This window comes from Pantoea sp. VS1 (assembly GCF_002207995.1).
Taxonomy (GTDB): Bacteria; Pseudomonadota; Gammaproteobacteria; order Enterobacterales; family Enterobacteriaceae; genus Pantoea; species Pantoea dispersa.
On sequence record NZ_NHZE01000040.1, the window covers coordinates 115,344 to 173,014 of the forward strand.

50 protein-coding genes and 1 tRNA gene (2 of these 51 cut by a window edge) are annotated in these 57,671 nt (G+C 57.0%); 10 read left to right on the plus strand and 41 right to left on the minus strand.

The genetic code is table 11. The annotated features are described in order from the left end of the window. Both CBW22_RS14780 and tctD read right to left on the minus strand, forming a co-directional pair. Positions 1-972, minus strand: the 5' portion of a protein-coding gene (locus CBW22_RS14780) for a sensor histidine kinase (protein WP_088517063.1). The gene continues 405 nt to the left of window position 1, outside the view; 972 of the gene's 1,377 nt are visible here — the first part of the coding sequence; it begins with the start codon at positions 970-972; its stop codon lies beyond the left edge, outside the window. Beyond that, complete coding sequence (tctD, locus tag CBW22_RS14785; protein WP_088517064.1) at positions 963-1,634, minus strand: transcriptional regulator TctD; 672 nt, start codon at positions 1,632-1,634, stop codon at positions 963-965. The genes CBW22_RS14780 and tctD overlap by 10 nt, the downstream gene beginning before the upstream one ends. A gap of 132 nt (positions 1,635-1,766) precedes the next feature. On the opposite strand from tctD, the gene CBW22_RS14790 reads away from it, so the two are divergent. The 4 genes from CBW22_RS14790 to flk all read left to right on the plus strand — a co-directional run bounded on the left by CBW22_RS14790 (position 1,767) and on the right by flk (position 5,846). Beyond that, positions 1,767-2,732 (plus strand): tripartite tricarboxylate transporter substrate binding protein, encoded by a 966-nt coding sequence (locus tag CBW22_RS14790; protein ID WP_241492952.1) that lies wholly within the window; start codon positions 1,767-1,769, stop codon positions 2,730-2,732. 11 nt (positions 2,733-2,743) lie between these two features. Then, positions 2,744-3,175 (plus strand): tripartite tricarboxylate transporter TctB family protein, encoded by a 432-nt coding sequence (locus tag CBW22_RS14795; protein ID WP_021509169.1) that lies wholly within the window; start codon positions 2,744-2,746, stop codon positions 3,173-3,175. 12 nt (positions 3,176-3,187) lie between these two features. After that, a complete protein-coding gene (locus tag CBW22_RS14800; RefSeq protein WP_088517065.1) occupies positions 3,188-4,696 on the plus strand; it encodes a tripartite tricarboxylate transporter permease in 1,509 nt (502 codons plus the stop codon). 118 nt (positions 4,697-4,814) lie between these two features. Next, entirely contained in the window at positions 4,815-5,846 is a 1,032-nt protein-coding gene (gene flk / locus CBW22_RS14805) for a flagella biosynthesis regulator Flk (RefSeq protein ID WP_021509167.1), read from the plus strand. 14 nt (positions 5,847-5,860) lie between these two features. Here flk and CBW22_RS14810 read toward each other — a convergent pair whose 3' ends face one another. Then, a complete protein-coding gene (locus CBW22_RS14810; protein WP_058769886.1) occupies positions 5,861-6,304 on the minus strand; it encodes a rhodanese-like domain-containing protein in 444 nt (147 codons plus the stop codon). 86 nt (positions 6,305-6,390) lie between these two features. On the opposite strand from CBW22_RS14810, the gene pdxR reads away from it, so the two are divergent. Beyond that, the gene (pdxR, locus tag CBW22_RS14815; RefSeq protein WP_088517066.1) at positions 6,391-7,809 is read left to right on the plus strand and encodes a MocR-like pyridoxine biosynthesis transcription factor PdxR; all 1,419 of its coding nucleotides are present in this window, start codon (positions 6,391-6,393) and stop codon (positions 7,807-7,809) included. Positions 7,810-7,871: 62 nt separating this feature from the next. Here pdxR and fabB read toward each other — a convergent pair whose 3' ends face one another. Beyond that, positions 7,872-9,092, minus strand: a complete 1,221-nt coding sequence (gene fabB, locus CBW22_RS14820; RefSeq protein ID WP_021509164.1) for a beta-ketoacyl-ACP synthase I — start codon at positions 9,090-9,092, stop codon at positions 7,872-7,874. Positions 9,093-9,247: 155 nt separating this feature from the next. Here fabB and mnmC point away from each other — a divergent pair, with 155 nt between their 5' ends. Then, a complete protein-coding gene (mnmC, locus tag CBW22_RS14825; protein WP_088517067.1) occupies positions 9,248-11,260 on the plus strand; it encodes a bifunctional tRNA (5-methylaminomethyl-2-thiouridine)(34)-methyltransferase MnmD/FAD-dependent 5-carboxymethylaminomethyl-2-thiouridine(34) oxidoreductase MnmC in 2,013 nt (670 codons plus the stop codon). Positions 11,261-11,289: 29 nt separating this feature from the next. Here the strand turns inward: mnmC and CBW22_RS14830 are convergent, their stop codons facing one another. The 6 genes from CBW22_RS14830 to prmB all read right to left on the minus strand — a co-directional run bounded on the left by CBW22_RS14830 (position 11,290) and on the right by prmB (position 15,921). Then, the gene (locus CBW22_RS14830) at positions 11,290-11,571 is read right to left on the minus strand and encodes a YfcL family protein (RefSeq protein WP_010617478.1); all 282 of its coding nucleotides are present in this window, start codon (positions 11,569-11,571) and stop codon (positions 11,290-11,292) included. Positions 11,572-11,604: 33 nt separating this feature from the next. Beyond that, positions 11,605-12,150, minus strand: coding sequence for an elongation factor P hydroxylase (locus CBW22_RS14835; protein ID WP_021509161.1), 546 nt, complete (start codon positions 12,148-12,150; stop codon positions 11,605-11,607). A 66-nt stretch (positions 12,151-12,216) separates the two neighbouring features. Next, positions 12,217-13,014: a sulfite exporter TauE/SafE family protein gene (locus CBW22_RS14840; RefSeq protein ID WP_058758411.1), complete on the minus strand. Its 798-nt coding sequence runs from the start codon at positions 13,012-13,014 to the stop codon at positions 12,217-12,219. A gap of 9 nt (positions 13,015-13,023) precedes the next feature. Further along, positions 13,024-13,851 carry a penicillin-insensitive murein endopeptidase gene (mepA, locus tag CBW22_RS14845; RefSeq protein WP_394802577.1) on the minus strand — a complete coding sequence of 276 codons (828 nt, stop codon included), beginning with the start codon at positions 13,849-13,851 and terminating at the stop codon, positions 13,024-13,026. A 5-nt stretch (positions 13,852-13,856) separates the two neighbouring features. Beyond that, entirely contained in the window at positions 13,857-14,942 is a 1,086-nt protein-coding gene (gene aroC / locus CBW22_RS14850; RefSeq protein ID WP_021509158.1) for a chorismate synthase, read from the minus strand. 46 nt (positions 14,943-14,988) lie between these two features. Then, on the minus strand, positions 14,989-15,921 hold the full coding sequence (gene prmB / locus CBW22_RS14855) for a 50S ribosomal protein L3 N(5)-glutamine methyltransferase (RefSeq protein WP_021509157.1): 933 nt from the start codon (positions 15,919-15,921) through the stop codon (positions 14,989-14,991). 153 nt (positions 15,922-16,074) lie between these two features. Between prmB and smrB the strand changes: the two genes are divergently transcribed. Continuing rightward, the gene (smrB, locus tag CBW22_RS14860) at positions 16,075-16,623 is read left to right on the plus strand and encodes an endonuclease SmrB (RefSeq protein WP_021509156.1); all 549 of its coding nucleotides are present in this window, start codon (positions 16,075-16,077) and stop codon (positions 16,621-16,623) included. Positions 16,624-16,780: 157 nt separating this feature from the next. Here the strand turns inward: smrB and sixA are convergent, their stop codons facing one another. The 4 genes from sixA to CBW22_RS14880 form a co-directional block, all read right to left on the minus strand. Beyond that, positions 16,781-17,263, minus strand: coding sequence for a phosphohistidine phosphatase SixA (sixA, locus tag CBW22_RS14865; RefSeq protein WP_021509155.1), 483 nt, complete (start codon positions 17,261-17,263; stop codon positions 16,781-16,783). 195 nt (positions 17,264-17,458) lie between these two features. Further along, positions 17,459-19,588: a fatty acid oxidation complex subunit alpha FadJ gene (gene fadJ, locus CBW22_RS14870; protein WP_088517068.1), complete on the minus strand. Its 2,130-nt coding sequence runs from the start codon at positions 19,586-19,588 to the stop codon at positions 17,459-17,461. After that, complete coding sequence (gene fadI, locus CBW22_RS14875; RefSeq protein WP_021509153.1) at positions 19,588-20,898, minus strand: acetyl-CoA C-acyltransferase FadI; 1,311 nt, start codon at positions 20,896-20,898, stop codon at positions 19,588-19,590. Before fadI ends, fadJ begins: the two co-directional genes overlap by 1 nt. 168 nt (positions 20,899-21,066) lie before the next feature. Further along, positions 21,067-21,363 (minus strand): YfcZ/YiiS family protein, encoded by a 297-nt coding sequence (locus CBW22_RS14880; protein WP_021509152.1) that lies wholly within the window; start codon positions 21,361-21,363, stop codon positions 21,067-21,069. Between the two features lie 358 nt (positions 21,364-21,721). Here CBW22_RS14880 and fadL point away from each other — a divergent pair, with 358 nt between their 5' ends. After that, positions 21,722-23,005, plus strand: a complete 1,284-nt coding sequence (fadL, locus tag CBW22_RS14885) for a long-chain fatty acid transporter FadL (RefSeq protein WP_021509151.1) — start codon at positions 21,722-21,724, stop codon at positions 23,003-23,005. A 71-nt stretch (positions 23,006-23,076) separates the two neighbouring features. Here fadL and mlaA read toward each other — a convergent pair whose 3' ends face one another. From mlaA to ccmA, 10 genes are read right to left on the minus strand one after another with little or no spacing between them, the layout of a single operon-like run. Next, positions 23,077-23,844 (minus strand): phospholipid-binding lipoprotein MlaA, encoded by a 768-nt coding sequence (gene mlaA / locus CBW22_RS14890; RefSeq protein WP_021509150.1) that lies wholly within the window; start codon positions 23,842-23,844, stop codon positions 23,077-23,079. A gap of 35 nt (positions 23,845-23,879) precedes the next feature. Next, the gene (gene ccmI / locus CBW22_RS14895) at positions 23,880-25,091 is read right to left on the minus strand and encodes a c-type cytochrome biogenesis protein CcmI (protein WP_088517069.1); all 1,212 of its coding nucleotides are present in this window, start codon (positions 25,089-25,091) and stop codon (positions 23,880-23,882) included. After that, positions 25,091-25,546 (minus strand): cytochrome c-type biogenesis protein, encoded by a 456-nt coding sequence (locus CBW22_RS14900; RefSeq protein ID WP_088517070.1) that lies wholly within the window; start codon positions 25,544-25,546, stop codon positions 25,091-25,093. Before CBW22_RS14900 ends, ccmI begins: the two co-directional genes overlap by 1 nt. Then, positions 25,543-26,100, minus strand: coding sequence for a DsbE family thiol:disulfide interchange protein (locus CBW22_RS14905; protein WP_010617464.1), 558 nt, complete (start codon positions 26,098-26,100; stop codon positions 25,543-25,545). Before CBW22_RS14905 ends, CBW22_RS14900 begins: the two co-directional genes overlap by 4 nt. After that, positions 26,097-28,055, minus strand: coding sequence for a heme lyase CcmF/NrfE family subunit (locus CBW22_RS14910; protein WP_088517071.1), 1,959 nt, complete (start codon positions 28,053-28,055; stop codon positions 26,097-26,099). Before CBW22_RS14910 ends, CBW22_RS14905 begins: the two co-directional genes overlap by 4 nt. After that, positions 28,052-28,537 carry a cytochrome c maturation protein CcmE gene (ccmE, locus tag CBW22_RS14915; RefSeq protein ID WP_021509145.1) on the minus strand — a complete coding sequence of 162 codons (486 nt, stop codon included), beginning with the start codon at positions 28,535-28,537 and terminating at the stop codon, positions 28,052-28,054. Before ccmE ends, CBW22_RS14910 begins: the two co-directional genes overlap by 4 nt. Then, positions 28,534-28,767 carry a heme exporter protein CcmD gene (gene ccmD / locus CBW22_RS14920; RefSeq protein WP_031280028.1) on the minus strand — a complete coding sequence of 78 codons (234 nt, stop codon included), beginning with the start codon at positions 28,765-28,767 and terminating at the stop codon, positions 28,534-28,536. Before ccmD ends, ccmE begins: the two co-directional genes overlap by 4 nt. Continuing rightward, positions 28,764-29,504 carry a heme ABC transporter permease gene (locus tag CBW22_RS14925; RefSeq protein WP_058769875.1) on the minus strand — a complete coding sequence of 247 codons (741 nt, stop codon included), beginning with the start codon at positions 29,502-29,504 and terminating at the stop codon, positions 28,764-28,766. The genes ccmD and CBW22_RS14925 overlap by 4 nt, the downstream gene beginning before the upstream one ends. 58 nt (positions 29,505-29,562) lie before the next feature. Then, entirely contained in the window at positions 29,563-30,222 is a 660-nt protein-coding gene (gene ccmB, locus CBW22_RS14930; protein WP_058758454.1) for a heme exporter protein CcmB, read from the minus strand. Beyond that, on the minus strand, positions 30,222-30,836 hold the full coding sequence (gene ccmA / locus CBW22_RS14935) for a cytochrome c biogenesis heme-transporting ATPase CcmA (protein ID WP_088517072.1): 615 nt from the start codon (positions 30,834-30,836) through the stop codon (positions 30,222-30,224). The genes ccmB and ccmA overlap by 1 nt, the downstream gene beginning before the upstream one ends. A 243-nt stretch (positions 30,837-31,079) precedes the next feature. Here ccmA and CBW22_RS14940 point away from each other — a divergent pair, with 243 nt between their 5' ends. Then, positions 31,080-32,012 carry a formate/nitrite transporter family protein gene (locus CBW22_RS14940; RefSeq protein WP_088517073.1) on the plus strand — a complete coding sequence of 311 codons (933 nt, stop codon included), beginning with the start codon at positions 31,080-31,082 and terminating at the stop codon, positions 32,010-32,012. 88 nt (positions 32,013-32,100) lie between these two features. Then, a tRNA-Arg gene (locus tag CBW22_RS14945) sits at positions 32,101-32,175 on the plus strand. A gap of 361 nt (positions 32,176-32,536) precedes the next feature. On the opposite strand, the gene CBW22_RS14950 is transcribed toward CBW22_RS14945, so the two are convergent. The 17 genes from CBW22_RS14950 to hcp all read right to left on the minus strand — a co-directional run. Then, on the minus strand, positions 32,537-35,218 hold the full coding sequence (locus tag CBW22_RS14950) for an AAA domain-containing protein (protein WP_176428130.1): 2,682 nt from the start codon (positions 35,216-35,218) through the stop codon (positions 32,537-32,539). A gap of 284 nt (positions 35,219-35,502) precedes the next feature. Beyond that, positions 35,503-36,906 carry a VasL domain-containing protein gene (locus CBW22_RS14960; RefSeq protein ID WP_088517076.1) on the minus strand — a complete coding sequence of 468 codons (1,404 nt, stop codon included), beginning with the start codon at positions 36,904-36,906 and terminating at the stop codon, positions 35,503-35,505. 47 nt (positions 36,907-36,953) lie between these two features. After that, entirely contained in the window at positions 36,954-38,198 is a 1,245-nt protein-coding gene (locus tag CBW22_RS14965; RefSeq protein WP_088517077.1) for a GIY-YIG nuclease family protein, read from the minus strand. A gap of 73 nt (positions 38,199-38,271) precedes the next feature. After that, entirely contained in the window at positions 38,272-38,667 is a 396-nt protein-coding gene (locus CBW22_RS14970) for a hypothetical protein (RefSeq protein ID WP_088517078.1), read from the minus strand. Positions 38,668-38,719: 52 nt separating this feature from the next. Beyond that, complete coding sequence (gene tssE / locus CBW22_RS14975; RefSeq protein WP_088517079.1) at positions 38,720-39,175, minus strand: type VI secretion system baseplate subunit TssE; 456 nt, start codon at positions 39,173-39,175, stop codon at positions 38,720-38,722. Next, positions 39,175-39,720, minus strand: coding sequence for a type VI secretion system lipoprotein TssJ (tssJ, locus tag CBW22_RS14980; protein ID WP_088517080.1), 546 nt, complete (start codon positions 39,718-39,720; stop codon positions 39,175-39,177). The genes tssE and tssJ overlap by 1 nt, the downstream gene beginning before the upstream one ends. Further along, positions 39,698-40,783: a type VI secretion system baseplate subunit TssG gene (tssG, locus tag CBW22_RS14985; protein WP_088517081.1), complete on the minus strand. Its 1,086-nt coding sequence runs from the start codon at positions 40,781-40,783 to the stop codon at positions 39,698-39,700. Before tssG ends, tssJ begins: the two co-directional genes overlap by 23 nt. Continuing rightward, the gene (gene tssF, locus CBW22_RS14990; protein ID WP_088517082.1) at positions 40,747-42,501 is read right to left on the minus strand and encodes a type VI secretion system baseplate subunit TssF; all 1,755 of its coding nucleotides are present in this window, start codon (positions 42,499-42,501) and stop codon (positions 40,747-40,749) included. The genes tssG and tssF overlap by 37 nt, the downstream gene beginning before the upstream one ends. Before the next feature lie 41 nt (positions 42,502-42,542). Further along, complete coding sequence (gene tssA / locus CBW22_RS14995) at positions 42,543-44,144, minus strand: type VI secretion system protein TssA (protein ID WP_088517083.1); 1,602 nt, start codon at positions 44,142-44,144, stop codon at positions 42,543-42,545. After that, positions 44,141-47,611 (minus strand): ImcF-related family protein, encoded by a 3,471-nt coding sequence (locus tag CBW22_RS15000; protein WP_088517084.1) that lies wholly within the window; start codon positions 47,609-47,611, stop codon positions 44,141-44,143. Before CBW22_RS15000 ends, tssA begins: the two co-directional genes overlap by 4 nt. Further along, positions 47,608-48,816 (minus strand): hypothetical protein, encoded by a 1,209-nt coding sequence (locus CBW22_RS15005; protein WP_088517085.1) that lies wholly within the window; start codon positions 48,814-48,816, stop codon positions 47,608-47,610. The genes CBW22_RS15000 and CBW22_RS15005 overlap by 4 nt, the downstream gene beginning before the upstream one ends. Positions 48,817-48,857: 41 nt before the next feature. Then, positions 48,858-49,472 carry a hypothetical protein gene (locus tag CBW22_RS15010; RefSeq protein ID WP_254919515.1) on the minus strand — a complete coding sequence of 205 codons (615 nt, stop codon included), beginning with the start codon at positions 49,470-49,472 and terminating at the stop codon, positions 48,858-48,860. 158 nt (positions 49,473-49,630) lie between these two features. Then, entirely contained in the window at positions 49,631-50,086 is a 456-nt protein-coding gene (locus tag CBW22_RS26745) for an XAC2610-related protein (RefSeq protein WP_254919516.1), read from the minus strand. A 10-nt stretch (positions 50,087-50,096) separates the two neighbouring features. Continuing rightward, on the minus strand, positions 50,097-52,283 hold the full coding sequence (locus CBW22_RS15020) for a M23 family metallopeptidase (RefSeq protein ID WP_088517086.1): 2,187 nt from the start codon (positions 52,281-52,283) through the stop codon (positions 50,097-50,099). 14 nt (positions 52,284-52,297) lie between these two features. After that, positions 52,298-54,649, minus strand: a complete 2,352-nt coding sequence (locus CBW22_RS15025) for a type VI secretion system Vgr family protein (RefSeq protein ID WP_088517087.1) — start codon at positions 54,647-54,649, stop codon at positions 52,298-52,300. After that, positions 54,646-57,228, minus strand: coding sequence for a type VI secretion system ATPase TssH (gene tssH / locus CBW22_RS15030; RefSeq protein WP_254919522.1), 2,583 nt, complete (start codon positions 57,226-57,228; stop codon positions 54,646-54,648). The genes CBW22_RS15025 and tssH overlap by 4 nt, the downstream gene beginning before the upstream one ends. A gap of 412 nt (positions 57,229-57,640) precedes the next feature. After that, on the minus strand, positions 57,641-57,671 hold the end of the coding sequence (hcp, locus tag CBW22_RS15035; protein ID WP_058776563.1) for a type VI secretion system effector Hcp. Its footprint extends 461 nt past the window's final position; only the last 31 of its 492 coding nucleotides appear in the window; its start codon lies off the right edge, out of view; the stop codon is at positions 57,641-57,643.

The window sequence follows — 57,671 nt, forward strand, 5'->3', positions numbered from 1 at the left end:
GATGTCGCTGAGATTGACCTCACTGAAAGGCTTGTCTTCGCCGTGACGCGCCTTGATTTGCGCCAGCTGCAGCAGGCGATCGGTGAGCTGAACGGTGTCGTCCAGCGTGTGGCGCATGCCCTGCAGGCTTTCGCGCCACTGCTGCGGATCGTCGCTGCTGAGCGCGACGCCCACCTGGGTTTTCAGGATGGTGAGCGGCGTGCGCAGCTGGTGCGACACATCGGCGCTAAAGCGCTCCTGCCTTGCCAGCAGTCCGCGCAGCCGCTCCAGATGGCGGTTGAAGGCGACGATCAGCGGCTGCAGTTCTGACCACGGCAGCAGCGACGGCAGCGGCGTTAGTTCGCCCGGCGCGCGGCGCAGCATCATGCGCGACAGCCGGCGCAGCGGGCGCAGCACTTTCCGCAGCAGCAGCCCGGCCAGCAGCAGCGTGATCAGCACCAGAAAACTCTGGCTGATCAGCGCGGTGCGCAGCAGACTGTCGGCAAAGGCGTGACGTGAATTGAGCGTTTCCGCCACCAGTACCAGCGCCATGCCCTGCACGCCCTGCTCATTCACCGGCTGCCACAGCGCGGCCACGCGAATCGGCTGCTTGCGGTAGTGCGCATCGTAGAAATGCACCAGCGCCGGATAGACATCGGACAGCGGCGCGTTGCCCGGCACCAGCGGTAAATCAGGGTAGCCGGACAGCGTGTGCCCTTCAGGCGAAATCACCTGGTAGAACAGCTGATCGTTCATGTTGCGCTCAAAGCTGTCCAGCACCACCCACGGCACATCCACCTCCAGCCGCTGATGACGTACCACCAGCCGCTCGGCCACGGTGCGCGCCGAGGCCAGCAGCGAGCGATCATAGGCCTGATTTGCCGCCTGCAGCGCGCTCTGATAGTGGGTGTAGACCGATAATCCCCACAGCAGCAGCAGCGGCACCCCCAGCCATGCCAGCAATTCGCCGCGCAGCGAGTGAATCAGTCGCACGGCTGAACCTCGAGGCTGTAACCGAGCCCGCGCAGCGTAACGATTGCCACGTCACTACCCGCCAGCTTTTTGCGTACCCGATGCACATACAGCTCAATGCTCTCCGGGCTGGCCTCATCCGCCAGCGTGAAGGTCTGCTCGTACAGATGCTGGCGCGACACCGGCCGACCCGGGCGCTGCATCAGCGTCGACAGCACGCTGGCCTCGCGCGGCGTCAGCGGCAGCGGTTTGTGATTCAGCAGGAAATAGCCTTCCGCATCGCGCTCCAGCTGGCCAAGGCTTTGCGTCTGCGTTGCCTGGCCCTGGCTGCGGCGCAGCAGCGCGCGCAGCCGCGCGTCCAGCTCGTCCAGCTCAAACGGTTTAGTGAGGTAATCATCGGCGCCGGCATTCAGTCCCTGCACGCGCTGCTGCAGCGCGCTCTGTGCGGTCAGCAGCAGCACCGGCACGTGTTGCCCACGCCGGCGCAGGCGCGCCAGCACCGCCAGGCCATCGAGCCGCGGCAGCGACACGTCCAGCACCACCAGCGCATAGTCTTCGCTTTGCAGCACATGGTCCGCCGCCACCCCGTCGGCCACCCAGTCCACGGCGAAGCCTTTTTGCGTCAGCGCTTTCCGCAGCCAGTTGGCCAGCTCCACGGTATCTTCCACCAGTAAGAGACGCATATCACATCCTGTTAGTTTTGCCGATGGCTGAAAGGTAAATGAAAGGTTGCTGCTTTAACAATTCAGCAACCCCGAATGTTCGGTGGCAATCACACTCTGGAAGAAACAATGGAGCGACAGATGAAAAAAACAATGCGCACCGCCTTTGCCACAACCCTGCTGGCTTTTTCCCTCGCGGCGGCTCAGGCCGCAGCACCCGAGCGAACCGAATGTATCGCCCCGGCCAAACCCGGCGGCGGTTTTGATCTGACCTGTAAACTGATCCAGGTTTCCTTGCAGGAAACCGGGCAGATCACCACGCCGATGCGCGTAACCTACATGCCCGGTGGCGTCGGTGCCGTGGCCTATAACGCCATCATTGCGCAGCGGCCCGCCGAAGCAGGCACGCTGGTGGCCTTCTCCGGCGGGTCGCTGCTGAACCTGTCGCAGGGCAAGTTTGGCCGTTACTCGGTGGATGATGTGAAGTGGCTGGCGGCCGTCGGCACCGACTACGGCATGGTGGCGGTGCGTGCCGATGCACCGTGGAAAACGCTGGGCGAGTTACTGGCGGCGATGAAGAACGATCCGACCAAAGTGGTGGTCGGTGCCGGCGCCTCCATCGGCAGCCAGGACTGGATGAAAACGGCGCTGCTGGCGCGGGAAGCCGGTATCGATCCGCGCAAAATGCGCTATGTGGCGTTCGAAGGCGGCGGCGAACCGGTCACCGCGCTGCTTGGCAATCACATCCAGGTGGTGTCAGGCGACATGAGCGAAATGGTGCCTCATCTGCAAAGCGGCAAGATGCGCGTGCTGGCCGTGATGAGCGATAAACGTTTGCCGGGCGAACTGGCTGACATCCCGACCGCCAAAGAGCAGGGCTTTAACGTCGAGTGGCCGATCATTCGCGGCTATTACCTCGGCCCTAAAGTCAGCGACGCCGATTATCAGTGGTGGGAACAGGCGTTTAAAAAACTGGTCACCACCAAAGAGTTTCAGCAGCAGCGCGATCTGCGCGGCCTGTTTGAGTTCAACCTGTTCGGGAGCGAGCTGGACGCCTACGTGAAAAAACAGGTGGCTGACTATCGCGAACAGGCGAAATCCTTCGGCCTGGCGAAATAACGGAGGCGCACATGAGCGATCGTATTTTTGCTGCCGTCTGGCTGGTGCTGTGCCTGGCCGGACTGTTTATCGGCTGGCAGATTCAGAGCGAGTACAGCTACGAGCCGGTTGGCCCGCGCCCTTTCCCGCTGCTACTGCTCGGGCTGATGGCGATCTGCGCAGTGATGATGCTGCTGCGCAAGCCGGACAGCGTGCAGTGGCCGGTGGCCTCAACGCTGAAAAAGCTGCTGGCGCTGTGCGTGATGCTAATCGTCTACGGCTGGCTGTTTGAGCGTCTTGGTTTTGCCCTGTGTACCACGCTGCTGACCTTTGGCATCGGCATGCTGTTTGGTGCGCGCTGGTGGGCGGCGGCGCTCTCCGGCGCGGTAATGGGCATTTCACTGTTCTACGCCTTCGATCATCTGCTGGATGTCACCCTGCCCTTCGGCAGCTGGCTGAGCTAACGGGAGTCACTTATGGATACCTGGTCTTTTCTGATACAGGGCTTCGCCGTCGCCATGACGCCGGAAAACCTGATGATTGCCCTAATAGGCTGCTTTATCGGCACCATCGTCGGCCTGCTGCCGGGGCTGGGGCCGATTAACGGCGTCGCAATTCTGATGCCGCTGGCGTTTGCGCTGCACTTACCGGCGGAATCCGCGCTGATCCTGCTGGCAACGGTGTATATCGGCTGCGAATATGGCGGGCGCATCTCGTCGATTCTGCTCAACGTGCCGGGGGATGCCGGGGCGATCATGACGGCGCTGGATGGCTATCCGATGGCGCAGCAGGGCAAAGCCGGCGTGGCGCTGTCGATTTCGGCGGTCAGCTCGTTTATCGGCTCGACCATTGCCATCATCGGCATCATTCTGTTTGCGCCAATCCTCGCCAACTGGTCGCTGGCGTTTGGTCCGGCAGAGTATTTCGCGCTGATGGTGTTCGCCATTGCCTGTCTCGGCAGCATGATGAGCCACAACCCGCTGAAGTCGTTTCTTGCTGCACTGATCGGCCTCGGCATGGCGACGGTGGGCGTCGATGCGAATACCGGCGTTTATCGCTTTACCTTTGACAGCGTGCATCTCTCAGACGGCATCCAGTTTGTGGTGGTGGTCATCGGTCTGTTCTCGGTGAGCGAAATTCTGCTGATGCTGGAGTCCACCAGCAGCGGCCAGAAGATGGTGCGCGCCAGCGGCCGCATGCTGTTCAATATGAAAGAGGCGGCACAGGCCACCGGCGCAACGCTGCGCGCCTCATTCATTGGCTTCTTTGTCGGCGTGCTGCCAGGGGCCGGCGCCACCATCGCCAGCGCCATTGCCTATATGAGTGAGAAGAAAATCAGCGGCAGCGATCAGTTTGGCAAGGGTGACATTCGCGGCGTGGCAGCGCCGGAAGCGGCGAACAACGCCTCAGCCTGCGGATCGTTTATCCCGATGCTGACGCTGGGCATTCCCGGCTCCGGCACCACGGCGGTGATGGTCGGCGCGCTGACGCTGTATAACATCACGCCCGGTCCGGCGATGTTTACCGAGCAGCCGGACATCGTCTGGGGGCTGATCGCCGCGCTGCTGATCGGTAACGTGATGCTGCTGATCATGAACATCCCGATGATCAACATCTTTGCGCGCATGCTGACCATTCCGCTGTGGTTCCTGGTACCGGCAATTGCCGCGATTTCGGCGGTGGGCGTGTATGCGGTGCACAGCACCACCTTTGACCTGCTGCTGATGGTCGGGCTGGGCATTTTCGGCTATATCCTGCGTAAGATGGATTTCCCGATGTCGCCGCTGATTCTCGGCTTTGTGCTGGGCGAAATGCTGGAACAGAACCTGCGTCGCGCGCTGTCAATCAGCAACGGCAACCTGCCAATTCTGTGGGAAAGCCTGATCTGTAAAGTGCTGCTGGTGCTGGCTGTCGCCGTGCTGGTGGTGCCGCTGCTGTGGAAGCGCTGGCGTCGCAAGCGCATGAAGCTGGCCGCCGCCGAATAAATCCGTGTCTTATTGTTTTTCTCCCTGCCGCCCCCGTGGATTTCCCGGGGGCTTTTGCTATCATGTGCCATCGTTTTTCCGGCGCACCCGGATCTGACTCGTTTTCAAGGATTCCGCCATGCAACCTCTCAGCGGTCCCGGTGTGCCCGCGGGCGATCGTTCCTCTGTTAACCCGGCTAACGGCACCGGCCGCCCCGGCGCGGCACTGGGCGACCAGCCGCTCTCCCCGGCCCAGCGCACCACGCTGGAACGCCTGATCGTCCGTATCATGTCACTCAGCACGCTGAAAGCGCCCGAACTGTGGGCTGGCATACGCCACGAAGTAGGCGTGAAAAATGACGCCGAACTGCAGTCGCGCCATTTTCCGGCGGCGGAGCAGCATCTCAACAGCCGTCTGACGCAGGTGCAGAACAGCCACGCCACGCGTCAGCTGTTGCAGCAGCTGCTGGAAAAGCTGCCGCAGGGCAACAATCGCCAGGCGGTGAGCGATTTTATCCGCCAGCAATTTAACCAGACGGTGTTGAGTGCGCTGAGCCAGGATCAGCTGCGTCAGGTGCTGACCATGCTACAGAACGGTCAGATGGCTATCCCGCAGCCGCAGCAGACGCGCACCACCGATCGCACCCTGTTACCGGCCGAACAGCAGGCGCTCAACCAGCAGGTCACGCGCCTTGCCGCCGCGACCGGGGAATCGCCGGTAAAAGTGCTGGCCGACACGCTGAAACTGGTCAATCTGAAGAGCGGCGACCCGGTTCCGTCACGCCACTTCCCGCTGCTGACGCAGTTTTTGCAGGTGCGCCAGACGCTGAGCCAGCACAGCGCACCGACGCTGCAGCTGCTGGAAAGCTCGCTCAAACAGCCGCTGAGCCACGACGAGCAGCGCATGCTGGAGGATTACAGCCTGCAGCGCTTCCAGGCCACCCCGCAGACGTTGCTGACGCCGGCGCAGAGTCAGGATCTGCTGATGCTGCTGTTCAGCCGCCGCGCCGAGCGCAACAGCGAAACGCCGCTGGCCGACAGCGAGCTGCGTCCGCAGCCAATCTGGGCACCGTTTGTTGAAATTCTGCCGCGTCCACTGGCGCAGCGCCCGGCGCTGACGCTGGTGCTCGGCCTGGCGCTGTTCTTCTTTTTGCTCTGGCTGCTGCTGTAGTTAAGCCATCGCACTCAGCAACCGCACTCCGCCGCGGGTGCAGCGGCGGGCCACTCGCCTGCCGCCGCGCCCCACGCCATCGGGTGGCCGTCGCGCTTCCAGAAATCCAGCCCGCCTATCAGCTCTTTAACCTGAAACCCCAGCTCAGCCAGCTTTAGCGCCGCTTTGGTCGAACCGTTGCAGCCGATGCCGTCGCAGTAAGTCACGTAGACGCGGTGACGATCGAGCCGCGCGGTGCTGGCCGCATCCATCTCGCGATGCGGCAACGACAGCGCGCCGCAGATATGTCCGGCCTGATACGCGTCGCGGCTGCGGGCATCAATCACCACAATCTGCGTGACGCCCTGCGCCAAATCCGCCGCCAGATCCCAGGCATCGGTGTAATAGCTGAGTTTGTGCTGCAAATAAGCCACGCTGTGCTGCGGGCTGGCGGGCGGATAAAACAAAACGGCTGACATGGCATTCTCCTGTTGTGATGTCCCTGCAGTGTACGGCAAAGTGGTCTGCATCCTGATACCACTTTGACCGTAACGATAAGACCATTATGCATCACGCCTTTTTGCCACTGTTTCGCCATCAGACGCAGGGCGGCTTACGTCAGCGGCTGTGCGCTACGCTGCGCCAGGCCATTATCAGCGGCCATTTGCGCTTCGGGCAGAAGCTGCCCTCCAGCCGCCAGCTGGCTGCCGATCTGGCGCTGTCACGCGTGACGGTCGAAGCCGCTTACAGCCAGCTGGAGAGCGAAGGCTACGTGCAGCGGCACAGCGGACGCGGCACCTTCGTCGCTATCGCCCTGCCACCGCCGGCGGAAAAGGCGACAGCGCAGCGCGCACCGCGCTTTTCGCAGCGCGGCACGCAGGTGCTGGCGACCGGTGGCTGCCAGGATCCCCCTTTTCCCCTTGCCTTTGCCGCCGGATCACCGGAACTGCGCGCGTTTCCGCACCGTCAGTGGCAGCGGCTGAGCCACAGCGTACAGCGCGCGCTGGGCAGTCAGGTGATGGGCTATGGCGATCCGCTCGGTTATGCGCCGCTGCGCCAGGCGGTGGCAGATTATCTGGCGCTGTCGCGCGGCGTGCGCTGTACGGCTGAGCAGGTCATCATGCTCACCAGTTCACAGCAGGCGCTGCAGCTGCTGGCGCTGATGTTTCTGGATGCAGAGGATGAAGTGTGGCTGGAGGAGCCGGGCTACCGTGGCGCGCGGAACGCCTTTCTCGCCGCCGGTGCCCGCTGCCGCGCCATGCCGCTGGACGATCAGGGCGCGCGGCCACTCAGCGGCCGGGCGCAACTGGTGTATCTGACGCCCGGCCACCAGTATCCGACCGGCACACCGATGAGCCTCGCGCGGCGGCTGCAGTGGCTGGCGTGGGCACGTCAGCACGACAGCTGGCTGATCGAGGATGACTACGACAGTGAATTTCACTATGACGGTCGCCCGGCGCCGGCGCTGCAGGGCATGGAAGCCGATAGCCGGGTTATCAGCCTGGGGACTTTTTCCAAAACCCTGTTTCCATCGCTGCGGCTGGCGTGGATGGTGGTGCCCGCGGCGCTGGTGACGGCGCTGGGTCGCGCGCGCAGCGTACTGGACGGCCACAGCGCCCTGCTGCCGCAGGCGATCACCGCCGAATTTATCCAGCAAGGCTATTTCGCCAGCCACCTGCGGCTGATGCGTCAGCTCTATCATAGCCGGCGCGATCGGCTGCTGGCGCAGCTGGAACAGCATCTGCAGCCGTGGCTGCGGCCGCTGCCGGCGACAGGCGGGTTGCAATTGACGGTTGAGTTATTACAGGGAGATGAGGCGCGGCTCACGCAGCAGGCGCAGGCAGACGGTCTGCTGCTGCCGCCGCTGTCACCTCTTTACGCCGGCGCATCGCCACAGCAGGGCTGGATACTCGGCTTTGCGGCGTTGACGCCCGGCGAAATTGACCGCGCCTGCGCGAAGCTGGTTAGGCTGCTGGCAAGGTAAATTCGTCAGCGACAAAAACAACAAAGGCCGGATTAACCGGCCTTTGAGCATTAGCGTAAGCGTTACGCCTGGTATTTACGCAGGGTCAGCGTGGCGTTGGTGCCACCAAAGCCGAAGCTGTTGGACATCACCGTGGTCAGCGCTTTTTCGGTTGGCTGCGTCACAATGTTCATGCCTTTCGCTGCGTCATCCAGCTGTTCCACGTTAATGCTTGGCGCGATGAAGCTGTGCTCCAGCATCAGCAGAGTGTAAATCGCTTCCTGCACGCCTGCCGCACCCAGCGAGTGACCGGTCATGGCTTTGGTCGCAGAGATGTATGGCGTGTTGTCGCCAAACACTTCGCGAATCGCGCCCAGCTCTTTCACGTCGCCGACTGGCGTTGACGTGCCATGGGTGTTGAGGTAGTCGATTGGCGTATCCAGACCCTGCATCGCCATCTTCATGCAACGCACCGCGCCTTCGCCTGACGGTGCCACCATGTCAGCGCCGTCAGAGGTTGCGCCGTAGCCGACGATCTCAGCGTAGATGTGGGCACCACGCGCCAGTGCATGCTCCAGCTCTTCCACCACCACCATACCGCCGCCGCCGGCGATCACGAAACCGTCACGGCTGGCATCGTAAGTACGCGAGGCTTTTTCCGGGGTTTCGTTGTATTTAGTCGAGAGCGCGCCCATGGCGTCGAACTCACAGGCCATTTCCCAGCTCAGCTCTTCGCCGCCGCCAGCAAATACCACATCCTGTTTGCCCAGCTGAATCTGCTCCACCGCGTTACCGATGCAGTGTGCTGACGTCGCGCACGCCGAGCTGATGGAGTAGTTGACGCCGTGGATTTTGAACGGCGTGGCCAGGCAGGCAGAGACACCGGACGCCATCGCTTTGGTCACCACGTACGGGCCAACGCCTTTCAGGCCGCGCGGGCCACGCATCGCGTCGGCACCGAACACCTGATAACGCGGGGAACCGCCACCGGAACCGGCAATCAGACCGACGCGCGGGTTGTTCTGGTACTGCTCATCCGTCAGGCCGGAATCTTTGATTGCTTCTGCCATCGACAGATAGGCATAGATTGAGGCATCACTCATGAAACGCACGATTTTGCGATCGATGAGCCCGTTAGTGTCCAGTTTGACGTTACCCCATACATGGCTGCGCATGCCGGCATCTTTCATCTCTTCGGAGAAAGTGATTCCGGAACGGCCTTCACGCAGGGAAGCCAGCACTTCCTGCTGGTTATTACCAATACTGGAAACGATACCCAGGCCAGTAATCACTGCACGTTTCATTCAATAGTCCTCATTCCACTTCTTTTGGATTGACGTGCACTCTAGCTTACAGTTGTACGCCGAACAAGTCCGATCAGCCATTTCCTTTTGTAAATTTGCGTCATGTGACGCCACTCGCTAAAATCGCGCCACTGCCTGAAAAATGAGCCTTTCCCGTGAAGTTATCCCCGGTTGAACACGCGCAATTAAACTGGAACGATCAGGGTACACCTGTTTCCCGAGCGTTCGACGACGTCTATTTCTCCAACGACAACGGACTGGAGGAGACGCGCTATGTGTTCCTCGACGGTAACCATCTTCCGCAGCGATTTGCCGCACATCCGCGCGATCTGTTCATCGTTGCCGAGAGCGGTTTTGGCACCGGACTCAACTTTCTTACCCTGTGGCAGGCGTTCGATCGCTTCCGCGCCGCCCATCCGCAAGCCGGCTTGCGCCGCCTGCACTTCATCAGCTGCGAAAAATACCCGCTGACCCACGCCGATCTGGTGAGCGCGCACGCGCACTGGCCGGAACTGGCCCCGTGGGCCGGACAGCTACAGCAGCAGTGGCCGCTGGCCCTGCCCGGCTGTCAGCGCCTGCTGTTCAATGGCGGCGAGGTGACGCTGGATCTGTGGCTGGGTGATATTAACGCGCTGATTGATACTTTTGATGACAGCCTCAACGGCCAGGTTGACGCGTGGTTTTTAGATGGCTTCGCGCCGGCGAAAAACCCGGAGATGTGGACACCGGCGCTGTTCGCCGCCATGGCGCGGCTGGCGCGTCCCGGCGGCACCTTCGCCACCTTTACCTCGGCGGGCTTTGTGCGGCGGGGCTTACAGCAGGCCGGCTTCAGCGTGGCGAAGCGCAAAGGCTTCGGCCACAAGCGTGAAATGCTGACCGGCGTGCTGGACAGCGCCCCCGGGCAGCTAGCGGCTCAGCCGTGGTATGCGCGTCCGCAGGCCGCCAGCCGCGAGGTGGCGCTGATTGGCGGCGGCGTGGCCAGCGCGGTGCTGGCGCTGGCGCTGCTGCGGCGTGGCTGGCAGGTTACGCTGTACTGCGCCGATGCCGCCCCGGCGCTCGGCGCATCGGGTAACCGTCAGGGCGCGCTCTATCCGTTGCTTAACCAGCACGATCCGGCGCTCGCCACTTTTTTCCCGGCGGCATTCAGCTTTGCCCGCCGCCTGTACGATGCGCTGCCGGTGATATTCGAACATCAGTGGAGCGGCGTGCTGCAGCTCGGCTGGGATGCCAAAAGCGCGGAGAAGATCGCGCAGATGCTGAGCATGGATCTGCCGCACGAGCTGGCGCACGGCGTCAGCCCGCAGCAGGCTCAGCAGCTGGCCGGCGTCGATCTCGACTGCGGCGGCATTTTCTATCCACAGGGCGGCTGGCTGTCGCCGTCACAGCTCACCAGCAATCTGCTGGAGTATGCCCAGACTCAGGGGCTGCGCATGCACTGGCTGCATCGCGTGACGCAGCTGGTCCGCCAGCAGGCAGGCTGGACGCTGCAGTTCGCCCAACAGCCTGCGGTAAGCCATCAGCAGGTGGTGCTGGCCAACGGCCATGCGCTGCAGGCGATCGGGCAAAGCCGCGATTTGCCGGTGTATGCGGTGGCCGGTCAGGTCAGCCATGTGCCGACCAACGCGGCGCTGAACCCGCTGCGCACCGTGCTGTGTTACGACGGCTATCTCACCCCGGTCAGCCCGAACTTTGCCACGCACTGCATCGGTGCCAGCTACCATCGCGGTGAGACGGCAACCGCTTTCCGCGCCGACGATCAGCAGGAGAATCGCCAGCGGCTGATTAACTGTCTGCCGCAGGTCAGCTGGCCGACACAGGTTGACGTCAGCGCTGATGAAGCGCGCAGCGGCGTGCGCTGCGCCACGCGCGATCACCTGCCGATGAGCGGCAGCGTGCCGGATTACGCGGCGACGCTCAGTGAGTATGCGGATTTACCGGCGCAGCGCGCGCGCGGCGAGCAGATTGCGGACGCGCCGGTGCATCCCGGCCTGTTCGTGCTTGGCGCACTGGGGTCGCGCGGACTGTGCAGCGCGCCGCTGGCAGCAGAAGTGCTGGCGGCACAAATGAGTGGCGAGCCGCAGCCGCTGGACAGCAGCACGCTGGCGGCGCTGCATCCCAACCGTTACTGGGTGCGCAAATTGCTGAAAGGGAAAAAGGCAGGACGCTAAAGCGCGGGGCGAGCGATCGCCCCGGCCAGTCAGGCAGTGAGGCGCGCCTGAGTAAACAGGTTATCCCACATACCCACCACCAGCGCCTGGTCGCGCGGCGACAGCTCACCGGCGGCGATGGCGTTTTGCAGGCTGTTGGTGACCTGAATCTGCAGCGCTTCCGGCGTGTGTTCGCCGCTCTGCTCAATTTCCGCTACTGCCAGCGTCAGATGGCCACGCAGATAACCGCTGGCAAACAGTTCGTCGTCGCTGGCGTGTTCGACCATATCGTCAATCAGCGCCAGAATGCGGGACTCGAATTCTACGATCATCTTCTCATCATCCTTCATTTATCGGAGTGCGGCTCACAGATCTTCCGGCCACGGAAACTGTGCCGCCGTCAGTGCAGGCGTACCATAATAGCTGGCTAACGCATCAATAAAGCGCGCCGGACGCGCCGGAATGCCATGCTGCAGATAATGCATCACCTGCGCATGCACCTTGCGCTGAAACGCGATGCGATCCGGTTCACAATCGCCGTCGAGATTGTCACAGCTGACGTTGAAGGGAAAGCCGGCTGCCACACAGAACAGCCACTCCAGCGCCTGCGGCTTAATCTCCACCGCTTCAAACTGGCCCTGCGTTTGCGCATCGCGCCCGTCCGGGCAGTACCAGTAACCAAAATCTACCAGTTTGCGCCGCGCTTCACCGGCAATGCACCAGTGCGAAATTTCGTGCAGCGCGCTGGCATAAAAGCCATGGGCAAACACCACGCGGTGCCACGGTGAGGTGTCATCCGCTGGAAGATAAATAGGTTCATCATCGCCTTTAATTAGACGCGTCTGAAAATCGTCAGCAAAGCAGCCGTCAAAAATCTCCACCAGCTGCTGATAATGGTGCTCTTTACTCATAATATTTTAATCTTTAAACAAACCGCCGCCATTGTCGCACTGGCGGCCGGTTTTGACGAGTGCGGATTACAGTGCGGCAAACCAAGCGAGAATGACACTGCCGTGGCTGTCCCACAACAGCTTAGCGCTCATCACGGCAGACACCGTCACCACCATCGGGCGAATCAGCTTCTGACCGCGGCTCAGCACCAGCCGTGCGCCGAGGCGTGCGCCAATAAACGCCCCCAGCAGCATAATCACGCCGGTGCCCCACACCACCTTGCCGCCGAACATAAAGAACAGCAGACTGGCGAAGTTGGAGGTGAAATTTAGGATTTTGGCGTGGGCGGTGGCTTTGGCCAGATTGAAGCCGCAAAGCGTGACGAAGGCCAGCGCATAAAACGAGCCGGCACCCGGGCCGAAGAAGCCATCGTAAAAGCCGACGCAGCCCCCGCCCACCAGCGCAAACGCCAGGCCGTGCAGGCGCTGCTCGCGATCGGCCTCGCCAAGACGTGGCATCAGCAGGAACCACAGCCCGATGCTGATCAGCAGCAGCGGCAGAATCTGGCGCAGTATCTCAGCCTGAATATGCTGAATCAGCAGCGTTCCGCCAATCGCGCCGAGAAAGGTCATGGCGATATTCAGCCGCTGCTCGCGCAGTTTCACCGCGCCGCGCCGCACAAAATAGAGGCTGGCCGAGAAGGAGCCGCCGACCGATTGCAACTTGTTGGTCGCCAGCGCCTGCGCCGGCGAAAGACCGGCCGCCAGCAGCGACGGCACGGTCAGCAGACCGCCACCGCCAGCGATGGAATCAATAAAGGCCGCCAGCACCGCGACCAGAAACAGCACGCCAAGCACCACCGGGCTGACAACAAACAGATCCATCTCAGGTTCCTACAGTAGATGCTTATCAAGTAACGCCTGGCAGGAAGGCGGCAACGGCGGCGGCGACTTCTTCACCGGCGGCGTAGTGCCCGGCTTCTTCGGCAGGAACCAGCTCTCCAGCTCTGCGCCGCAGCCATCGCCCGGCGGCGGTGGCGCCTGATCTTCACACTCCAGGCTGCCCGGCGGACAGCGCAGGCGCACGTGCATGTGTGCCCGGTGGGCGAACCACGGCCGCACTTTGTTGAGCCACGCACGATCGTTACCGGCATCGGCACAAAGCTGCTTTTTAATCGCCGGATTGACGAAGATGCGCGTGACGTCGTCATCTTTCGCCGCCAGCTTGATCAGGCTGTCGATCTGCGGCTGCCAGTGGCGCGCAATCACCTGGCGGTCGCCCGGCCCAACCAGATCGAGCGGCTGCGGCTTCAGCAGCTGCTGTGCCGTCCAGCGGCTCTGCGGCAGCTGCAGCCAGATATCCACGTCGAGACCGGTCTGATGGCTGGCGTGACCGCTGCTAAAACGTCCGCCGGCGGCCATGCCCATATCACCAATCAGCACCTGGCCCAGCTGCAGCTGATGTGCCTGGGTGCTGAGGCGCTGGATAAAGGCGATCAGGTCCGGATGGCCGTAATAACGACGCTGATCCTGACGCATCACCTGATAGTTAGGCGAGTTGAGCGGCAGCTGCTGCGCCCCGACGATACAGCCGTTGGCAAAGCTGCCGATGGACTGCGGGCTGCCGGCAATCGGTTGATGGATTTGCTGCCACGGCGTGGCAGCCAGGCTGACCGCACTGCACAGCAGCGCGGCAAGGGAGATAAGCAGGCGGCGTATCATGCGGCTTACCAGCGCGGGACGCTGCTGTTGACGTCAGCGTTCTGCCCACGCTGGCGCAGCAGGTGATCCATCAGCACAATAGCCATCATCGCTTCCGCGATCGGTACCGCGCGGATGCCAACACAGGGATCGTGACGGCCTTTGGTAATCATCTCCACTTCCGCGCCGTCGCGGGTGATGGTGTTGCCCGGCACGGTGATGCTGGAAGTGGGCTTCATCGCCAGGTTGGCGCTGATGGTCTGACCGCTGCTGATCCCGCCGAGAATGCCGCCGGCATGGTTGCTTTGAAAACCGTTGCTGCGGATTTCATCACGATGCTGACTGCCGCGCTGGTTGATGACCGCGAAACCATCACCAATCTCCACGCCTTTCACCGCGTTAATGCTCATCAGCGCGTGCGCCAGGTCGGCGTCAAGGCGATCGAACACTGGTTCACCGAGGCCCGGCGGCACGTTTTCGGCCATCACCGTGACTTTGGCACCGATGGAGTCGCCCTCTTTTTTCAGCGCGCGCATCAGTTCGTCCAGCGCATCGAGTTTGTCGGCATCGGGGCAGAAAAATGGGTTATCTTCCACGATACTCCAGTCTTTCAGTTCGCAGGCGATGTCGCCAATCTGCGCCAGATAGCCGCGCACCACGATGCCGTGCTTCATCTGCAGATACTTTTTAGCAATGGCACCGGCCGCTACGCGCATGGCGGTTTCGCGGGCCGAGGAGCGGCCGCCGCCACGATAGTCGCGCAGGCCATATTTCTGTTCGTAGGTGTAATCCGCATGGCCGGGACGGAACAGATCTTTAATGGCGCTGTAATCCTGCGAACGCTGGTCGGTGTTTTCAATCAGCAGACCGATGGAGGTGCCGGTGGTGACGCCTTCAAACACGCCGGACAAAATCTTCACCTGATCCGGCTCGCGGCGCTGGGTGGTATAGCGCGAAGTGCCGGGACGACGACGATCGAGATCGTGCTGAATATCGGCTTCGGTCAGCGGGATGCCGGGCGGCACACCATCAACAATGCAGCCAAGCGCAATACCGTGCGACTCGCCAAAGGTGGTAACGCGAAAAAGTTGTCCGATGCTGTTTCCGGCCATGGGGGTTCCTTGTTGCGATGTTGCGGGCGAGCGCTCGCCCCGATTTTTAGTCTTTATAGAATGAGAAGTGCGACTGCGCCGCGACGATTTGATCGCGCGTCAGCATGAACACGCCATCACCGCCGTTATCAAACTCCAGCCAGGTAAAAGGCACGTCCGGATACTGCTCCATCATGTGCACCATGCTATTACCGACTTCGCAAATCAGCACGCCCTGCTCGCTGAGGTAGTCCGGCGCGCAGGCCAGGATGCGGCGCACCAACTTCAGGCCGTCGCTGCCCGCGGCCAGGCCGAGTTCCGGCTCGTGGCGATATTCGTTCGGCAGGTCGTCCATGTCTTCGGCATCGACGTACGGTGGATTGGTGACGATCAGGTCATATTTAACCTGCGGCAGATTGCGGAACAGGTCGGCGCGAATCGGCGTGACGTGATGCAGCAGACCGTGCTCTTCGATATTCTGTTCAGCCACGGCCAGCGCGTCGGTGGAGATATCCACGGCATCCACTTCCGCTTCCGGGAAGGCGTACGCACAGGCGATGGCGATACAGCCGCTACCGGTGCACATATCGAGAATGTGGCGCGGCGCGCCGTCGATCAGGCCGGCAAAGCGGTTTTCGATCAGCTCGCCAATCGGTGAACGCGGCACCAGCACGCGCTCATCGACGTAGAATTCATGGCCGCAGAACCAGGCTTTGTTGGTGAGGTAGGCCACCGGAATGCGCTCGTTAACGCGACGGATTACGCGTTCCACGATGCGGTGACGTTCGCTGGCGGTCAGGCGCGCGTGGCGCATGTCTTCCGGAATATCCAGCGGCAGCCACAGCGTCGGCAGCACCAGTTGGACCGCTTCGTCCCAGGGATTGTCCGTGCCGTGGCCGTACCAGATGCCTGCCGCCGAAAAGCGGCTTACTGCCCAGCGCAGCATATCCTGAATGGTGTGCAGTTCGTTCACTGCCTCATCGACGAAAATCTTGTCCACGTAGCCCTCCGCAGGCCATAAAATCAATCGGCCGATAGTGTGCCATGAAGCCGGGCAGAATTCAGCGCAGCGAGGTGAAAAAGCTGACATTTGTTGACGCTTAGCGGTAAGGTAACGGCCAGACACCCGCCATTTCTGATGATTCACTGAGACATGAGTAAAAAGACGCCGCTAAGCCAGGACGACCAGGCGCTGTTCCGCCAGCTAATGAGCGGTACGCGCCAGCTGAAACAGGATACGATCGTGCACAAACCGGCAGTGAAAAGCCGTGAAGTGCCGCTGAAGCGGCTGCTGTCTGAGCAGGCCGATAACAGCCATTATTTCTCCGATGAGTTTCAGCCCCTGCTCTCCAGCGACGGGCCGACGCGCTACGTGCGCGCCGACGTCAGCCATTACGAGCTGAAAAAATTACGGCGTGGCGATTACACGCCAGAGATTTTTCTCGATCTGCACGGGTTAACCCAGCTTCAGGCGAAACAGGAACTCGGCGCGCTGATTGCCGCCTGCCGCCGCGAGCATATTTTCTGTGCCAGCGTGATGACCGGCCACGGCAAGCATATTCTCAAGCAGCAAACCCCGCTCTGGCTGGCACAGCATCCGCACGTGATGGCGTTTCACCAGGCACCCAAACTGTTTGGCGGCGACGCCGCGCTGCTGGTATTGATTGAAGTCGAAGAGTGGCAGCCGCCGGAGTTACCCTGACAAGGTCGGATTAGGGAATATTGCGCTCAATATTCCCCGAAATAATTCAGGTTGCAGCAAGGCGGCAAGGAAATGAATCCCCAGGAGCTTATGTGAATAAGTGACTGGGGTGAATTGACGCAGCCAACGCAGCTGCGGCCTGAAGTATGACGGGGAATTACATGGCTTTGGCTAATTTGGCCGGACTCACCTGCCACGCCAGCTTGCCTTCGCAGGCGTCGGCATCAAACTCCACGCAGGCAATGGCGGAGGTGGCGAACATCGGTGGTGCTTCCTGCGGGCAGAGTTCGGAAACCAGATAGCCGACCAGCGGCAGATGCGAAATCACCAGCACCGCGTGCGCACCCTGCACCGCCAGCGCCTGTAAATGGCAGGCGACCATGCCCGGATCGCCGCCTGGCGTCAGTTCTGGCAGCACTTCCTGCCCTTCCGGCAGTTTCAGCGCTTCACGTACCGTGGCGAGCGTTTGCCCGGCGCGCAGATAAGGGCTGACCAGCACCTTATCGATTCCCGGCGTCTGACCATTCAGCCAGCTCGCCATCTGACGTGATTCGTCGCAGCCACACAGGGTGAGAGGACGAACCGCATCACTCGCTGCTTCCAGAGCTGCGTCGCCGTGACGCATGATAAAAACTTGCATAAAGCACCGCTGTTGTTTGTCGATATCGCCGGGTACCACAGCACCAGACGCTTCATTCTGCGAATGAACGCTGTGTTTTACCCCAATGGCTTGAGTATAGTCAACCGGTTGTTTATTAAATAAGCATATCTCAGAATGGTGCCGCGCCAGGCACTGCGCGGCCCCGATTCTAACCCGCTGAATCCGTGCGGCTATTCATGAATGTGCAGAAGTGTAAAAATTCGTTTTCCCTTCTGACATTGCCACTAACGCGTCACAGGGCGTAAAACGCTCGCCGTATTGCTGCATTAATGTACGTAATGTATTGACGATCTCGCCCGCACCACGCTGGTCAATATAGCGGAACGGCCCGCCGAGAAACGGCGGAAACCCGATGCCAAACACTGCCGCGATGTCGCCGTCGCGGGCACTGCGGATCACCGCTTCGTCGAGACAACGTACCGCCTCGTTAAGCATCAGCATCACACAGCGCGTGGCGATCTGCTGCTCGCTCTGTTTCGCCTGGGGTTTTAACTGCAGCAGGCGGTACAGACTGGCATCGGCCTGACGTTTGCGCGGCCAGCGCGTGCGCTGATAATCATAAAAACCTTTCTTGTTTTTGCGCCCTTTGCGATCGTCGGCCAGGATAGCGCTCACCGCCTGCGGCGCGCTGAAGCGTGAACCGTAGGCCTGTTCGAGAATCGGGCTGATTTTGCTGCCGACATCAATACCGACTTCATCCAGCAGCTGCAGCGGGCCGACCGGGAAACCAAATTTCACCAGTGCGCTATCAATGTGTTCAATGGGCTCGCCCTCCAGCAGACAGCGCATGGCTTCATTTATATAGGGCGCGAGAATGCGGTTAACATAAAAGCCGGGACGGTCGGCGACCACCACGGCGGTTTTGCCCTGACGACGCGCCAGATCCACCGTGGTGGCCAGCGTCTGTGCTGAAGTGCCGCTATGCGGAATCACCTCGACCAGCGGCATCTTGTCTACCGGACTGAAGAAGTGCAGGCCGATAACATTCTCCGGGCGCTGCGCGCCGGCGGCGATCTGCGCAATCGGCAGCGAGGAGGTGTTAGACGCAAAGATGGTGTGCGGCTGACAGTGTTCTTCAATCTCGGCCACCATTTGCTGCTTCAGCGCCAGATCCTCAAACACCGCTTCGATCACCAGATCGCGCTGGCGGAAGCCCTGATAATCGGTGCCGCCGCTGATGCGCGCCATCTGCTGCTGGCGTTCCGCCGGCTTGAGCTGGCGACGTTTTACCTTTTTGCTCAGCAAATCCCAGCTGTACTGCAGCGCGTGGTTAACGCCGTTAAGGTTGATATCGCGGATTCGCACCGGCAGACCGGCTTTCAGCGCGGTGACGCTGGCAATCCCACCGCCCATCAGCCCGCCGCCCAGCACGCCAATCTGCTGCAGCGGGCGCGGCGGCGCATCCGCCATCGGCTCTTTCTTCAGGGCGGTGGAAGCAAAAAACAGGCTGCGCAGCGCGGCCGACTGCGCGGTCATCGCCAGCTCGCCAAACGCGCGCGCTTCCGCGGCGTGGCCGGCGGCGCTGCCCTGCTCCAGCCCGATGCGTACCACCTGCAAAATGCGGTCGGTGGCCGGATAGTTGCCGTGGGTTTTACCGTCGGTCTGGCGTTTGGCCAGCGTAAACAGCAGCGGACGCGCCAGCGGCCCCTGCAGCAGGCGATCGCGGCGCGACAGGCTGCGTGCGGCGTGCTTTCCTTTATGGACACGTGCCACGGCGGTTGCCAGCAGAATCGCCTGCGGCACCGCATCATCCACCAGGCCAAGCTTTAGCGCCTGCTTAGCGCGTAGCTGTTTGCCGCTGAGGATCAGCGGCAGCGCCTGCTGCACACCAATCAGACGCGGCAACCGCTGGGTGCCGCCGGAACCGGGCAACAGGCCGAGCTGCACCTCCGGCAGGCCGAGACGGGTTTTCTCATCCAGCGAGCAGATGCGCGCATCGCAGGCCAGCGCCAGCTCCAGCCCGCCGCCAAGACAGGCTCCATGAATGGCGGCGACCACCGGGAACGGCAGCGCGGCGATCTCCGCCATCACTTCCTGTCCCTGCCGCGCCAGCGCTTCAGCCTGCTGCGCCGTTTGACAACTGGCGATCATGCTGATGTCCGCACCGGCGACAAAGTTGTCGTGTTTGCCCGAAATCAGCACGATGCCCGCCAGCTGCGCATCGCTGCGCGCCTCCGCCAGCACCGCGCGGATTTGCGGCACAAACTCCGCTTTCAGGGTGTTCATCTTTTCGCCCGGCACATCAATGGTGATCACCGCAACGTGATCCGGACGCATCTGTAAATGGAATGCAGATTCGCTCATTATTCGGCCTCCAGAACCATCGCGCTGCCTAATCCGCCAGCGGCACAGGCGGTCACCAGCCCTAAGCCACCGCCGCGCCGCCGCAGCTCATGCAGCGTTTGCGTGATCATGCGCGCGCCGGTGGCGGCGAACGGATGACCGTAGGCGATGGAACCGCCCAGCACGTTGAAACGCGTCTCGTCGACTTCGCCCAGCGCGCGATCGCGCTTCAGCACCTCGCGCGCAAAGCGTTCATCGTTAAACAGCCTGAGGTTGGCCAGCGTCTGCGCGGCAAAGGCTTCATGCATGTCGATCAGCGTCAAATCGCCGAGGGTAATGCCGGCGCGATCCAGCGCCAGCGGTGATGCGTAAGCCGGTCCGAGCAACATGTCCTGCCAGACATCAATCGCGGCAAACGCATAGCTGCGCAGGTAACCGAGCGGTGTAATGCCCAGCTCACGCGCGCGCCCTTCGCGCATCAGAATCAGCGCCGCCGCGCCATCGGTCAGCGGCGTGCTGTTGGCCGCGGTGACCGAGCCGTGGCGACGGTCAAACGCCGGACGCAGCTTTGCATAATCCGCCGCACTGGCGTTAAAGCGAATGTTGTTGTCCTGCTCAATCGGTGCTTTCCACGGCGGCACAAACGCCGGCATCACTTCCTGCGCCAGCACGCCGGATTGCCAGGCCTGTGCCGCACGCTGGTGCGAGCGCAGCGCCAGCGCGTCCTGCTGCTCACGCGTAATACCGTGCGTTTTGGCCATCTGCTCGGCGGTGTCGCCCATGCGTAAACCGGTGGAGTATTCCGCCACTGCCGGCGGCACCGGCAACAGATCGCGTGGGCGCAGGCGGCGTAAGATGTGTAATTTTTTGCTCAGGGTGCGGGCTTTGTTGAGATCAACCAGCGCGCGCGCCAGCGTTTTGCTGACGCCAATCGGCAGCACCGAGGAGGAGTCAGCGCCACCGGCAATACCTGCATCAATGGTCCCGGCCATCAGGCTTTCCGCCACGTTGGCCACCGCCTGAAAGCTGGTGGCGCAGGCGCGGCTCACGCTGTAGGCATCGGTGTGCACGCTCAGTCCGCTGCTCAGCACGATTTCACGCGCGATATTGGGGGCTTCCGGCATCTGCACCACCTGGCCGAACACCAGCTGATCGATCACCTCCACCGGCAATTCGCTGCGCGCCATTAATTCGCTGACCACCATGCGCCCCAGCTCCAGCGCCGGAATGCCATGAAAGTCGCTTGCCTGGCGGGCAAACGGGGTGCGTAATCCGTGGGTAATGGCGATACGTTCGCCCTGACGCGTCAGCAGCGGCTGCGCTTTGCTCATTGCACTCACCTGTAATTTACGACCTGAGCATCATTGCCCAACAGGTCTGACCTGATCATCAGTGTTAACCAGGTGTTGCTAAGTCGCCAATAACAGAAGAAAAAAAGTGCGAGGAGTAACACGAAAAAGAGGCAACGCTGCCGAAAAAGCGGGTCGGCAGCGGCGGGATTAGCGTAAGCCGAGCTGGAAAATCAGGGTTTCGGCCTGGCAGGCAAAGGTGAAATCGACGTCCAGGCGCACGCCGTCTGCTTCGTCGGTAAAGCGCGAGTGAATCTCGCACGGATCGGACTCGACCTGGCGCGCTTTGGCGCTCAGCTCGGCCAGCATTGCTTCAGCCGCCTGACGGTCAGCGAACACGCCAGACCAGCTGGCGCTGCAATCGGTATTGTCCATCACGGTGCCCACGTCAACGCAGCAGCAGGCTGCCGTTTCGTTCGCACTACAGTTTCTAATGGCATCAGTCATGTTTTTCTCCTGACGATAAATCAACACTATCGGATCATTTTCTGCTGCAAAGTGTACGCCGGATGCCACGTCGCGGCTATCTTCCGCCCGCTAAGTGACGAATATCACACTAAAATTTGATCCAAAACAAATTTGACTCGCTATGCTGGAGCAGAACCGCAAGGATTTTGTTAAGCAGATCTGATTTTATCGATCAAAGCAGAAATATTTTAAAAACAATATTGCAACAAATACACAGGTCGGACCTATACTCGTCGCACTGGTCTGATATGTGTCTGTATCGTCAGTCCCTACAATCCGCCGTCCTTTGTTACGCGACGTAACTACGTTTAATAATAATTTAGATGAGGTTGTGGTCATGAACCATAAGAACCTGTTTGCAAAGTCAGCTGTGGCAGCTGCAGTGGCGCTCGTCTCTTCTCACGTCTACGCCGCAGGCTTTCAACTTAACGAATTCTCAGCAATCGGCCTGGGCCGCGCCTATTCCGGTGAAGGCGCCATGGGTGATACCGCCGCCTCTGCCAGCCGTAACCCAGCCACCATGGCCCTGATGGACCGCCCTTCTTTCTCCATCGGTGCCGTCTATATCGACCCGGAAGTAGATATCAGCGGTAACAGCCCGACCGGCAACAGCCTCAACGCCAGCAATATTGCGCCAAACCAGTGGATCCCGAACATCCATTATGTGCATCCGATTAACGATCAGTGGTGGATTGGCGCCTCGGCCACCTCGAACTACGGTCTGGCCACCGAATTTAATAACGGCTACACCGCAGGCGGCTTCGGTGGCAAAACCGATCTGATGACCGGCAACTTCAACCTCAGCACCGCTTATCGGTTAAATGATAACTTCAGCTTCGGCGTTGGCTTTGACGCGGTGTACGCCAAAGCGAAAATTGAGCGCTACGCCGGTGAAGCCGGTGCCCGCGCCGGTCTGCCGGCCGATACCCAGGTCGCGCACCTGAAAGGTGACGAATGGGGCTACGGCTGGAACGCCGGTATCCTGTATGAAGTGGATAAAAACAACCGCTTCGGCTTCACCTACCGTTCCAAAGTGAAGATCGACTTCGACGGCGACTATAAGAGCAATATCCCGCGCGCCTTCAACGGCACGCCGCAGGCGATTGCGCTGGGTCTGCCGTATGGCACCAGCGGCGCCACCATTCCGGGTTCGCTGACGCTGAACCTGCCGGAAATGTGGGAAGTATCCGGCTGGCATAAAGTGGCGCCACAGTGGGCGGTGCACTACAGCCTCGCCTATACCAGCTGGAGCCAGTTCCAGGAGCTGAAAGCCACCGGCAGCAACGGCCAGACGCTGTTCTATAAAGATGAAGGCTACCGTGATGCATATCGCATCGCGTTAGGTACCACTTACAACTACGACGATAACTGGACGTTCCGTACCGGTATCGCGTTTGATGACAGCCCGGTGCCGGCGGATAAACGCTCTATCTCGATTCCGGATCAGGATCGCCTGTGGCTGAGCGCCGGTGCGTCTTACGCCTTCACGCCGGACGCGTCGGTTGATGTCGGGGTTTCCTATATGCACGGTCAGCACGTGACGGTGAAAGAAGGTCCTTATACCTTTAATTCCGAAGGTAAGGCCTGGCTGTACGGCGCTAACTTTAACTACAAGTTCTGATAATCAGTGCAGCGGCCCATGCGGGTCGCCAGCTGAAAACAAAACGGCGACCTGATGGTCGCCGTTGTTGTTTACTGGGAGTCGATATCTTTTAAATCATCCTGAATCGCGCTGGCGTTCGGGTTCTCCTCCGGCTTCAGCTTGCCGCCGCTGGCGAGGAAATCGTTACGCTGGAAATAGGCGTTGCGGATAAAGGCGTACGGATCCTGCTGCTGTCTGAGCAGGCCGTCGGAATCAAGCAGCTGCGCGCGCGTTTCCACCCCTTCCAGCGTCCATTTACCGATCGACATCGGCCAGGTGAGCCAGCTCAGCACCGGATAAAGCGTATCGACGTAGTCGCCGCCATCCTGACGCACGGTAAAGCTGCCGTAACCTGGCAGCACCACGTACGGACCGTAGCCAACGCCATAACGGCCCAGCGTGCTGCCAAAGTGGTGCGGCACTTCACGCGCCAGCTGGGGATTGGCTTTGCCGGCGACGTCGATGAAACCGCCGAGGCCGAGCACGGTATTCAGGAAGAAACGGGTAAAGTGAATGCCCGCCTGACGCGGCTCGCCGACCAGAATCGAGTTCACCATGCTGGCCGGTTCATCAAGGTTCCCGAGGAAGTTGCTCAGCCCGGTACGGGCCGGCACCGGCACGTAATCACGCCAGGCAACCGCCACCGGACGCACCACATAGGGATCCAGCACGTTGTAGTTGAAGTTAAACATCGTGCGGTTGAACCCTTCGAGCGGATCGCTGCGCTGCGCAGGCGTCGTCTCGTCGGCCGGTTTGGAACTGGCACATCCCACCAGCAGTAAACTGGCCAGCGCCAGGCCGGTCAGGCGATTATTCATTCTTCTCTCCCTGTGCAGATAAAAGGTGTATCGCTTCAGGGCTGCTGCTGATTGACCTCAACAGCCATCGGCTGGTGACCATCCCAGGGGGTGACCGCGCTTAAACCAAACCAGTCGCCGGACTGCGGATTAGCACTACCATCGCGCGAAATGCGCACCCTGACCTGCACCTGATGCTGCGCCGAAAGCAGGCGATCCGGCATCATGGCGTTGCTGTCATCCAGCGTAAGCGATAGCGGGAAGTGGCTGAGCGGTAAACGCTTTACAGCCACAGGCACCGGTGAAACACCGTCAGACACAGAAATATACAACACTCCGCCCGGCGGTAACATTTTTTCTGCCTCTGGCGTTAAGCTCACCGTCAATGCCAGCTGGCTATTTTGCTGTCCCGCGTCGGTTTTCGCTTGTTCAATGCTGCGCTCGATCATAGTAATGCGTCGATCGCCGGCCGGCAGCAGCTTCAGCATCACCTGCCATGCGCCAATCGCTTCGCCATACTGCTGCTGTTCAAAGGCATTGAACGCCAGCAGACTGAGGGTGCGCACGTTGCTGTGGTCGCGCTTCAGCAGGTCTTTCAGCAGCATATTGGCCTGGCGGTTATCCTGCGGATCGCTGGAGCGCGTCAGCACTTCGGCATAATCCTGTTGCAGTTCAAGGTTGTCCGGCGCCAGCTGCAAAGCGTGCTCAAAGGCCTGGCTGGCATCGGTGGCGTTGTTCAGCACCATGCCGAGGCGGCCCAGCATCGCCCAGTCATTGAGGTTTTGCGGATCGTTTTGCAGCGAGGTGCGCAGGCCGAGCTGCAGACGCGCCAGCTCTTCCATGGTCAGCGGCTGCGCGTTGGGATCCATCACCCGCGCGCGCAGCGCCGGGTACTCCTGCTGTACGCTCTGCCAGCCCGCCAGCTGGGCGAGGCCACCGGTTTTCAGATAAACGCCCACCGACACCAGCACCAGGACGATCACGCCCGGCAGCAGCACCCAGCGGCTGCTGTGATGCGCGCTGGCCGCCGCGTCGCCGGGCACGTCGGTCAACAGCGTTTGCTGCAGTTCGCGCACCATCTCCGGACGTTCACTGACCACGCCCTCGGCTTCATCATGCTCCAGCTCGCGCAGGCGCTGCTGATAAAAATCGGTATTGAGACGATCGCGATCGCCGCTGCTGGCCTGACGCTGCCGCCAGCCGGCACCGACAAACAGCGCCGTCGCCGCCGCCAGTAAAATAATCAGGGTAATCCAGAATCCAGTCATTACGGCTTCCCGTCACGCTTCAGAATCGCCGCAAGGCGCTGTTGTTCATCGTCATCCAGCTCACTGCGCGCGTTGTCGCGTCGGCTGCGCAGAATAATAATCAGCCCACCGAGCACCACAAACAGTGCCGGTCCGACCCACAGAATCAGCGTCGACGGCGTCACCGGCGGTTCATAAGTGACGAAGTTGCCATAACGCGCCACCATGTAATCAATGATCTGCTGGCGGCTCTGGCCCTGCTTCATCAGCTCATACACTTTCAGCCGCATGTCGGCGGCAATCATCGCGTTGGAGTCGGCAATACTGTTGTTCTGGCACTTCGGGCAGCGCAGCGATGCGGTGAGCTCGCGATACTGCTCCTCCTGCTGGACCGAATCGAACTGATAAGTATCGATCGCGGCCCACAGGCTGGTGCTCAGCAGCAGACCCGCGAGCAACATAAGCAGTTGCTTCATACGCCGGCCTCCTTGCTGTATTTCTGCCACAGCGGCTTCACCTCTTCATTCCACACCCGATCGTTCATGTCCCCGGCGTGGCGGTAACGGATAATGCCGTGGCCATCAATCAGGAAGGTCTCCGGCGCGCCGTAGACGCCGAGATCCAGACCGAGCATGCCGTCGCCGTCGTACAGGCTCAGCGCATACGGATTGCCGAGCGTGTTAAGCCAGGTGACGGCTTTGCTGCGATCGTCTTTGTAGTTGAGGCCAACCACGCGGATGCCCTGCTCCGCCAGCGTGTTGAGATATTGATGTTCGGCGCGGCAGGTCGGGCACCAGGTGGCCCAGACATTCAGCAGCAGCGGTTTGCCATCGGTCAGCACCTGCTGGTTATAGATTTTGCCCGGCTGATCCAGCGCTTCGAGTTTAAACACCGGCACCGGTTTACCGATCAGCGCCGATTCGAGGCGCGTAGGATCGTCACCGCTGGCGTTGCGCGTCAGCTGCCACAGCAGCGCCGCCGCCAGCAGCAGAAACAAGACTAAAGGAATAAACAGGATCTTTTTATTCATGCCAGTTCCTCGCGCTGCGCTTTTTTGCGCGAGCGGTAGCGCGGATCGAGCAGGCACAGCAGGCCGCCCACCGCCATAAACACGCCGCCGAACCAGATCCAGCGCACAAAGGGTTTGTAATAAATACGCACCGCCCAGGAACCGTCATCGAGCTCTTCGCCCAGCGCCGCGTAGAGATCGCGCGTGAAGCCGCCGCTGATCGCCGCTTCCGTCATCATAGTGCGCGCTGCGGTATAGAAGCGCTTCTCTGCATGCAGCACCGCTTCTGGCTTACCGTTGCGTGCGACATCGATAATCGCCACGCCGCCGCTATAGTTGGGGCCCTGCAGATTGTGCACGTCGCGGAAAATAAAGTGATAGTTGTGAATATCCACGCTGTCGCCGGCCTTCATGCGCACGTCACGCTCCACGCTGTATTGGGTGCTGAAGGCAATGCCCACCACCGTCACCGCCACGCCAAGATGGCCCAGCACCATGCCCCAGTGGCTGCGCGACAGATGGCGTAATCCCGCCAGAAAACGATGCCGATGGGTAGCGCGTTCGTGCAGCTCCATCAGCGTCAGCAGGATCACCCAGATGGCCATCAGCAGGCCAATCACCGTCATCGCTTCAATGCGATCCTGCAACAGCCACGGCAGCACGATCGACAGGATCAGCGTCACCAGCAGACCCACGCCGAGCCGCTTCCACAGCTTTTGCGGCTCATCATGGCGCCAGCGCACCAGCGGCCCGATGCCGAGCATTAGCGCGAACGGTGCCATCAGCCAGGTGAACATGGTATTGAAGAACGGCTCGCCAACCGAAATGCTGCCCAGCCCGAGCTGTTTATGCACCAGCGGCAGCAGCGTACCGAGCAGCACCACCAGCATTGCGGCAATCAGCAGCACGTTGTTGCCGAGCAGGAAGGATTCGCGCGACCAGGCTTCGCTCTGCACGCGACTGCGCACCTGGCCCCCTTTCAGGGCGTACAGCAGCAGCGAACTGCCGATGACAATCACCAGGAAGGCGAGGATAAACATACCGCGCGCCGGATCCGAGGCGAACGAGTGCACCGACACCAGCACACCCGAACGCACCAGGAAGGTGCCCAGCAGGCTTAATGAGAACGCGGTAATCGCCAGTAGCACCGTCCACGACTTAAAGCTGCCGCGTTTTTCTGTCACCGCCAGCGAGTGCATCAGCGCAGTACCGGCCAGCCACGGCATAAAGGACGCGTTTTCGACCGGATCCCAGAACCACCAGCCGCCCCAGCCGAGTTCGTAATACGCCCACGCGGAACCGAGCACGATACCAATAGTAAGAAATACCCATGCCGCAGTGGTCCACGGACGTGACCAGCGCGCCCAGGCGGTATCCAGCCGGCCTGCCATCAGCGACGCAATGGCAAAGGCAAACGCCACCGAGAAGCCAACATAGCCCATATAGAGCAGCGGCGGATGGAAGATCAGCCCGATATCCTGCAGCATCGGGTTGAGGTCGCGCCCATCAATCGCGAAGTTCGGCAGCGTGCGGGTAAACGGATTCGAGGTGAGGATGATGAACAACAGGAAGCCGAGGTTGATCATCCCCATCACCGCCAGCACACGCGCCAGCGCATCCTGCGGCATGCCACGGCTGAAAATCGCCACTGCTAATGTCCAGGTGCTGAGCAGCAGCACCCACAGCAACAGCGATCCTTCATGCGCGCCCCAGGTGGCGGCGATGCGGTAATACACCGGCAGCAGCGAATTGGAGTTGGTGGCAACGTAGCCGACGGTAAAATCGTTGACCACAAACGCGTGTACCAGCACGAGGAACGCGGCAGCGATGCACAGGAACATGCCCCAGGTGAGCGGACGCGCCAGCGCCATCAGCCGGCCATCCTGACGCGCCGCGCCCCACAGCGGATAAATACTCAATAACAGCGCTAAGCCCAGCGCCAGACACAGCAGAAAGCTGCCAATTTCCGGCATCATGATTGCGTACCCGCCTGCTGATAGGCCGCTGCCGGTCCGTTATGATTCTTCTTCATTGCGTCCTGAATTTCCGGCGGCGTGTACTTCTCATCGTGCTTCGCCAGCACCTCTTTGGCGTTGACCAGATTCCCGTCCTCCAGCACGCCCTGCGCCACCACGCCCTGCCCTTCGCGGAACAGATCCGGCAGAATGCCTTCGTAGCTGACGCTGACCACGCCGTTGGCATCATACAGTTTGAACGACACCGCCAGCGTTTTCGGATCGCGTTTGACGCTACCGGGCATCACCATGCCGCCGACGCGCAGGCGCTGTCCGGCCTCCGGCTTCTGGTGATCCTCACCTTTGCCGTAAAGAATTTCACTCGGGGTGTAGAACAGGTCGATGTTGGAACGCAGCGCGTACATCACCAGCGACGTGGCGAGGCCTAAGCCCACCAGCACCGCCACCACCACATACAGGCGGTTACGACGACGGATATTCACACGGACTCTCCTGCTGCTTCACTGGCAGCTTGTTTAGCTTTTGCCGCGCGGATGCGGCGCTCGCGGGACTGACGCTGGCGAATTTCTGCCAGCAGGCGGCGACGGAACAACACGGTGTGCAGCACCAGACCGATCAGCGGAATCAGCGTAAAACACACGGCCAGCCAGACGTAAAAGGCATAGCCGCCCATGGCGAAAAACTCGCTCCACGATGAGAAGGCAGGCGTCATGCTTTGCGTCCTCCCTGCGCCACGTCAATCGCCCACGGGCGGTGACGCTCGGTAAACAGAATCAGGTTGCGCAGACGCATCAGGGTGAGCGCACCAAACACCAGCAGATAGCCGAGAATCGACCAGCGCAGCGGCGTGCGCATGCTGGGATCGATCGCCTGTTGCAGAATGCCCGACGAGCCCTGATGCAGCGTGTTCCACCACTGCACGGAGAAGTGAATAATCGGCAGGTTAACCACGCCGACCAGAATCAGGATGCCGGCCGCGCGTCCGGCGGTGCGGCGATCGTCGAAAGAGTGATAGAGCGCAATCACGCCCATATAGAGGAACAGCAGCACCAGTTCAGAAGTCAGACGCGCGTCCCAAATCCACCAGGTGCCCCACATCGGCTTGCCCCACGCCGAGCCGGTCACCAGTGCGATAAAGGTAAACACCGCACCAATCGGCGCCATCGCGGCAGCCGCCAGATCGGCCATTTTCATCTGCCACACCAGACCGATAAAGGCGGCGATGGCCATCGAGGCATAGACGCCCATCGACCACATCGCCGCTGGCACGTGAATGTACATGATGCGGAAGCTGTTGCCCTGCTGATAATCCGCCGGCGCAAAGCCGAATCCCCAAATCCAGCCGAGCAGCAGCGCGCCGACGCCCAGGATTGCGAACCAGGGAATCAAGCGACCGCATAGCTGGTAAAGCCGCTCAGGCTTTGCCCACTGGTGTAACCATTTCCACATTGACATTGCTCACACTAAACAAGAATTCGGATGGCGGCCTCTCTGCCGGAGGCCCGCCTTAATGCAGACTGATGCGCAGCGCGGCGGCGGTCGCAAACGGCGACAGCGTGGCGCTGACCGCCAGCATGGCGCCGAGAATCGCCAGATAACCGCCGATCGGTAACCCCTGACCGGCCGCATCAATCGCCGCGCTGGCAAAAATCAGTACCGGTATCGACAGCGGCAACACCAGTAAACTCAGCAATACGCCGCCGCGCCGCAGCCCGACGGTCAGGCCGGTGCCAATCGCACCGAGAAAACTCAGGGTTGGCGTGCCGATCAGCAGCGTCAGCGCCATTGCCCGCCAGCCAGCAAAATCCAGCGACAGCAGCAGCGCCGCCAGCGGCGAGAGTAAAATCAGCGGCAGCCCGGTAATCAGCCAGTGCGCAATCACTTTGCCCAGCACGGTGATCGGCAGCGGCGTCGGCAGCAACAGCAACTGCTCCAGCGATCCATCAAGAAAGTCGTCGCGAAACAGCCGCTCCAGCGCCAGCAGCGATGCCAGCAGCGCGGCTACCCAGGCGACGCCAGGCGCGATGCGCGCCAGCTGCTGCGGCTCAGGGCCAATGCCTAACGGGAACAGCGTAATCACAATCAGAAAAAACCACAGCGGATTAACCACTTCCGCGCCGCTGCGAAAGGCAATCTTTAACTCACGCTGAATAACCCGGCCAAGCATCACGCCCACTCCGATATAAGACGAATTTTGCGCACGCGCGCATGGCTGTCCGGCAGGTCCTGATGGGTCGTCAGAATCACCACGCCACCGTTATCGGCATGATCGGCGAAGCGCGCCATTAATTTTTCCACGCCGTGTTTGTCGATGGCGGTCAGCGGCTCATCCAGAATCCACACCGGAGCCGGGCTGAGCCACAGTCGCGCCAGCGCCACGCGCCGCTGCTGCCCGGCAGAAAGCTGAGCCACCGGCACCTCTTCATAGCCCAGCAGATTGACCTGTTCCAGCGCGTCATACAGCGTGTCTTGGCTGCGATCGCCGTGCCAGAAATGCAGATTCTCACGCGGCGACAGCACCGATTTCACGCCCGGATGATGGCCGAGATACAACAGGTTTTGCTGCCATATTTCGCGCTGCCGGCGAATAGACTGCTGTTGCCAGCGTACTTCGCCCTGCTCTGGCCGGCTTAACCCGGCCAGCAGTCGCAACAGTGAAGTTTTGCCTGCGCCGTTAGGCCCTTCGATTTGCACCACATCGCCCGCCTGCACCTGAAAACTCAGTCCGTGGAACAGGGTTCGCTCATCGCGAACGCAGGCGAGATTAATCACTTCGAGCATAGAAGGGAGATTCATAGCAATAAATGAGGCGGGAATAATACCACACTCAAACCAGGGGCCGAAGTCTGCGCGCAAGCTCCCCCTTCCCCCAAATGGGGTATTCATGCGCATCAGATCAAGAAAGCGCTCAAAAAACCACCTTTGCTAATCTCTTGTTACTCTTAATTTGAATCTTTGTAACATTTCGCCCTTGCTAAAAGCGTCTACGCTTATTACGCACTGGCATTATCACCGGGAGAAAAAATGAAGCCATCGCCATCAAATAACACGCATGACAATGACGTGGACAGTGAAGAAAAAGAACAAGGCACGGATATTGAAGTGGACGAAGACGCCCTGCCCTCGCGGGCTGCGGCGATCCATGAAGAGATTCGACAGGACGGGGAAAAGGAGCTGGAACGCGACGGCATGGCGCTGCTGTGGTCAGCGATTGCCGCCGGCTTATCTATGGGCGCCTCGCTGATGGCGAAAGGCATTTTTCAGGTACACCTCGCTGGCGTGCCCGGCGCTTATCTGCTGGAGAATCTCGGCTACACCTTTGGTTTTGTCATCGTGATTATGGCGCGCCAGCAGCTTTTTACTGAGAATACCGTCACCGCCGTGCTGCCGGTGATGCATAAACCCACCGGCGGCAATTTTATGCTGCTACTGCGGCTGTGGAGCGTGGTGCTGATCGGCAATTTGATTGGTACCGCGCTGGGCGCGCTGGCGTTTAATCATATGCCGATTTTCGATGACGCCACGCGCCAGGCCTTCACTGCCATCAGCGAAAAAGTGATGGAGCACACGCCGGGCGAAATGTTTGCCAACGCAGTGATTTCAGGCTGGATCATCGCCACCATGGTGTGGATGTTTCCTTATGCTGGCGGCGCCAAAATTGTGGTGATTGTGATGATGACCTGGCTGGTGGCGCTGGGCGATCTGGCCCACATTGTGGTCGGATCGGTTGAAGTGCTGTATCTGGTGTTTGCCGGCACGCTGCCGTGGCAGGCGTTTTTGTGGCCGTTTGCACTGCCCACCCTGCTGGGCAACATCACCGGCGGTACGCTGATTTTTGCCCTGATCAGTCACGCGCAGATCCGTAACGACATGAGCGAAGCGGCCAAAGCCAAAGCGCGAGCCGAACAGAAGCGTAAAGAGAAGCAGGAAAAGCAGAAAAATCAGGAAAAAGCGTGATCGCCACCGCCTGATTGCTGACACTTTGAGCAAACAGGCGGCCTACGGTTAAAATCCCCTGCACGGTGCGCTATACTGCGCGCCGCACGTCTCCTTAGTTAAATGGATATAACGAGCCCCTCCTAAGGGCTAGTTGCAGGTTCGATTCCTGCAGGGGACACCACATCATCAAGAACCCGCCCGCACCGACACGAACAAATCCCTTACAGAATCAGCCCTAACCACATCTCATTGCGAACCGACACGAACCGGGGCGAATCGACAACGCCGATATTTTGCGGGCATATTGTGGGCGCAATGAAAATCACCTAAGGAATTATGCCCGCATGTTTGCTGTAAAGTAGATTGGCACAGCCAAACGAAAGGAAAAGTCATATCGTTTAATACCGCAATATGAAAGCTCCCCACTAAGGACTGAGCTAAAATAGCACTTTTCATTTTCATAAATTGAGGAAAGCTCGTATTACTTTGAGATCACAGTACTTTCACTGAAATCTCAACCATAATTTATTATCAATAAAAACTCATAAACTCGCCTCTGATGCCGACAAATTTGACAGAAACACATCCAGTTTGCCTTCTATATTGCTATCTATTGTACGTAGTCTGAGTAGCGGCAAATTACATTTCTTCAATATACTATTCTTAAGTTCATCACGTTCAATCTGGGCACTTTCCAGGTGATAACCACCATCCACTTCAATAACCCCTAATGGGGTCTTCCCAACCTTAAAGTAAATGACAAAATCACAGGTGGCCCGGTTACGCATAAAAGATAATTCCCTCTGGGAAAAGTCTCCTTTTTCAATTAACACCAGTTGATTCAGCGCTATCTGCGAATGGAACATCATGCTCTGATATTTATTCTGTGACAGGATATCCCGCAACAGAGTGGCAGCAATTTGTTCAGACTTAAAACGCGAATCACCAGGATTTAACCGGCTATTCAGCCGCTCCAGTGACTCGTCAAACTCTCTGTATAACAAATCGAACGCGGATATCACCGGGCTATCTAAGATCTCTTTGTCATCCGCATAGTATTTGATGTAACGAATCAGTGCGGCAATATGCCTGCCGTGTTTTTCAAAAACATCATTACCCGTGACCAGCGTAAATTTGTTTCGAGCCCTGGAAACAGCAACGTTCACCAGATTAGGATCATCAACGAACGTAATGTTCCGACTCAGCTGGCTACTGCGTTTTTTATCCAGTACGGTGGAAAATACGATTTCATCACACTCCCGCCCCTGAAATTTATGTACCGTCGATTTCACGAAGTCTACAGGCAACACCGTTTCAGACAAGTTAACCTGTGCGTTATAGGGTGCGATGTATCCTCTGCTGCTGCGCTCATCCCAGTAATGCCCTTCTATGGATTCAAGCTCCCTGAGATTTGAAAAGTTACGGGTATGGTTTCCTTTTGCCGTTATAACCAAAGATAAGGAAGCTTCACCTGAGTCAGTTGTTAGCGGGATCAGTGAATTATCATAAAACTGTTTATTACAAAACTGAATAATTTTAGGATGGCAGCGATAATGCTCTTTCAGAAGAGTTACCGGGGCTGTTTCCCTGAATAGCATGCAAATAGAATCGAGCAGGCTATATTTCACGCAGTTATAGTGATCGGCCGGTGCTGCAATTGGATGAACTACCGGAACATGGGGGAGTTGTTTGCGATCTCCTACAATGATCACATTACGGGCACATCCTAACCCCAGGATACCGGGAACTATGTCCTGCTGCGAAGCTTCATCAATAATGACATAATCAAGAAGCGCCCCTTTACCGATGGAGTTAATAATGGAATGCGTGCTACTACCGATCACAGGAAATCGTTTAATGAAATGATCAAAATCATCCCGATACGTTTCAGCTGAAAATGATGTTGTTGTGGAAATATTTTCCTGCAAATATTTTTTCAAATAAACCATTGATAAAGATGTTAGCTGCTCCAGCAAAATATCAAAATCAACCTCATCTAATATTTTCTTATATTCGGACAGAGTTTTTTGTTTTTCTCTTATGGCTTCTTCATAATAAGACAATTGAAGGGAAGTAAAAATCGCCAACCTCTCCTCATTGTTTTTCAGCGGTTTCACCCTTAGAATTCTAAAGTTCAACAGCAAATCAATTCTGTTTTTAAGCCCAATCCGTCGATCGGAGAGATAATGGAGATAAGCCATCAAGTCGGCTGTTTTACGAGAGGAGAAATGATAACTGCTGACTTCCATTTGAGGGGACCGGGCCCGCCATTTTTGCAGATAATTATATTCAATACTCAGTTCATCAATTTCTGCTTTCAGCAAAGCTACCTGATTAATAACATTCAGATTTTTTTTGACTTTCTGAAGCCGCTCATCAATTGTAGATAAAGAAGGTGAAGCTGGAAGTATTTCCACAGACCGAGAAGCTGGATTGGCAAAAAAATGTTGTCTGTTATCCGTGCTTCCCAGCCGGGCAATCAGATATCCCAGCCCTTTCCTGTCCATCTTCTCATATACATTGCTGACTGCAGTGTTGTTATTAGACAAAATTGCCACGGTTTTATTTTGAATCAAAATATTGGCAACAATATTGAGTATAGTCTGCGTTTTGCCCGTTCCAGGTGGCCCCTCGATAATCGAAATCTGTGAGGAAAATGCTCGTTCAACTGCCTGTAACTGACTTTCATTAAGACCAAAGGGGAAAATCAAACTCCCCGGCAAGTCGCGTTTTTTACTCTGTCCTGTACAGTATGAATGCAAAGCAGTATCCGAATGAGGAAGAATCCTTTTTATCTGCCTGAGAATATTCTCAGCAATATTTTTATCGCTTTCACTGGCATGAGCAATACGTTCCTGAGCCACGCGACAGAAATAGCTAAAAGCAGCCTCTTCAGTAAATACAGAACAGGCCTGAAAATCAAGCCCGTCCATTTTCATAATGTAGGGTTTATTTTTTCCAGGATAGTAAACTGCCGCATATTTATTGCCATAAATGACAATCCGCTCAGCCTGGGATGTTACAGAACGTCCACTACGCTCGAGAAAAACATTATCCAGGACTAAGGTTGGCGTTATCTGGCAGACAGAAAGTGGACGTGTATATTTTTTACCACTTCGAAAGTGGCAGGTTAACATAACCCTTCCGTCATCTTTTCCAGTCCATAAACTCCAGTCGATGATGTTGCGAGTCTTATTCTCCCCATCAACAAAAATTGTGACCATGTTACCATCCAATGAATCTTATTTGACCTGGGATAAAATCGTTAAGGGCAAATTTAAAAACGATACCAAAAGCGATTAATCATTTTTACTTTTGGCCTAACCTAATCCTGGAAATTTTGACCGATTTTTTATGGCAGGGAAAGTCCGGTAGCAAAGCCTCTCTCCCGCACACCTTTAACACAACTTTCAGAATATCTTTCTTATAATACGCAATCGTCATCTGGCAGCCTGATCCGCGGCTGGGTTAATCCCAGTTGAGAAGCCTGACTGATCACCCACACTGTTCAGTAATACACTGGCGCTTCGTTTGATCCGCCATGCCAAATCCCCCTGACCTGGTTACGGTACTTCTCCTGATTAAGCATGTAGATTTGAGCACGAAGATGCTGCTCGACCTGCCGGATCTGCTGCTGCCGTTGTGGTGAACTCTCGGGTAGCAATATCAACTGCCGAAACTGCTCTTCAACCGGAGCGGTCTGCCGGAGGCTTGTCATCACGCCATAGACCTGCGATTTTAGCTCACTGACGGTAATGTATTTTCCTCTCTGACCGTCAAGCGAATCAAGTTTATCAGCAAGACTCTGAAGCTGCTGCATCCCTTCATGCCAGCCTGTCAGTGAGTTACTGGGCAGCACATTAGCCGTGAGGCGCTGCTGCCATTGCTTACGTATCTCAGCAACATCCGATCTGTCAGGCCAAAGTGTCTGTGCCTGATTCAGCAATGAGTTGCCATACTGGAATGCCCAATCCGCAGGCAATGCAGCCAGCGTATTGAGCCGGGAATTCGCCTGCTTTAGCCAGTCGGCAGCATCAGGTTTTAGCCTTGCAGCCAGACGTAGAGTACGGATTTGCTCAGCGTTGAGCAACTGGGGTAAAGCAGTAACCGAACCCGTTAATGCCTGAGAAGCCTCATCAATGCGATGTGCATAATGCCAGCCCCAGAGCGCAACGGCCCCCACTATCAGCGCCGAGCAAACCCCAGCGATAAATACAGGCCAACGCTTCGGTAGAGGTATTTTTTTATGAACAACGTCAACATTTACCTCGGGCTCAGGGCGAATAACGTAAACAAGGCGGCTGACAAGCGGAATAGCACCCTCAATTGGCGTTGAAGTATAAGCCTGACAAGGAAGCGCAACATCGGTTGACACACTGTTTTGTGGCGGTGCTTTTTCCAGCCGGGTAAGTGCACTGCGAACCTGCTGCATTAGCGGCTCCATCTGGCAGGCATGTTTCAGCTTATGACATGCAAGAATATCCCTGAGCCCATACAACAGCTTTTCGGTCTGCAAAAGAGACGGTAAATCATCATGATTAAGCGAAAAGGTGCGGAAAATTTTCTGCAAACGCTGAAACAACCCGCACAGAATTTCAACGCGGGCATGTACCGGCTGTGGCCAGAGCAGCTTCCACTGATGGCTCATCAGCGCATTGATGATCGTTAGCCCTTCATTCAAGCCAATAATGCGTGCCCTATGGCAGCGCGCCAGGGTATACCAGGCGCCTGTCTGCAGCTCAACACCATTAATTTCGAAAAGAGAAAGCGATAACGCTTCAACCTGGTTCCAGTTCACATCCGGACGTGCTGGATGCGTCAGCTTACCCAGTTCATCGCGCAGGACGGCATAATTCGGTAACGATTTTGGATCACTGCCAGTTTTTATTTCACGTTGGGTAATGTCATTCATGACCAGATATTCACCTCACGTATTTAATGCTTTGAAGCAATTATTGTTTATGCGGCTTCACTTTCTGCGTATTCCTGGCTCTGCAGGTACTGTAAAGCCACCGGGTCAGCAATATATTCAACCTGGCCATGATGGCGCTCCACCTCATCGATAATACGGCTGAGCTCAATCCGGAAAAACTCCTTACGCAGATTAACCCTGTTGATACGGTAACTTTCCAGATGGTCATGCAGTGTTTTTTCCAGCGCAGGAGCATCATCACAGGAAATCATGGCGTGGACGTCAAAATCAAAGGGTACGGCAGCTCCACTCAGTTCTTTCACGCGCTCCATGGGCTCAAGTCGTCGGGTCATACCAATTTTGAAGACGTTTTCACCGAAAGAACCGATATTCGAAATCACATACACATGTCCCTGCTTTGTAAGCTGAGCCATGGATTTAGCGCGTTCATACTGTTGATGCACGTCCTGAATTCTCTGTTCCAGCTCCAGACGCTGTCTTTCCAGCTCTTCCCTGTGGGCTCCCTCAGCGGCGAGCAGGGCTTCCTCCAGTAACCGCTGCTGTTCAGTAAGGCGCTGCTCCTCTTCTTCCGCTTCGCGCTGCTGCTGGTCCAGTTCATCCTGGCGCTGTTTTTCTTCCCGCATCTGACGTTTAAGCTCTGCCTGATATTCTTTTTCTTCCTGTGCTTTTTCCAGCAGAGCGACTTTATCCAGAAATTGCTGTTTTACGCCCTCCCAGTCGGCATTATCTTCAAGTTCCAAAAATCTAATTTTCTCACTGATGGCTGTGTAGGCCTCTCTTTCCTTCCTGAGTTGGTCATACTTGCCTTGCCAGTTATTTACTGTGGTGCCGGAAAGCAGTGTTTTGACTTTGAATTTATACGCTGAGTCCACAATACGCTGCAGCGCGCGGGAGGCTTTATTTCTGGCATTGCGAAACTCATCCCACTGCCCCGAAAGCTTTTTCTTTTCCTGATACAGGCCGCGAGCCACTTCAGTACTGACAGTTTCCTCAAAGGCTTTCTCTTTCTGTGTAAGGTCCGAGACGGCCTGTTCAAGCTCGGCTTTTTTCTTTCGGAAGCCCCGATAAATAAAAATCCTTAGCATCAGTGTAACAGCAGCCACTAAACCAAAGAACAGAGCGATGATTCCAGCCGGATTAGAAACAGATTCAATAAACCGTTCATTGATATTGATTAACGCTCTAACTGCGACATAAACAGCCCAGGCGATTACGCCAATAATAACAAGGATGACACCTGCCGCATTGTCATCTTTTTTCCTTCGAGCCATGTTTTTATTTCCTTTTCTCTAACAATCCTGATTATTTAATCTGTGCAACGGGTGAAACCTCTCCCATTGCCGATTAATATTGATTACCGGTGCAAATAGGTAAATGCGTGTAGCCGGGTTGGCTGGCCATATAAAGCGGAGCGCAGGTTGGTTTTCGTGGTTGCAATTCGGTCTCATCCTGAGGCTGAGTCACGGACTGTGGCGGTTTCTTTGATGTGGCGATCTTTTTGGTCTGCGTTTTGCCGCTGTTAAGCGGTGATTTTGTCTGCTGCGTGCTTTCTGACGAATCATACCTGGAGCAAAATTTCTTCGACTGACTCAGACTTCCGTCGTTACAAACAAAACGACCATCTGAGGTACAGTGTGCAATACCACCCTTTGCACCAGAACAGGGTTTTCTGCCTCTGGCCGCCTCTGCCTGCAGAGTCACTAATAAGCTAAAAACCAACAGCGGTATCAATTTTTTCATATTCAAATCCATGTGTTATTTTATTATTCAGCCTCGTTCGTAATAATGCCGCTTAGATTTGCGCTTTACCATCAAGATATTGCTGCTGCCTGAGATGCCGCAACAGAACGCGCCCCTCCGGCATAAACTCAGTGCCGTACCGCACCAGACCGAATCCCTTCAGTTCCGCATCAATCGCGTAGCGCAGTTCGCCGGGCTGCGCCTGCTCCAGCAGCACCACTCTGATGCTTTTCAGGCGCGGCTCATACCTGAGCAGAACAGCAGACAGGGTGCCAATCAGCTCATGGGCAGTACCCGGCATGCCCTGCAGGATTTTGGTCATATCGGGCAGACCATAGTCCGGCAGATGCGCCAGCGTGCCGGCGCGGCAGTTGAGGATGCGCTGCATGTTATCGAGCACGGACAAAATCACCTGATTTTGTTCACTGACCTGATCGAGAGCCAGGCCGCCAGTGAAGTTGCCGGTGAGCATTTCAAACAGCGAAGGTGTGTTATGTCCCTGGGGCATCAGTCGTCCTTGAGCGGTTGCAGCGTCAGATGGTTGTTACCGGCTTCCAGAATGCGCGGCTTATCCGGGTCGAGGTCTTCACGCCCTATGACCAGCTTCCAGGTGTTGTTAACCCTATCCGGATGGCGGAACAGCCCTGCCACGGCGACAAACTGTGCATCCTCTTCCATTGGCATATCGAGGTTCGCATCACCGCCAGGTTTTACCACTACATCCCGGGTCGCCAGCAGATCGGGTTTCAGGAGCGTGTCGCCATCCCTGAGTAGCTGCAGATAGACCGTTTTGTCGAAGGTTTTACGGTCTTTCAGCTGCCAGACACGAATAACCACCGGCTCAGACAGCGAGTTACTTTCACGGGAATCAGTGTTCAGCGCCTCACGGGCGGTGAAATCCAGGTGCAGCACCTTAATCTTTTTGTAAAACACGGCGTTAAATGCCGATTTGGTGCCATCGGTGATCCCCTGCGTCACCCCACACCCCGTCAGGCTGAATGCCAGTAGCGCAGGTAGCCAGCATGCGGATTTAATCAAACTTGTACGTAACACGTCGGTTTCCTTGTTGTGATGATGCAGGCTCCAGCCCGGCGTAATAGCCCAGTTCCGTGGTAAAGGTCTGCGGAATATCCTTCGGGAGATCTTCGTCTTGCGCGCCCAGTACGCCATTCATCCCCAGCCAGAATGGGCCTTCGCCGAGCGGCGGCGCAGCCAGCAGGCGGGTTCGGGTGGTCAGGGTGATTTTTGCTTTAAAGCGCCAGCCGAGATACACCCGCAGCATCACCAGAAAGTCCTGATACAACAGGCCATCCGGTTTCCAGCCCTGTGATTCCTGCTCGTTATCGGTGGAGAGGGCAATCAGCAGCTGGCTGTTGGCATCCATCGCCTCTTCACCCAGCGGTGTGTTGCCATCCAGCAGAAAATCGTCATCGCCGTAAAAGCCCAGCGGCTGGCTGACTGCCACCGGTCGCAGGCAATACGGGCTCACCTGCACCGTCGTGTCGGGTGCCAGCAGGCTCACCAGGGCCTGCATCCCCTTATGGGTTTTACCTGGCTGCTGCAGCACACCCAGCAGCGCCAGAAATCGGGACACCGGGGTGGCGATGTGCTCTGCGGTGCCCGGTATCCCCAGTCCCACCAGACCCAGCAATGACTGCGAGATAGCGTCAGTACCGCCGGGCTCAAATGTGGCCGGGTAAGAGTATTTACGCCAGATACGGTAAAACTGCGTCAGGATACGGTGGCTGAAGATATCCAGAAAACCCTGCAGCGCTTCGTGACCTTCGCGACGCTGAGTGATGTCGTCGAGATAGGCGGTCGGCAAAGGGGAATCAACCCCGTACATCCCCATAAAGGTCGTGCGGATGAGCGGTGGCTTGCTGTCATCCTCCTCGTCATATTCGACAGCCTTTATTTCGCTGGCCGGAAATCCCATCCCCGGATGTGGCGCAAACCGCACCGGGTCATCCGCCGGGTGGCTGGTCGAACCCATCAGCGGCCTGCCAGGATTACGCTTCTCCAGCAGCTGGCATAAGCGGTAAAAGTTGATGCGGTGAAGGTCGGCTTCCAGCCGCGGGGTCAGCCGGGAATGCGGCGGTTGTGCTTCTCTTCCCATTCCAGGCGCTCTCCAGTCGGTTGCAGGATGATAATCAGGCGGTTGAACAGATAGATATCGGTATACAGGGCAAAGAAGCGGCTCAGCATCTCGCCGAACAGACAGATGTCGCCGCGCCCGGCAAAGCCGTGACTGTCCAGCGTCACCTCAATCTGCACACCGCGTACCAGATAGCCCTGCTCGAAACGCTCGGTTTCGCGGTGCTTAACGTCAATGATGGCTTCCAGCCGACGGCGGTTCATCTCACTGTCGGTCCATTCGTACAGCGCCAGCGTCCCGCGTAGCACGTCGGCATTGTCCATCATCGACAGGAATCCGCTGCCGAGATGGCTCAGCACACGCCAGTGGAAACGGTCCTGCGCCGGTGGATAACAGGGTAGTGTCGGAGCACACAGGTTACGCACGGCGATACTGGCTGAGGTGGTTTTCATCACCGTATCAAGCACCGTGCTCTGCAGAGCTCGTCGTGGCAGCTGGCCATTGGTGCCGGTGAGCGTCAGCGACAGGCTTTCGTCTTCCGGCACTGTGTGGTTATCAAACGCTTCACCGCCAAGGATAAGCCAGGTGTTATGCAGTCCGGACGGACCGCGACGTACGCGAGTGTGGTAGTAATATTCCGGGGCCTGATGGCGCATCATGCCGCCTTTGTGGCGAAAGCTCGAAAACGGCACGTAGCTATGCTGGCTGGATGACATCACCGAATCCACCGCATAAATCTCGGTATGGCCATCCTGCACGCGCATCGGGCGCAGCATGTATTCGGTCTGCAGAGAGTTGAGCGTCAGCGGGTCTGACTCCAGCGGGAACAGGTTAATCACCGGCACACAGTTCAGGCGCAGATGCTTTTCGGTAAAGCTGAAGTCATGCTCCCAGCGCGCCGCCAGCACAACGTCAATTTCAAACCAGGGGAGCTCAGCCGGAAAGACCACGGTCTCCAGCCCACGCAGGCCCGTGAACATGAATTTCTCGCGGAAGGTGAAATACTCCAGCAACAGCTGATAGCCGCTGAAACTGCTGCTGCCCTTCGGCCACAGGTCGTCGTTATCGCCAAAGCCCAGCGCGGTGAAATACCCGTCGAGCGGTCTTCTGTCCATGTCACCCGGCAGGCGCAGCCACAGGCGGGCGACATTCATGGTGAAGGCTTCATGCATGGTACAGGCCAGCGGCGCGTCGGCGTTGAAATACAGCGGAATACAGCTCAGGTCGATGCGCGTCCAGTCAGCCAGGTCACTGCAGTGAAAACGCAGAGTGATAACCGAACGCCCGTCAGGGTCAGTCGACAGACGGGCATGTTCCAGCGACAACGGCTGAAGAGTCATCTCTTTGGTGGTGGTATACCGGCAGCGCGTGCCCTTCTCGCCGATCGGCCGCGAGTTCACCTCGAAACCTTTGACGATGCGCATCGGCTCTTTCATCTCGCGCCAGTCAGGGGTGAACTCGACCACCGACATTGACGGAATAGTACGCAGGTAATGTGGCCACAGCAGGCTGACCAGCCCTTCGGTTAATTCGGGCAAGTCATCATCGAGCTTCTCGCGCAGCCGGCCCATCAGGAAGGCAAAGCCCTCGAACAGCCGCTCCACGTACGGGTCGCGCGCCCCCGCTTTATCGAGATTGAGCATTGCCGCCTGCTCGGGATGAGCACGGGCAAACTCTTCACCGGCTTCCAGCAGGTAGCGCATTTCAGCGTCGTAATAACGCAGGGTTAAGTCATCCATAAAAACCTGAATATGTGTGTTTGAAAGGTATGCCTGATGTTTTAGCCGCAAAGCACCGCGCTGCTGGCCGGATCGAGCGCAATCAGACCAGCCAGAAGCAAATCCATCTCTGGCTGTAACCGTGATTTATCGGTTTCACTGCGTGTGGCTTTCATGCGTAGCAGTCTGAGGCGGCGGGATTTCACTTCAAACAGCAATGCCGGTGTCCACTGTGTGAGGGTGATGGACTGTGCAGCACTGTCGAGCTCTCCCAGCAGATGCAGCGCCAGTTCATTTTTGCCCTTCTGCTCGGCCACGCGGGCCATCAGCAAACGCAGCAACCATCTGTCTTTTGTCGAGTCGGTGCCCGGGCGTGTCTGTAGCCAGTGAAGCGTGGCATCCAGACCGTCGGCGTCGGCTTTATCCAGCGCTTCCGGCTCAAGAGCCAGAATATCGTTGTCATCCGTGCTGGCGGCGCTGACCGGCTCATCCCGCCAGCCGGAGATGTCGTCCAGTACGCTCTGGTTTATCCAGTTCAGCGTCACTTCATCGGCAAACGGCGTACCGTCATTAAAGGCCAGGGTTTCAAGCCCGGTAAGGCGACGCAGTAATCCTTTCAGGTCGGCGGCGATGATCCCGGCCAGCACCTCCTGCCCCGATTTCATCAGCGCCTGGTGGATATACCATTGCAAATCCAGCCAGAGGTGATTAGCGCCACGCGAAAAGGCGCTGTCTGCCTGCTCCAGTATTTCGCCCCAGCTCTGCTGCAGATACAGACGTTTGAGCATGGCACGCTGGTCTGCGCGAGGCGGATCTATACGGGTTTTGCCTTGTGCATCTGGGGCAGGAATGCTGTGCAACGTGTCATGACGCAGACTTTTCATCAGCCGGTGTGCGGCAAGCCAGCCATCGGGTTGCTCACGCAGATATCCGGTCAGGGTGCGGGCCTGGGCCAGCAAATCCTGACCGGAGGTGATGCGGCTCAGCACTGGCGCATCTGGCTCCGTCACAGGCGTGGAGAACTGTGACGGAGCCTTATCACCTGCGTTCTGCGGTACCACGGCATCCACACCACCGGCCTTCATCAGGCGGGATTCCAGCGCGCTGTACAAGGCATTCAGCTCTGGCCGCGATGCTTCCGGCTCTGTGTCCAGACTGTCGCGCAACAGCAGCAGCGCACCGGCAGTGCGCAGTGCATGGTCGCGAATCACTTCCGGCCAGAGTGACAGGCTGTCCAGAACGCGGGAGCTTGCGAGCCACTCCAGCGCCGGTTTACAGCTCCGCTCGCGCTGAGGATGAAGCTGCGAGCCATAACGCTGTAGCAATCCCGCCAGCAGCTCAAGTCCTTCGGCAAAACCGGCTTCACCGTCCTGGTGCAGGCGCGCCCAGCAATAATAAGTCGCAACGCGGATATCTTTGGCCGCAGTGGTCAGCAGTTTTTCGGCAAGCGTACAAATCAATCCGGTATCGATGCCGGAGAGCTTATTGACCTCTTCGCGGATACGCTGAAAATCATCATCATAGCCTGGGTCTTCACCGGTCGGAGGGGTGGCACTTAACGGCGCAAGCCAGGACTGCCAGTTTTCCGTGCGTGCCTGGGCCTGCCGCCGCAGCTGAGTTTCGTCAGCCTGACAGGCGGTGACCAGATTCTGCAGTGTGCTCATTCTTCGACCTCCTCCATGTCACTGTTTGCGGTGTCAGCCATCAGCGCCTGCGCGGTGGCTGCGCTGTCGACACTGAATATCTGATCCGGCAGCGTGAAACCACGCAGATCCAGCAACGCCAGCGGACCTTTTCCGAGTTGTGAGCGCAGCACCCACTGCAAAGTGCGACCGTCCGGGGCAGTAAAGCTCATCATCCACTGGCTGCGGTCAAGCTGCTGGCGTTTGCCCTGGTCCAGCCAGCGAATAAAGCCCCAGGTTCCGCTGTAATCCCCGTACAGACGCGCCCCGGCGTTGACTGAGGTCCAGGTCAGCATCGTCCCCGGCTTGTAAGTGTCACCCGGCCAGCGGAAGCTCTGCCAGTCGGCCATCTGGTTGAAGTAGTGCAGCTTTTGTCCATCAATAATCAACTGGGTTTCCACTACCTGCGGTACAGGACGCGCCTGCAGCTCAAAGCTGATGCCCTGGCTGCCATCGGTGAACAGAATGTCTGACAGTTGGCTCAGCTGATTAATCGCCCGCAGCAAGGCCGGGTTAAAGCTCAGCCCCTGGCTGTTGACCTTATCCGGCACCCACTGGCTGCCCTCTTTGTGCAGCACTCCGTTGAGCTCTGTCGTCAGGAAGCGCTCGATACGCCCGCTGTCCTTGCGCACAAATTCAGCCAGCATGGGTAAAGAGGCATCACTTTTGCTGGCGGCAAACGGGAAACGTCCGTCAAAGGCAGTTTGCCAGTTGGCGACAATCGAGCGGCTCCATTTATCATTCAGGCTCGCCGCCGACGGCTGAAGCACGGTCTCCCAGGCCTGAGTCAGAGGCTGCACAAACATCGTGCTGCCAAAACCACTCCACTCTTCGCCCAGGCTTGCCGAAATCAGACTGCCGTACTGCTGGGTGTCGGTCAGATCCACACTTTTGCCCTGGAACACGGTCTGCGCCAGAGTCTGCATCATTGCCTGCGGATCAGAGGCGCTGGCCACCTGCTGCAGGCGCAGGCGCACGCGGGTGATGCGTGTCAGATACGTCTGCAGGCTCAGTGAAGTGTCCGCCGACATAACGTTGCTGCCTTTGTTTTTACCTAAAAGCTGAAGCAGTGGGCCAAAGGTGTCATCCAGCGGGCCCTGCGGCCCTGATGCAGACTGGTCAATCGCTGGCTTGTCCTGTCCACTTACGAGATCTTTAGCCGATTTGATAATAGAATCCGACAGACTTTCGCTGTGCTGGCCGGTCTGCCCCTGCCAGGCAATCGTATTCATCAGGGCAATCAGTGGCGACTGGCGGACATCGCTCATCAGCGTCAGCTGGTCGGTAACGTCTGCGATGTTGTTAGCAGGATTAAGTCGCAGACTGTTAAGGAAGCTGAGCCAGCTACCGGCAAAGTCGGTGAAGTAACGTTGCGTCAGACGTGCTTTCAGGGCCTCCGGCGACAGGTCTGAAGAGACCGCTTTCCGGCTGTCACTCAGCACCCAGTCAATTTCATCCCGGCGGGAGTTGGCGGCCTTTTCGATAGCCTGCTGAATACCGCCCTCCCACGCCTGACGGGTGAACATGCCCGGTACTACTTCATCAGTGGTGAACAGGCGGCGGGCATCAGTACCGCTGGTCATGTCTTCCAGCGACACATCGGCAAAGTTACGCCGCACCGATGTGAGCATGTTTTCATACAGCGTGCTTTCGGCGTTACGCCGGCCAATTTGCTGCAACAGCACCTGGCGGCTCTGGCTCACCAGCTGCGCATCCGGGGTAATTTTCCACTGTGGTTGCCCGGGCAGTTCGTTGATGTAGAAAGCCCACAAATCCGGCGCCAGGCTTTGCCACAGACCGGTTGAAATGCCCTTTCGCGTCGGCTGCACAGCTTTCATGGTCTGGGCGTAATACGCGCCATCGGCTTTATCCGGACGCGCCATCATCAGCCAGGCCTTCAGCTGGTCATAGCCCAGCGTCGCCAGCTGAGCGCGCCGATCGCTGTTCGGTTCGGAATTCACCAGCGCATTGAGTTTTTTTGTCAGCGCAGCACTGGCCGGATCGCGGATCAGGCGGTTGTTCGCCACGCCATACCAGGGCAGCAATGCCTCAAGCAGCTGCGGGTTATGGTCCAGGCCAAAGCGCTGATACCAGGGAGCGCCTTCCTGAATACGGTGCTGCAGGCGGCCGGCATGATTACGCAGCGTATGCAGCGCCGTCAGCTGCTCATCCGATACCGCAGGATGCTCCACCAGGGCATGGGCCTGCTCAGCAACAGAAATGATCTGCTGACGGTTGACCGCGAACGACAGCAGCGTTCCCGCGCCCCAGATACCCATGATGGCCATCAGCGTCCAGGCAAGCGTCTGTTCCCACGCCATACCGACTCGGCGGCCACGAATACGGGTACAGTCGTCCACGATACCCTGCCAGGTCACAGGTAGGGTCAGCGCATGGCGTTGTGATTGCGGGATATATTTCTCAGCGTCGGCTGTTCCCTCTGTCGGATGAATAGAGTGACTGTCCGGCAGGCTGAACATCAGACCACGCAGCGGAACGCGCTGCTGGGAGGCTGCCAGCCATGGCACCAGTTGCTGAGCCCAGCGGGCGATACCGCCTTCTTTGAGGTGCTGACCCAGGCGCAGCAGGAAGTCGTGGCCGTTGGTCTCAGCGACCTGACTTACCCCCTGCGTCCGCAGGTCCGAGAGCATCCGTTCAAGCTGACGACAAATATCGTCAGGCTCAGCACGCAGAGGAAAAGTAGCTCCTACCGTCTGTTCAGTGCGTTTTGCCTGCGACCAGGCGCTGTCGCACAGCTGCCACAAATAAACCGGGGCGGAATAGCACAGCAGTTCGCTGATTTTTTCCAGGCCGCGTAAATCGTTGTCACTGATTTGCGGAGTCAGATTAAACGACTGCGGCATGACGCGGACAATCCCGTCCAGCGGGCGCCCGCGGCGCAGTTTACGCAGCGCGGTGTATTTTTCCTTATCGGGCTCAGCAGTCAGGCTGCCGCCATAAATCAGAACGGTACGGTTACCTTCAAGCCACTGGTTTTCCTGCAGGCCAGATACCAGCTGTTCGATTGCCGCCTCATCGCCAGTGACTAATAACAGACGGGTTTTACGACGCCAGTAAAGGCCAATACGGGCGCGGAGATGTCCCCGAATCTTGTTACACATGGCCACCGCAGGGTGAACAGGTGCTTTATCATTTTCCCGTTGCTTTTTCTCATCATCACCGTTGGTGTTGTCGACAAGCGCATTAAACTCCTGCTTACCGGCACTACGCACCGCCGCCAGAAGCACCACGGATACGATAAGGGCACAGCCTGAAATACATCCGCCGGCAATAAGCCAGTAAATTTGCTGCTGACTACCGTCTTCAATCCCGGCTATATCCGGATGCTTCCAGACCATGAAAGTCATAACGGCTAACAGCAAAAAGAAAATCAATGCGACAGCAAGATAGCGGCCTTCCGTAGTCTTCGGTGCTAAAGGTAGCTTCACGGATCCATCTCCTGTCGGGAAGCAATCGGGGTAATGAGCGTGCTCCACAGCACATTCTGTGTGGTATCACCGCAGATAATCATCTGTGGTGACTGAGTTTGTCGGGCGATTTCGGTGGCAGCAGCGATAGCCAGCCAGGGGGCCGCGACACCGGCATGTCCCATGGAGATATCGAGCGAAATGACCGCTTCGTCCTCTACAGACTGCGCAGGGTGCTCATTCTGGCACTGAATAACTTCTGCACGCTGCTCACCTGTCAGCCCGGCAAGCCATAAATTTTTCACGATATTTTCTTTGAGCGGGACGTTATAGGCGGCCATGTTCATTCCCTTCCTCAGCTCACCGGTAGGAGCAGCATCTGGCCGATGCAGCAACGCGAGAGGTTCGAGTGCCTTCTGGGTCAGGCGGTTGCCAAGAAGCAGAGCAACGGCTGCCTCAGCAGTATTGTTTGAAATAACCGGATCAATCTGGAGACCAACAATCAATAACATTGCATCATCTTTAAAGCGGTGATCCAGCCAGTGGCTGACTACCCCCAGGCCATTGCTGTCTGTGTACTCAAACGCGCAGGTTATGCCACTCTCCTGCCAGGCTTCCTGCCAGATATTTCTGACAGCAGGGAATGGCAGAGATGACGAGACATCGAGGATGACAACAAGCGAAGCGTTCTCAGAAAACTGGTGAACGGGAAGATCAGCAATAAGCTCAGAGAACAGACGTGAGATGACCAATCCAGGAGTATCTTCTGGTTCTGCCGTAATACGGCTCAGCCTCCTGCTTTTTTCGCCTTTCCAGTCCGACTGCGAAATGATAATGCTGTGATTATTGAGCATATCATCAGCGACTGAACGCTGTTCATCTTCCTGGTGGGCTGTAATAAATGACGTATTCAACACCTGAAGCGCACGACGAGTCCTACGGGTTTCACTCAAGATCCATTGCTCCCGCCGCCGGTCAAAACCATTCGCTTTACTGTCCTGTAATGACCAGGCCCACATGCGAATAGTGAAACACACAATCCACACAACTAATGGTGTGCCAATGGTCAACATCCAGAAGTGACTGTTATCGATGTATCGTCCGAATATCCGCATAAGAATCACGCTGATGACCAGCATCGCCACCAATACGGCAAGCCAACGGGATATTTTAGGTGGTACTTGCCGGGGATAACATTTCGGAAGATCTTTCAGGGAATACGACATTCACACTCTCATGCTTTAAAATTTCCAAACTTTAACTAATGCTAGTCATCATCAAATGAAATGCTCTCAAGCAATTTCAATGTTTCTTTAGATAGATCTTCACCTTTATTATCCGAAGAATTAACACCAGAACCACATAGGGCATTGTTTTTATGTATCAAACAAAAATAAACACTCTGGCCTGGCGTTCCATCTTTAAGTTTCGCCATGGCATTAACAGCCATAAAACCAGATACATCTTTGCTTTTAACCTGAAATAGAGACAGATGATTAGCCTTCCCATTTTTCACATATGTAGCATCCGGAATTGATTTCCATACCTTATTCTTGTAGTCATAAACAATTTTATTATCAGCGGCACTAACACTGACCCCCTTGTTGTTAACCTGCTGTACATCATATCCTGCTTCAAATGCTTCACCAGAATACAGGCAAGTCCACTCCGATATTGGTGATTTTTTTTGGAAGTACTCATCATCAGACAATGCGGGGTATTTAAAATCAATAAAATGCATATTGCATGCATCAAAATTGGATGACGACGAAATGTCGGCACTTGAATCAGATGACAGGGTTCTGGTTACAGATACAAATCCTGCATTAGCAGTAAGAACAGAAGCCATAGAGAAAAAACCGAAACCGATAATGAATGGCATGCAAACTTTTTTCATAACATTATGTTCTGTGCTTACATACTTACATGGATGCCCTAATGACTAGGAAATTTAACTTTTCCCAGGCTTCGATCATTGATACAATTTTTCAATTAAATATATCTTTGACTCTATATATCTCTTTTACATATCGAATGCAGTTATTTAAGACTTTTGAGGGGGATAGAGCATGACTTTGGAGTGTTATCGTCATAAATCATATTAATCAGATCATGACTTTCAATTCTTACGTTAACAAAGTCATCGCCGCATGTTGGCTTTATCTCTTTGAACTTGTTGTCGGCAGGAGAAAAGACAAAAAACCTATAAATTTTATAAGTACCCATTCCCTCATCCAGATGCCAAATACTAAAATCTTTATAGCCATCACGATTGTAATCTTCAAATGTAATGTGATTTTTTTTCTCCGATGACACATCAACATTTTCTTGATTAACTTCCTTGCCGGCTTCTGAAACTGATACTTCCAACGAATCATTATCTTTCAGCAAAACCTTAGCAGAAATTTTTTTTGCACTATTAACATCTAAAATATCATCATCACAACCAAATGCAATTTTGGTAAAAATGAACAAAAAGAAAAAAGCATATTTCATAGTAATACCTTTATGATTTTGTTAAGTCTACAACAATGCGAGACTTTCCAGTAGGACTTACGCTAACCGTGGTGTTAGTATTTACTTCATCCATCAAATAAAGCCCTATAAATTTTGAGTGCGCTTGCCTTTCATAGTATCCATTTGACCCTCCATTAACCAAACGATTAATTAACCTAACATTGTCCGCAGTAAAATCGTCATCTGCGACTCTGTTCATTGACGTTTTGTGTTTATAGACTTTTGAAGCCCAATAAAAGCCTCCAGAATCACAAGCGTTGTATGAATCTTCAGCCACAATATCGGGATCAAATCTTGGAGACCATCGGAACAAAGTACCACCATCATCGGGATGGACTGTATAATGAGTTGAGACTGCAGTAAGCCTAGGGGTATCAGTGTGTAATCTATCAGTATATGAGCCTGAGTGATTTGGAAAACTTCGGTATTCACCGTAGGTTTTATACAGTCCAGCCCATGTAAGTTGCATAATCCCTCTGCCATAAAAAACAGTATAATACTCTGTGGCTGGATTCACTGAGTTATAACGACCAAACCCCCACTCATGTAATAACCTTCTGCTGCCACCTAAATCTCTCCACTGCGCAGTTTCTAGTAATGTCTGAGGTAAGAAGAATGATATTCTTTTCTTATCTCCTCCAATATATTTTCTAATACTTAAATTCAAAGAGTCATAATGTGACTCAATTCTACTTTTAGCATGGGTATGATTTATTGAATATACGCTTGCAGGCTGCTTTTGAGCCGTTCTTGGGTTGCCGCTTGATGAGTAAAATAAGTACTTCGGAAATGTGGAGGCTAACTCATCAAGACTCATCCAACTACAATTCCTAAAATGTTCAATAAATGCCTTTGGTTCAAAATGCCACAAGCTCCCGCTACTAAGTTCCGCAGAGTCAAAACACAACGCTTCGGCATGAGTCTTGAATTTTGCATAATCTTCTTGCGTCATCGGATCATGCTCTTCATTTCCCATTTTCAGCCACGAGAAGCGGGTGTCGATTGTGTTTTTTTCCCATTCGAACGGGAAATGACAGATTAACTTTCCGCACTGGTTATCGAACTCACCGCTTTCCTGTAGTTTCTTGATAGCGGCTGAATTACACTGGCTGTCGCTGTCACTATCGTCATCGACCAATTGCCAGCCCGTCCAGTGAGGGAAATCAGCGTCACTAAACTTTTTAATGCTGGAGTCAGCAAGATTGACCACCCCTTTTCCTCCCGGGTAATTGACCGTCATCCATAATGGCGCGTCTGCCGGCACCAGTGTTTCATGCTCAGTATTGATTACCCGTCCAAAACGAAGTAATTCGAATCCGGCACTTGGGCTCTCCTTATAATTCCGCATCGCGGTTTTATAGAGATTATATTCGTAGTCTTTGCCATCAGCATTCACCAGTGGCTCGCCCAGCAGATCATATTTCTCATCAACCTGCGTATTTTTCTGCCGCGTTACCATCGTACAGTTGCCTTGGGCCAGAGTCATGCTGGCATACAGAGGCGCATTGCTGGTATAGAGCTCAGAAAGTCCGGTTAGAGAAGTACTGTTATTTTCGGGTGCCTTATCATAAAGCTTCGTTCCGCTCGGAAGATAAAAATGAATATCGCCGTAAACCGCATCGGTGCGGCCATTCTTCGAAATATCCAGCTCTCCTGTTTTCCTGCCCGTCAGCCTGCTGATGTTGTCGTCATCGCAGAAAACCTGGAAGTGGAACGCATTCACTCCATCCACCACCCCGGGAGTACCCAACGGATCTTTACGATAAACTTTCTCACCTTCCTTAACAGTTTCAGCCAGCGACTTCAGGTGCATGTAGAGGGAGTAGAAAACTACTTTTGCTTCATCACCGCTGCCGATCTCAGTTTCATGCTTTATCAGCACATAACCATCATCACTGCCTTTAGAGTTCGGCTTATCAGCATTGAGATTCAGTGGTGCCTGATCACGTTTGTCGGAGCTATTACGCAGTGAAACGACGGTGCCATCTGCAATCGCCCGCACTTTCTCCGCAGGCCTTCCCTCGTCAGTGTGATGGATATGGATCCCACCATGCCACGAGCCATAGATGTTTACCGGAAAATCACGACCATCAACAACGGTCATCACTCTCTCAATCCAGGCCACATCAGTTTCATGAGCTTCTTTCGCTTTAAGAAGCGGTGGGCTGATAATCATAGACTGACTCCCTGTCAGGAAAATATGAATTTACTGGAAGGTTCTGTGGTTTCAGCAGCCACATTCGGAAAGTCTTCTTGTTTGCTGGCCTTTTCTTTTCGCCCGTAGTGCCCGGCTTTAGTCCGGTACTCACCCTGAGTGGCAGATTCAATACCATTGGCATCAAGGGTGATATAGCTTCCACCCCCGTTGATCGTGACCTGCTTACTGGCAATAATTTCGATACGATCTTCAGTACTGACGACGCTGATTTCTCCACGAGCGATGAGCTCCATCAAATCATTCTGTGCCTGGATCTTCACCGGCCCCTGGTTCGCGATGAGCTTGATCCCCAGCTTGCGAACAAACACGCTCAGGGCACTGCCCACCCCGATGAACAGATTTTTCACCACGCTGACGTCGGCATTTTTACCGGCAGTGGCTATCAGGTTCTGCCCGGCTGATACCTGCAGATGTTGTCCGCTGGTCAGCGCCATTCCATCCGGTGAGCTGAGCAGCAGTACCGATTTTTTGAGATCCGTCAGCTGCTGTTCCAGCAGTTTAATTTGCGCCTGGAGATCGGCCGGGTTCGCGGTCGCCTTCTGCGCATCATCGGAGATGGACGTCATCTGCGCCCGGGCATCCCCCAGATTGCTGACCGCCGGCTGCATTTCCAGCACCTGGCCCTGTGCTTTCGTCTGGCCATCAGCGCTGATAAACATCCCTTTCTGTGCCCGGATGGCGCCCCAGCTGTCGGTTCTGAGCTCGAAACCCTCCCCACGCTTCTGCTTTTCGCTGTCGACCAGGTGTCCCAGATTCAGCTGGCTCTTGCCGCCGTACTCGGTGCTGACCTTGACATGCTCTTTTCCGCGCTCGTCGTCGAGGCGGATTTTGTTGTTCGCCGGCGTGCGCAGCACGTTGCGTTTGTAGTTGCGGATGGTGACGTGGTCGCCGTGCGCCGAGTCGTGCAGCACGCCGGCGATGTACGGCCGGTCCGGGTTACCGTCCTCAAAGCCAATCGCCACTTCGGTGCCCGCCAGCAGTGGCAGGTGCAGACCGTAAGTATCGCCGGCATACGGGCGGGACTGGCGCACCCACAGGCTCTCGAACCCGGTTTCCCGGTTATCCCGGTCAAACAGCATATTGACGCGATAGCGGCCGTCTTTATCGATGTGGCCGTAGGTGTCGTTCTCGGTGGTGCTGGTTACGCGGGCCGGTAATGTGCCGGCCATCACCGGGCGTGAGCCTGGCTCAGGACGGAAACTAAAATCCGTGCTGTCCGGGATCCCGTCAAAATTCACTTCAAAATCCCGGTCACGCCGCGCATGGCTGCGCATCGCCGTGATGACCACGCCCTGAGCAAACACCTCGGCCACTTCATACCCACCGGTGACGTTGAGCACCTGGCCCGGAGAGAGGGTCGGGCAGCTGGTGGTGGCATGGGTCCGGGTCTGGCCATTCAGGTAGCGCTCATGACGAATGCGGGCATAGAACGCCCCCGACTCCGCAGCCGGATTGCGGTCGTATGTATTACCCTGGGTAAGGTAGTTGTCCCCCCAGTGGTAGGCATCCCCGCAGGTGGTGGCATCCCCGCGGGTCACATCGACCTCGGTATTCATGTCATCCGTGGCCTGGCGGTAGTTGTAGTCGCGGGTGCTGACCTGCTTCTGCACCACGTTATGATGGCTCTCCATGCCCCACACCGCGTCCACTCCGTCTGAATGCTGGCCCGACGGCGGCACTGAAGGCAGCGTCAGGCCTTTTTCATACCCCTGCTGACCGTCGTAAAACTCCACCACGTCGATGTTCAGACGTGTATCCGTGGTAAAGCGAAACCAGATACCCACCTCACCCAGCAGGCGGGTAATGAAGCGCAGGTCATCCTCGCCGTACTGCATCACCTGCTCACGGCGCGGGTACTCTTTTGAGAGCGAGAACAGAAAATCCTGACCGCGCAGGTTGTGACGCTCGCGCAGGATTTTTTCCACAATCTGCGGGACCGACATGTCCTGATAAATGGCGTTCTGATGCGAACGGTCAAGCAGCGCCAGGCGTGGCTGCAGCGTCAGGGCATAATGGGTTTCATCTTTTGATGTACCGAGGCGTTCAAAGCCGCTCACCACGCCCTGAAGGGTGCGCACCGCCTGCTGTATTTTGATGCCGTAACCATGGTCAACCGGAGCCTGCAGCGTCAGGGAGGCCGCTTTCATCAGCATCATCTCTTTGCTGATGGCATGGTCAGAGCTGGTGAATTCAATACGGTAGCTGAACGGCCGGCTGAGCGCTTCATCGCCTTCAAACGCCAGTACATCAAGCCCTGCTTCACATCCCTTCACCGACAACTGGTGATGGCTGTGGCTGAATCTGATCGGGAGACGGGTGTTCATGCGTTATCTCCTTCAGTCCGGTCAAACTCCAGCCCGATCCCCTCTTCCTCGCTCCAGCTCAGCCATAGCGACTGTGGTTTCTGTCTGGCGGCCATGTGTCTCAGCAGTTGCTGACTCAGCACCGGCAGAATCTGCTGATTGAGCAGGCTGTCAACGTTGCGCGCGCCGGTATCCGGCAGCAGGCAGGCGGCGGTCAGCGCGCCATACAGGCTCTCATCAATCTGCGTGGTCAAACCGTAGTGACGATGTAAGCGTTTGCTGACCTGTGACAGCTTCATTTCCACGATGGTGCGCATCGCAGCTTCCGCCAGCGGGCGGTAAATCACCGTCTGGAAACGGGCCAGCAGCGCCGGCTGGAAGTGGTCGCGTAATATCGGGCGCAGCAGCTCGTGCAGGTCGCCTTCGGTGGCATCCGGCCGTTCGTCCAGCAGCTGCATCAGATGGTCGCTGCCGAGGTTGGAGGTCATCAGGATAACGGTGTTACGGAAGTCGATTTCACGCCCTTCGCCGTCGCGCATAAAGCCGCGATCAAACACCTGGTAGAACAGGTTCATCACGTCTCGGTGCGCCTTTTCCACCTCATCGAGAAGTACCACGCTGTACGGGCGCTTGCGTACCGCTTCGGTGAGAATGCCGCCCTGACCGTAACCCACGTAGCCCGGCGGTGAACCTTTCAACTGGGAAACAGTGTGCGGCTCCTGGTACTCGGACAGGTTGATGGTAATCAGCGATTTTTCACCGCCGTACAGCACGTCCGCCAGCGCCAGCGCGGTTTCGGTTTTACCGACGCCACTCGGGCCAACCAGCAGGAACACGCCCTGCGGGCCGTTCTCTGACGTGAGTCCGGTCTTCGCCGCGCGCAGGCGCCGGGCGATGGCGGTCAGCGCCACGTCCTGCCCGACCACACGCTGGCCGATTTCGTTTTCCAGCGTCAGCAGTTCGGTTTGCTCGTCTTTCATCAGCGAGGACAGCGGTACGCCGGTCCAGTCGGCAATCACATTCGCGACGGTGCGGGTGTCCACATCCACCTGAACCAGCACATCGCCCTGCTGCGCCTGTTCGAGCCGCTGTTGCAGGTCGGAGATCTCAGCCTGCTGGCTGATGTCCTGGCGGCTGGCCGTCAGTTGCTGTGCCAGCGCCTTTTCGTGGCTGAAACGTGCTTCCTGCTCTTCGATGCGCGTCTCCAGTTCAGTCCGCTGCTGCTCAATGGCACCCAGGCGGTCATCATGACGGCTGCTGCCGGCGGCGATATCTTCCCACAGCGCCTGCGCTTCCAGTGCCAGTGCGGTCAGTTTTGCTTTCAGGCGCACAATTTGTTCTGGCACCGTGTCGAGGCTCATCCGTACACGTGCGGCCGCAGTATCCAGCAGGTCAACCGCCTTGTCCGGCAGCTGGCGGCCCGTCAGATAGCGGCGGGACAGCGTGACGGCCGCACGGACTGCATCATCAGTGATATGCACGTTGTGGTGTTCGGCGTAGCGGGATTTAAGGCCGCGCAGCATCAGGCAGGCGGTCTCGTCGTCCGGCTCGTCCACTTTCACCATCTGGAAGCGACGTTCCAGTGCAGCATCGCGTTCGAAGTATTGCTTGTATTCAGACCAGGTGGTGGCGGCGATGGTGCGCAGTTCGCCACGCGCCAGTGCCGGTTTCAGCAGGTTGGCGGCATCCGCGCCGCCCGCCTGATTGCCGGCACCAATAATGGTGTGCGCTTCATCGATAAACAGCAGAATCGGTACCGGGGACTGCTGCACCGCATCAATGACGTTTTTCAGGCGCTGTTCGAATTCGCCCTTCACGCCTGCGCCCGCCTGCAACAAACCAAGGTCGAGGGTGCGCAGAACTACCGGCTTCAGGCTTTCCGGAACGTTGCCTTCAGCGATACGTAAAGCCAGGCCTTCCACCAGCGCGGTTTTGCCGACGCCCGGTTCGCCGACCAGAATCGGGTTGTTTTTGCGACGACGCGAGAGAATATCCACCATCTGGCGGATCTCCGTATCGCGCCCAAACACCGGGTCGATTTTGCCTTCTCTGGCTTTGGCAGTAACGTCGAGCGTGAATTTATCCAGTGCGTTCTGCAGCGCCGGATTGAGTTCGCCTTCCTTTATGTCCGCGCCGACCGGGCGCCCGACAAACTCCACCTCACCACCATGACTCTGCGCAAGTTCCGCTGCCTGTTGCCGTTCCGGGCGTTCCTCCGACTGCCCATCAAGCAGCGGGCGCAGACGCTCCAGCTGACTGTGGCCCAGCGTCAGCAGCGGCCACAGCCCGTCACAGCGCACCAGTTTCTGTTTATCAACCAGCGCCATCAGCAGATGGACGCTGCGAATCTGTTCCTCACCGTTAAGAGAAGCAATCAGCCAGGCTTCCTGCATCAGCGTCTGAAGAGTGTCAGATAACTGCGGACGCTGACGGACTGAACGCGGCAGTTTATCCAGCCAGGCAAGCAAATCCTGCCACAGCATATCCATATCCCACTCATAGCGGCGTGCCAGCACCGTCAGGTCACCTTCCCCCTGTTCGAGCAGCTTCAGCAGCCAGTGCTCCGGAAAAATTTCCGCATGGGCGCGGGTCTGACACAGGGAGGCGGCGGCTTACAGTGCCTGCGCGCAGAATGGGTTAAGACGACGCAGAAGCGCGGCTGACTGACTGTCCATAGCAAAAATCTCCTGATTGGGGGCACGCTACCGCCCATCGCTGTAAACCAAAGCGCATAAGGCAGCAGGAAAGAAGGAAATGACTTGTGATTTCACCCGCCGCGGATGAAATCACCAGACATCTGACAGAATGCGTATCACGGTCGCGAACAAGGCAACACGGCCGAATTTGGGCGGCCAGAATGCCGCCCCACGACGCCATCACACAGTCGATTACGCTAAATAGTTCGTGTCGCAGGAAGGCGGCAAGCTCATCCGCCCCGGGAGCATAGATAACTATGTGACCGGGGCGGACGAGTGCGGCCAACGCACCTGCGGCACGAAATATGACGCGTAATCAGGCGGTGGCGCGTTCGTTCCAGCTATCT

Excerpts from the sequence above, each read along its gene's own strand:
- smrB (WP_021509156.1), top strand. The coding sequence starts at position 16,075 with ATGAGTAAAAAGACGCCGCTAAGCCAGGACGACCAGGCGCTGTTCCGC.
- fadL (WP_021509151.1), top strand. The coding sequence starts at position 21,722 with ATGAACCATAAGAACCTGTTTGCAAAGTCAGCTGTGGCAGCTGCAGTG.
- tssE (WP_088517079.1), bottom strand. The coding sequence starts at position 39,175 with ATGCCCCAGGGACATAACACACCTTCGCTGTTTGAAATGCTCACCGGC.
- ccmD (WP_031280028.1), bottom strand. The coding sequence starts at position 28,767 with ATGACGCCTGCCTTCTCATCGTGGAGCGAGTTTTTCGCCATGGGCGGC.
- CBW22_RS14950 (WP_176428130.1), bottom strand. The coding sequence starts at position 35,218 with ATGGTCACAATTTTTGTTGATGGGGAGAATAAGACTCGCAACATCATC.
- tctD (WP_088517064.1), bottom strand. The coding sequence starts at position 1,634 with ATGCGTCTCTTACTGGTGGAAGATACCGTGGAGCTGGCCAACTGGCTG.
- tssA (WP_088517083.1), bottom strand. The coding sequence starts at position 44,144 with ATGAGCACACTGCAGAATCTGGTCACCGCCTGTCAGGCTGACGAAACT.
- CBW22_RS14965 (WP_088517077.1), bottom strand. The coding sequence starts at position 38,198 with ATGGCTCGAAGGAAAAAAGATGACAATGCGGCAGGTGTCATCCTTGTT.
- CBW22_RS14940 (WP_088517073.1), top strand. The coding sequence starts at position 31,080 with ATGAAGCCATCGCCATCAAATAACACGCATGACAATGACGTGGACAGT.
- CBW22_RS14880 (WP_021509152.1), bottom strand. The coding sequence starts at position 21,363 with ATGACTGATGCCATTAGAAACTGTAGTGCGAACGAAACGGCAGCCTGC.
- CBW22_RS14800 (WP_088517065.1), top strand. The coding sequence starts at position 3,188 with ATGGATACCTGGTCTTTTCTGATACAGGGCTTCGCCGTCGCCATGACG.
- tssF (WP_088517082.1), bottom strand. The coding sequence starts at position 42,501 with ATGGATGACTTAACCCTGCGTTATTACGACGCTGAAATGCGCTACCTG.
- CBW22_RS14925 (WP_058769875.1), bottom strand. The coding sequence starts at position 29,504 with ATGTGGAAATGGTTACACCAGTGGGCAAAGCCTGAGCGGCTTTACCAG.
- CBW22_RS15020 (WP_088517086.1), bottom strand. The coding sequence starts at position 52,283 with ATGATTATCAGCCCACCGCTTCTTAAAGCGAAAGAAGCTCATGAAACT.
- tssG (WP_088517081.1), bottom strand. The coding sequence starts at position 40,783 with ATGGGAAGAGAAGCACAACCGCCGCATTCCCGGCTGACCCCGCGGCTG.
- CBW22_RS14835 (WP_021509161.1), bottom strand. The coding sequence starts at position 12,150 with ATGAGTAAAGAGCACCATTATCAGCAGCTGGTGGAGATTTTTGACGGC.
- CBW22_RS14830 (WP_010617478.1), bottom strand. The coding sequence starts at position 11,571 with ATGATCGTAGAATTCGAGTCCCGCATTCTGGCGCTGATTGACGATATG.
- mlaA (WP_021509150.1), bottom strand. The coding sequence starts at position 23,844 with ATGAATAATCGCCTGACCGGCCTGGCGCTGGCCAGTTTACTGCTGGTG.
- CBW22_RS14810 (WP_058769886.1), bottom strand. The coding sequence starts at position 6,304 with ATGTCAGCCGTTTTGTTTTATCCGCCCGCCAGCCCGCAGCACAGCGTG.
- CBW22_RS14970 (WP_088517078.1), bottom strand. The coding sequence starts at position 38,667 with ATGAAAAAATTGATACCGCTGTTGGTTTTTAGCTTATTAGTGACTCTG.
- CBW22_RS26745 (WP_254919516.1), bottom strand. The coding sequence starts at position 50,086 with ATGAAATATGCTTTTTTCTTTTTGTTCATTTTTACCAAAATTGCATTT.
- fabB (WP_021509164.1), bottom strand. The coding sequence starts at position 9,092 with ATGAAACGTGCAGTGATTACTGGCCTGGGTATCGTTTCCAGTATTGGT.
- sixA (WP_021509155.1), bottom strand. The coding sequence starts at position 17,263 with ATGCAAGTTTTTATCATGCGTCACGGCGACGCAGCTCTGGAAGCAGCG.
- pdxR (WP_088517066.1), top strand. The coding sequence starts at position 6,391 with ATGCATCACGCCTTTTTGCCACTGTTTCGCCATCAGACGCAGGGCGGC.
- CBW22_RS15010 (WP_254919515.1), bottom strand. The coding sequence starts at position 49,472 with ATGCCATTCATTATCGGTTTCGGTTTTTTCTCTATGGCTTCTGTTCTT.
- CBW22_RS14910 (WP_088517071.1), bottom strand. The coding sequence starts at position 28,055 with ATGATGCCGGAAATTGGCAGCTTTCTGCTGTGTCTGGCGCTGGGCTTA.
- mepA (WP_394802577.1), bottom strand. The coding sequence starts at position 13,851 with ATGATACGCCGCCTGCTTATCTCCCTTGCCGCGCTGCTGTGCAGTGCG.
- CBW22_RS15025 (WP_088517087.1), bottom strand. The coding sequence starts at position 54,649 with ATGAACACCCGTCTCCCGATCAGATTCAGCCACAGCCATCACCAGTTG.
- CBW22_RS14840 (WP_058758411.1), bottom strand. The coding sequence starts at position 13,014 with ATGGATCTGTTTGTTGTCAGCCCGGTGGTGCTTGGCGTGCTGTTTCTG.
- CBW22_RS14790 (WP_241492952.1), top strand. The coding sequence starts at position 1,767 with ATGCGCACCGCCTTTGCCACAACCCTGCTGGCTTTTTCCCTCGCGGCG.
- CBW22_RS15005 (WP_088517085.1), bottom strand. The coding sequence starts at position 48,816 with ATGTCGTATTCCCTGAAAGATCTTCCGAAATGTTATCCCCGGCAAGTA.
- fadI (WP_021509153.1), bottom strand. The coding sequence starts at position 20,898 with ATGAGCAAAGCGCAGCCGCTGCTGACGCGTCAGGGCGAACGTATCGCC.
- CBW22_RS14960 (WP_088517076.1), bottom strand. The coding sequence starts at position 36,906 with ATGAATGACATTACCCAACGTGAAATAAAAACTGGCAGTGATCCAAAA.
- ccmA (WP_088517072.1), bottom strand. The coding sequence starts at position 30,836 with ATGCTCGAAGTGATTAATCTCGCCTGCGTTCGCGATGAGCGAACCCTG.
- aroC (WP_021509158.1), bottom strand. The coding sequence starts at position 14,942 with ATGGCCGGAAACAGCATCGGACAACTTTTTCGCGTTACCACCTTTGGC.
- ccmB (WP_058758454.1), bottom strand. The coding sequence starts at position 30,222 with ATGCTTGGCCGGGTTATTCAGCGTGAGTTAAAGATTGCCTTTCGCAGC.
- flk (WP_021509167.1), top strand. The coding sequence starts at position 4,815 with ATGCAACCTCTCAGCGGTCCCGGTGTGCCCGCGGGCGATCGTTCCTCT.
- fadJ (WP_088517068.1), bottom strand. The coding sequence starts at position 19,588 with ATGAGCGAATCTGCATTCCATTTACAGATGCGTCCGGATCACGTTGCG.
- ccmI (WP_088517069.1), bottom strand. The coding sequence starts at position 25,091 with ATGACTGGATTCTGGATTACCCTGATTATTTTACTGGCGGCGGCGACG.
- CBW22_RS14905 (WP_010617464.1), bottom strand. The coding sequence starts at position 26,100 with ATGAATAAAAAGATCCTGTTTATTCCTTTAGTCTTGTTTCTGCTGCTG.
- CBW22_RS14900 (WP_088517070.1), bottom strand. The coding sequence starts at position 25,546 with ATGAAGCAACTGCTTATGTTGCTCGCGGGTCTGCTGCTGAGCACCAGC.
- CBW22_RS14795 (WP_021509169.1), top strand. The coding sequence starts at position 2,744 with ATGAGCGATCGTATTTTTGCTGCCGTCTGGCTGGTGCTGTGCCTGGCC.